Raw genomic sequence first — 57671 nt, 5'->3', positions numbered from 1 at the left:
ATGCCGACCCACAGCGCGGAGAAGTTGTACGTCGTCCAGGTGCGCTTGTCGACCGGGACCGGCAGCAGGTCCTCGTTGGCGTAGGGGCCGGTCGGCACGGGGGCGCCCGGGGCGATCTCCACCCGGCCGTCGGCGAGGGTGACTTGGGTGGTCGGCGGTGGGGCCGTGGGAGCGGTATCGGTCATGGGCCGGGCCAATCAGGGGAGGTGGGACGGGAAAGGCCGTGCGGTGACGCCGATGGGGGGTGCGCTCCGGGTGCGGCGGGGAGCGTCCTGGCCCCCTTCCCGAGCCGCCGGGAAGGGGGAGTTCACAGGGTGGGGCGGCGGAGGTCAGCCGCCCAGGGCCGGGATCACCCGCGATCCGTAGGCCTCGATCACGGCCTCCTGCGCGTCGTGCATGTCGTAGACGGCGAACTGGTCCACGCCGAGCGCGCGCAGCGCGTCCAGCTTCTCGATGTGCTTCTCGACCGGGCCGATGAGGCAGAACCGGTCGACGATCTCGTCGGGCACGAACCGGGTGTCCGGGTTGTCGGCGCGGCCGTGGTGGGAGTAGTCGTAGCCCTCGCGGGCCTTGATGTAGTCGGTGAGTTCGTCGGGGACGGCGGCCGAGTGCTCGCCGTACTTGGAGACCAGGTCGGCCACGTGGTTGCCGACCATGCCGCCGAACCAGCGGCACTGCTCGCGTGCGTGGGCGAGCGCCTCGGGCGAGTCGTCCTCGGTGACGTAGGCCGGGGCGGCCACGCAGACGGTCACCTCGGCGGGGTCCCGGCCGGCCGCGACGGCCGCGTCCTTCACGGCCTTGACCATGTACTCGGTGAGATACAGATCGGCCAGCTGGAGGATGAACCCGTCGGCCTCCTCACCGGCCATCTTCAGGGCCTTGGGCCCGTAGGCGGCCATCCACACGGGCAGTTCGGCGTCCGGCTTGGTCCACGGGAACCGGACGACGGTGCCGCCGAGGTCGGCCTCCCGTCCGCTGCCGAGCTCCCTGATGACCCTCATCGCCTCGCTGATCCGGGCCAGGGTGTTGGGCTTGCGGCCGGCCACACGCATCGCGGAGTCGCCGCGGCCGATGCCGCAGACCGTGCGGTTGCCGAACATGTCGTTGAGGGTGGCGAAGGTGGAGGCGGTGACCTCCCAGGTGCGGGTGCCCGGGTTGGTCACCATCGGGCCGACCTTCAGCTTCGTGGTGTTGGCCAGGATCTGGCTGTAGATCACGAACGGCTCCTGCCACAGCACGGCGGAGTCGAAGGTCCAGCCGTACGAGAAGCCGTTGCGTTCCGCCCGCTTCATCAGGCTGATCACCCGCGAGGCCGGCGGGTCGGTCTGCAGGACGAGTCCGAAGTCCATCTGCGCCACTCCTAGGTGAGGTACTGACAGGTGGATCGCGGGGTGAACACGCCGTGTCCGGCACGCCCGGTGTACTCCCGCTCGGTGATGACGGGTTCGCCGCGCGAGAGGACCGTCTCCACCCGGCCGGTGGTGCGTTTGCCCTCGTACGCCGAGTAGTCGACGTTCATGTGGTGCGTCTCGGCGGAGATGACCTGCTCGGCGTGCGGGTCGTAGATGACGACGTCGGCGTCGGCGCCCGGCGCGATGGTGCCCTTCTTCGGGTAGAGGCCGAACATGCGGGCCGGGGTGGCGCAGGCGATCTCGATCCAGCGGCGGCGCGAGATGTGCCCGTCGACGACCGCCTGGTGGAGGAGGTCCATGCGGTTCTCCACACCGGGAAGGCCGTTGGGGATCTTGGAGAAGTCGCCGCGGCCGAGTTCCTTCTGGCCGGTGAAGCAGAAGGGGCAGTGGTCGGTGGAGACGACCTGGAGGTCGTTCGTGCGCAGGCCCCGCCACAGCGCGGCCTGGTGTTCCTTCGGCCTCAGGGGCGTGCTGCACACGTACTTGGCGCCCTCGAAGTCCGGCTCGGCGAGGTTGTCGGTGGACAGGAACAGGTACTGCGGGCAGGTCTCGCCGAACACGTTCAGTCCCTCGTCGCGGGCCCGGGCCAGCTCGGCGACCGCCTCTGTCGCCGAGACGTGCACGACGTACAGGGGCGCGCCCGCCACCTGCGCGAGTTTGATGGCGCGGTGGGTGGCCTCGGCCTCCAGCAGCGCCTTGCGGACCTCGCCGTGGTAGCGCGGGTCGGTCTCGCCGCGGGCGAGCGCCTGCTCGACCAGGACGTCGATCGCGATGCCGTTCTCGGCGTGCATCATGATCAGGCCGCCGTTGCCGGCGGAGCGCTGCATGGCGCGCAGGATCTGGCCGTCGTCGCTGTAGAAGACGCCCGGGTAGGCCATGAACTGCTTGAAGGAGGTGACGCCCTCCTCGACCAGGTGGTCCATCTCCTTGAGCGTGTGCTCGTTGACGTCGGAGACGATCATGTGGAAGCCGTAGTCGACGGCGCAGTTGCCGTCGGCCTTGGCGTGCCAGGTGTCGAGGCCCTCGCGCAGGGTGTGGCCGACGCTCTGCACGGCGAAGTCGATGATCGTCGTGGTGCCGCCCCAGGCGGCGGCGCGGGTGCCTGTCTCGAAGGTGTCGGAGGCGAAGGTGCCGCCGAAGGGCAGCTCCATGTGGGTGTGGGCGTCGACGCCGCCGGGGATGACGTACTTTCCGGTGGCGTCGATGGTGCGGTCGGCGGTGAGGACTCCGGGCGCGGCCAGGGCGGCGATCCGGCCGTCTTCGATCAGGACGTCGGCGTGGATTTCGTCGGAAGCCGTGATGACTAGACCGCCGTGGATCAGTGTTCGGGTCATCGGGCGCTCCTCAATGTGGGTGCGTGCGGGTTCGTCGTGGCTGGTCGCGCGCACGCGGCGGCAGCCGCATGTCGAATACAGCCCCGCGGCCCTAGGGGGCCGTCAGCGGACCGTAGGCGCCGGGCGCCCGGTCCCGGTAGAACTGCCAGCGGTCGCGGACCTCCCTGAGCTTGGCCATGTCCAGGTCGCGCACGACCAGTTCGGGCTCCTTGTCGCTCGCCACCTCGCCGACGAACTGGGCCTCCGGATCCACGAAGTACGAGGTGCCGTAGAAGTCGTTGTCGCCGTACTCCTCGACCCCGACCCGGTTGATCGCGCCGACGAAGTACTCGTTGGCCACGGCCGCCGCCGGCTGCTCCAGCTGCCAGAGGTAGCCGGACAGGCCGCGGGACGTCGCCGAGGGGTTGAAGACGATCTCGGCGCCCGCGAGGCCCAGCGCCCGCCAGCCCTCGGGGAAGTGGCGGTCGTAGCAGATGTAGACGCCGACCCGGCCGGCCTTCGTGTCGAAGACGGGCCAGCCGCTGTTGCCCGGGCGGAAGTAGAACTTCTCCCAGAATCCCCGCACTTGCGGGATGTGGGTCTTGCGGTACTTGCCGAGGTAGGAACCGTCCGCGTCGATCACGGCGGCGGTGTTGTAGAGCACGCCGGGCTGCTCCTCCTCGTACATCGGCAGCACCAGGACGATGCCCAGCTCTTTCGCCAGGGCCTGGAAGCGGCGGACGATCGGGCCCTCGGGGATCTGTTCGGCGTACTCGTAGAAGGCCGGGTCCTGGACCTGGCAGAAGTACGGCCCGTAGAACAGCTCCTGGAAACAGAGGACTTGGGCGCCCTGCGCGGCGGCGTCGCGGGCCGCCTGCTCGTGGACCTGGATCATCGACTCCTTGTCGCCCGTCCAGGCTGTCTGGAAGACGGCGGCACGGATCACTCGGCTCATCGGGACCTCCGGTCGCTCGGTGTGCCGTGAGCCTAGGGAGGGCGAGAGGCGTCGTTGAGTTGCACCGTGTCACGTCCCGGGGCGTGCGGCGTGCCACCGTGTCACTCTGCCGTGGACCCATGTTTCACCGCCGTTTTCGCAGGTGGTCACGTGTTTCACTGGTGTTGCGCGTCATGCGCGAGGAGTGCGATGTGCACCGAGGCGGCCTGCTCGAAGTCGTCGAGGTCCACCCCCAGGCGGACCTGTATCGCCTCCAGGCGGCGGTAGAGGGCCGGCCGGGAGACGTGGTGGAGCTGGGCCGTGCGGGACTTGTTGCGACCGGTGGCGAGGTAGGTGCGCAGGACGGCCAGCAGGTCCTCGTCGGTCTCGCCGAGCAGGCCGTCCAGCTCCCGTTCCGCGAAGGACTGCACGTGCGGGTCGTCGCGCAGCAGCCGTATCAGGCCCCGCAGATGGACGTCCTTCAGACGCACGACCGGCGGCAGAGCGAGGACGGCGCAGGAGTCGGCCACGGCGTCCGCGACGTGCTGGGCCTCCCGCAGTCCGGTGGGTACGTCGTCCCAGCCCGCCCGGGGTTCGGCCGCCGCCACGACGGTGTGGTCCCGCCCGGACTCCGTGCGCAGCCGGGCCGCGAAGTGCGCGGCGAGGGCGCCCGCGTCCTGGTCCCTGGGCACGCTGAGCAGTACGGCCGTGGCCCCGCCGGGCAGTTCGGCGACCAGCCCGGGCAGGCCGAGCAGCCGCAGCAGCCGTTCGAGCCGGGAGGGGTCGCCGTCGCGCACGGCCAGCGGCACGAAGGTGCGCCGGTTCACGGGCAGCCCTGCCGCGCGCGCCCGGGGCAGCAGCTGGCGCGCCGGGACGACACCGCTGACCAGGTCGGTGAGCAGGCTCTGCGCGGACTGTTCCTCCCAGCTGCGGGCGGCGGCGCCGGCGAGCATGCGGTGCAGGACGAGTGCCTCGGCGGCGCGGTCGGCCAGCAGCCGTCCGGTGGCGGTGTCGCCCCGGTAACCGCACAGCACGATCCGGCCCCAGCGCTCGCCGCGTCCGCCCAGCTCGGCGCGGATCCAGCCGTCGCCCTCGGTGCCTCCGGCCTGCCGGGCGATGCGCTCCCAGTCGCGCAGCACGTCGTCCACCGCGGGCCGCTCCCCCGCCGTGCCGAGGACGCGGTGGGCGAGGTTGGTGACGACGACCGGGCAGGCGCTGTGCCGTGCGACCTCGTCGAGCAGGCGTTGCAGCGGGGCGCCCGCGGTGATCAGGGCGGTGAGTTCGGTGCGCACGGCCTCGGAGAGGCTGACGGCGGCGAACTTGCGCCGCACGAGCCGGGACTGGACCTCCTCGGTCAGCTCGGCGAAGGGGAACGGCCGGTGCAGGACGACCATCGGCAGCCCGCACCGCTCGGCCGCCCTGCGCATCACGTCCGGCGCCGCCGGGAAGGCGCGGCCCAGTCCGAGGACGACGGCGGCGGCCTCCGCGCGGTGCAGGGAGCGGACGTATTCGTCCTGCTTGACCTCGTCACCGGCGAGCAGCACGCCGGTGGTGAGGACCATCTCGCCGCCGCTGAGCATGACGCCGACGTCGGCGGCCTCGGCGACGTGCACCCAGCGCACGGGCCGGTCGAGGTGGCTCGCACCGGCCACCACCTCGGGCTGCCCGGCGAGCACCCGCTCCAGCGTGAGGACCTGCCGGACCGACAGGGCCGGTTCCGGGGAATCCGAGGTGATGGTCATGGTGACGGGTCCCTTGTTCGGTCCACCGCTACGGGGTGTGCGCTACGGGAAGCGCGCTACTGGGGGCTCACTGCCCGATGCTCCGCAGAGCGTTCTCGAGGATCGCGGCGCCCTCCTCGGCCTCCGCGACGTTGAGGGACAGCGGCGGGGCCACACGCAGGGCGCTGGTGTTGTGCCCGCCGCCCTTGCCGATCAGCAGACCGCCCTCACGGGCCGCCTCCAGGACCGCCGCGGCGGCCTGCGGATCGGCTTCGTCGGTCCCGGGCTTGGTGATCTCGATGCCGATCATCAGCCCGCGGCCGCGCACCTCCCGGACGGCCGGGACCTGCGCGGCGACCGCCCGCAACCGCTCGATGAGCAGACCGCCGACCCGCCGGGCGTTGCCCTGGAGGTCGTGTTCCAGCAGGTAGGTGAGGTTGGCGAGGCCGGCCGCCATGGTGATCTGGGTGCCGCCGAAGGTGGAGATGCTGTTGGAGTCCAGGCAGTTCATGATCTCGGAGCGGGCGACGACCCCGCCGATGGACATGCCGTTGCCGATGCCCTTGGCGAAGGTCATGAGGTCCGGCGGACCGTTCTGCCCGTGGGCCTGCCAGCCCCAGAAGTGCTCGCCGGTGCGGCCCCAGCCGGTCTGGACCTCGTCGGCGATCCAGAGGATGCCACGCTCGTGCAGCACCTCCCGGAAGGCGGCGTACAGCCCGTCCGGCGGCGCGGTGAAGCCGCCGACGCCCTGGACGGGTTCGGCGATCAGCGCGGCCGGCGGGCGGGTGTGGCCGAGCAGGTCCTTCAGGTCCTCGACACAGGCCGCGATGAAGTCGTCGTCGCCGAGGGAGGCGAACGGGCCCCGGGTGCGCACGCCTCCGTGGACGTACAGCGTCTGGAGCGGGGAGAGGGAGGTCGGGGACCAGCCGCTGTTGCCGGTGATGCCCACGGAACTGAAGGAACGGCCGTGGTAGCTGTTGCGCATCGCCAGGACGGTGTTGCTGCGCCGGTACGTCGTGGCCAGCAGCAGGGCGGTGTCGTTGGCCTCGGTTCCGGAGGTGGTGAAGAACACCCGGGCGTCCGGGATGCCGCTCAACTGGGCGATGCGCTCGGCGAGTTCGACCATCGGGCGGTTGAGGTAGAGGGTCGAGGAGTGGATGATCCGCCCGGCCTGCTCGCTCACCGCCTTGGTCACCTCGGGCAGCGCGTGCGCCGTCATGGTGGTGAGGATGCCGCCGAAGAAATCGAGGTAGCGGTTGCCCTGGGCGTCCCAGACGTGGCGGCCCTCGCCATGGGTGATCTCGAGGGGCTCCTCGTAGTAGAGGGCGAGCCAGTCGGGGAGCACGGCCCGGTGGCGGCCCAGGAGGTCGTTGATCACGGCTGCACCAGTCCTTCGTAGGCGTCGGGGCGGCGGTCGCGGTAGAAGGCCCACGTCTGCCGCACTTCTTCGATCAGGTCGAGGTCGATGTCCCTGACCACGAGCTCCTCCTGGCTGTCGCTGGCGACGTCTCCCACGAACTGTCCGCGCGGGTCGACGAAGTAGCTGGTGCCGTAGAAGTCGTTGTCGCCGTACTCCTCCTGGCCGACGCGGTTGATCGCGGCGATGTAGTACCCGTTGGCCACGGCGGCAGCGGGCTGCTCGAGGCGCCACAGGTGGGACGACAGGCTCCGGTGGGTGGCGGAGGGGTTGTAGACCAGCTGGGCCCCGGCCAGGCCGAGCTGACGCCAGCCCTCCGGGAAGTGGCGGTCATAGCAGATGTACACGCCGACCCGGCCGGCCGCCGTGTCGAACACGGGCCAGCCGAGGTTGCCGGGCTTGAAGTAGAACTTCTCGCGGAAGCCCTTGAGCTGCGGGATGTGGTGCTTGCGGTACTTGCCGAGGTAGGTGCCGTCGGCGTCGATCACGGCCGCGGTGTTGTAGTAGAAGCCGGGCTGCTCCGCCTCGAACACCGGCGCGACGATCACCAGGCCCGTCTCGCGCGCCAGCGCCCGCATCCGCCGCACCGTCGGCCCGTCGGGGACGGGCTCGGCCCAGCGGTAGTGCTCGGGCTCCTCGACCTGGCAGAAGTAGGGGCTGTTGAAGACTTCCTGGAACCCGATGATCTTCGCGCCCCGGCGGGCCGCCTCGCGGGCGTGCTCCTCGTGTTTCGCCACCATGGACTCGGTGTCGCCGGTCCAGGTGGCCTGGACCAGGGCGGCACGTACGACGTTGGCCATGAGCTGCTCCTTCGACGCGACGTCTGCGCCTCTACGCCCGTAGAAGCGGGCCGTAGAGCCACGAACGTAAGCCTCCGGCACGGGGTTGCCAAGACCATCGTCGCCAACCCGCTGGGCATTACGCGATTCGCACTCCTGCGGGTGAGTCGCCCGGGGCACGACGCCGCCCGTCACACGGCGAATCCGGCGACCCGCAGGGCGTGCACCAGATCCCAGCGGCGCTCCTGCGACACACCTCCGGCGGCCTCCAGCAGGAGCGGTACGAGCCGCCCCGGATCGGGTTCGGCGCTGCGGGCGGCCTCCTCGGGGGTGCGGGCTCTCACATACGCGTCGAGCAGCACGCGGACCTCGCGGTCCCGCCCCTCGGCTACCAGGCCGAGGACGGCCCGTCCGAGCTCGGCCGGCGGCCGTGCGACCCCCTGCCGCAGCATTTGCCGCCCGTCCTCCGGCCGCCCGGCCGCGACCAGCGCGTCGGCGGCGGCGACCAGCCGTCCGGCGGGCAGCGCGGCGGCCTCCCACAGCAGGGTCTGCCAGTCGGCGTCCAGCCCGGCGAGGCGCAGCCGCTCCGCCAGCAGCGGGAAACGGCCCGGCTCCCACGAGGCGATCTCGGCCAGCAGCGCGTGCGCCTCCCCGCTGCGTCCCTCGCTGCGCAGCCTCGCCAGTACCTCCACGGTCCGCCCGACCTCGGCCGGATCGGCCTGCCGGGCCCTGTCGGCCTCCGGCACCGGGCGCTCCACCACCACCTCCTCCTCGCCGACACCGGCGTACCGCGCGCCGCGGGGGGTACGGCCGGTGGCCACGGGGGCCGTGGCGGGCGGGGACGGCACGGCAACGGGCGCCTCGACGACGGGCACGGCCTCCTCATCGCCCATCCCCGCGAATCGGGCACTGCCGCGACGGCGTTTACGGGGGTGGGGGGCCCGGGGTGAGGGGGCCGGGGGTGCGGGGGGTGGGGGTGCGGGGGGTGGGGGTCCGGGGGGTGGGGGTCCGGGGGCGGGTGGCGCCGGGCGGGGGGTGTTGAGGGCTGGTGGTGCGGGGGCAGGGGACGCCGGGGCGGGGGTGTGGAGGGCTGGTGGTGCGGTGACAGGGGGCGCCTGGGCGGGCGGTGCGGCGGCGGGGGGTTCGGGGGTCTGGGCGGTGAACGCGCGGGGGTCGGGCGCGGCCGGGACGCGATGCACACCAACAGTGGCCGCGCCCCGGCCACCCGGCGCGTCAGGAGTGACTACGGTCCGACCACGCGGCACGTCGGGAGCGGCTGCGGCCCGGGCACGCGGCACCTCGGGAGCGGCCGCGGCCCGGGTTCCGAATACCTCAGGCGCGGCTGCGGCCCGGCCACCCGGCACACCGGGATCGACTTCGGCCCGGCCACCGAACACACCAGGCGCGGCCGCAGCCCGGCCGTCGAATACATCAGGCGCGGCAGTGGCCGGGACGCCCAGGGCGTCGTCGGCCGCACCCGCCGGGACGCCTTCCCCGGGCCTGCCCGGGCTCGCGGCCCGCCGCGGAGCATGCCACCGCGTCGAGGTGCCGAACGCCTCGGGCGCACCACCCTCGGCGCCTCCGCCGCCCCCGCCCCGGTTCGGCGCCCCTTCCGGCGCACGCCACTCACCCGGCGCCGCGAACGCCCCGGGTGCGACCTCTCCGGCGGTCTCACTCGGGCCGGGACCGGGTCCGCTTGCCGACTGCCGGCGACCGCGCCCGCCAGCTTCCGCGGCCGTGGCGTCGTAGGCGCCGGGTGCGGCCGGCACCGGCGAGTCCGGCATCGCGCGACGGGGCCTCGTGGCGACCGCTGAATCCGGCCCCGCACCGCCCCGCTGCCCGTCACCGTCGCCCCACGCCCCGGACGGCATCCCCGGCTCGCGCCGGTCCGCTTGGGCCATCCGCGACCGGAGTTCCGCGCAGCGCGCGTCCGCGCGTTCGTGGTCGTCCTGGGCCCAGGCCAGGGCCACGCGGAGGGCGTCGGCCTGTTCGGGGGTCGTGGCCGAGGTCAGGTGGCGGGCCAGGGCGGCCCGGCGTTCCGCGGCGTACCGCTGTTCGCGGAGCATGACGTCGAGGCGGTCGCCGAGGGCGTCGCGGCCCCCGGGCCGGGCGTCGTACGCGGCGAGCGCGGCGGCGTGCAGGGCTCGTGCGCGGTCCGTCTCCGGGCCGGTGCCCGCGGGGCCGTACACCCCGGCGAGGTCCTGAAGCAGTGCCTCGACCATGTCCCAGGGCGGCATCTCCCGCCCGTCGAGGCAGGCCCGCATGCCCTCCGGGTCGCGCTGCCAGAACACCGCGCACCAGCCGCCGGACGGATCGAGGCGCGCCAGCAGGCCGTCCAGGTACCTCGCGAACTCCCCGACCGCCGCCGGGAGTTGATCCGCCGCCATCGCCAACTCCCGTGAGACCGGAGCACTCCGTCCCGTAGGCAACACCAGTTGTGTTACGGACGTGCTACGGGGAGTTTTCACATGCGGCGCAGGGACCTCAGAGCGGCACCGGCACGCACTGCCCGACCAGTTCGTCCATCGACAGCCCGAGCACCGAGGCCAGCGCGGCCACCGTGAAGAAGGCCGGAGTCGGGGCCCGGCCGGTCTCGATCTTCCGGAGGGTCTCGGCGGAGATGCCCGCGCTCGCGGCGATCTCCGTCATGCTCCGGGAACCTCGCGCCTCGCGCAGCAGCCGGCCGAGCCGCTCGCCGCGTTCGCGCTCTTGGGGAGTGAGAGGGGTGCGCACCATGACCCCATTCTAATACCGGTATAGTAATTGGCATGGTGGAGCTCAAGACAGACACTTCGATCGACGCGATGCACGAGGCGGGCCAGGTCGTCGCCCGCGCCCTGACGGCCGCGCGGGAGGCCGCCGGCGTGGGCGTCTCACTGCTGGACCTGGACGAGGTGGCGCACGCGGTGCTGCGGGAGGCGGGCGCGACCTCACCCTTCCTCGGATATCGCCCCTCCTTCGCCCCGACCCCCTTCCCCGCCGTCCTGTGTGTCTCGGTCAACGACGCGATCGTGCACGGCATCCCCGGCCGCTACCGCCTGCGCGACGGCGACCTCGTCTCCATCGACTTCGGCGCCGAACTGGGCGGCTGGGTCGGCGACTCGGCCCTCAGCTTCGTCGTGGGCACCCCGCGCGAGGCGGACCTCCGCCTGATCAGGACCGCCGAACAGGCCCTCGCGGCCGGCATCGAGGCCGCCGTCGTGGGCAATCGCATCGGCGACATCGCCCACGCGATCGGCACCGTGTGCCGGGGCGCCGGCTACGGCATCCCGGACGGCTTCGGCGGCCACGGCATCGGCCGCCGTATGCACGAGGACCCCGGGGTGCCGAACGAGGGCCGCCCGGGGCGCGGCATGCGGCTGCGGCACGGCATGGTGCTGGCGATCGAGCCCATGGTCATCGCCGGCGGCACGGACGACTACCACGCGGCCCCCGACGGCTGGACCCTGAAGACGAACGACGGTTCCCGCGCCGCTCACGCCGAGCACACCGTGGCGATCACCGACTCGGGGCCGAGGATCCTGACGGCGCGCTGAACCCGGGCACGGGCTCCCTTCCTCCCGGTATGCCCTGAAGGTGCCTCTCGTCGACGATCGTGCGAAGGTGTTCTACGAACGCGCCCCAGGTGTAACCGGCTGCCACCCGGGTTACCCGACCCCGGCACGTCGACCAGCGAGGGCGTCCCCCGCCCGCGCGCCGGGGACGCCGGGAACGGAAAAGCCCATGAGCAGCGGCTTCACCAGCCCGGAGGGCTACGGCTCGGATCCCTTCGGAGAATTCCTCGCACGCTTCTTCGGCGGACCTCGTCCGGGTCCCCGGCAGATCGATCTGGGCCGGCTGCTGAGCCAGCCGGCCCGGGAGCTCGTCCGCGGCGCCGCCCAGTACGCCGCCGAGCACGGCAGCCGGGATCTCGACACCCAGCACCTGCTGCGGGCCGCGCTGGCCACCGAGCCCACCCGCACCCTGCTCAGCAAGGCCGGGGCGAACCCCGACTCGCTCGCGTCGCAGATCGACGACCGGTCGGGTCCGGCGCAGCACACCCCGGACGACGCCCCGCCGCCGACCGCGCTCTCCCTCACCCCGGCCGCCAAGCGTGCCCTGCTGGACGCGCACGACATGGCCCGGGCGCGCGGCTACGGCTACATCGGCCCGGAGCACGTGCTCAGCGCCCTGGCGTCGAACCCCGACTCGGCCGCCGGGCACATCCTGAACGCGGCCCGCTTCGCCCCCTCCGAACCGCCCGAGGCGCCGGAGGCCCCACAGTCCGAGCGCCCGCGCCCCACCAACACGCCGACGCTCGACAAGTACGGCCGTGACCTCACCGAGCTGGCCCGGCAGGGCCGGATCGACCCGGTGATCGGCCGGGACGAGGAGATCGAGCAGACCGTCGAGGTCCTCTCCCGCCGCGGCAAGAACAACCCGGTGCTGATCGGTGACGCGGGCGTCGGCAAGACCGCCATCGTGGAGGGGCTGGCGCAGCGCATCTCCGAGGCGGACGTACCCGATGTGCTGATCGGGCGCCGCGTGGTCGCCCTGGACCTCACGGGCGTGGTCGCGGGCACCCGCTACCGGGGTGACTTCGAGGAGCGGATGAACAACATCGTGGGCGAGATCCGCGCCCACTCCGACCAGCTGATCATCTTCATCGACGAGCTGCACACGGTCGTGAGCGCCGGTTCCGGCGGCGACGGCAGCTCGATGGACGCCGGGAACATCCTCAAGCCGGCCCTGGCCCGGGGCGAGCTGCACATCGTGGGCGCCACCACGCTGGAGGAGTACCGCCGCATCGAGAAGGACGCCGCGCTGGCCCGCCGCTTCCAGCCGATCATGGTGCCCGAGCCGACCGCCGCCGACGCGATCGAGATCCTGCGCGGTCTCCAGGACCGCTACGAGGCCCACCACCAGGTCCGCTACACCGACGAGGCCCTGGTCGCCGCCGTGGAGCTGTCGGACCGCTACCTCACCGAACGCCGGCTGCCCGACAAGGCGATCGACCTGATCGACCAGGCCGGTGCCCGGGTCCGGCTGCGCGCCCGCACCAAGGGCACGGACGTACGGGCCCTGGAACGGGAGCTGGAGCAGCTGACCCGGGACAAGGACCAGGCCGTCGCGGACGAACAGTACGAACAGGCCACCCAGTTGCGCGACCGGATCGCGGAGCTGAAGCAGCGCATCACCGACGCCGGCGGCGACGGCGAGGTCGACGAGGGTCAGGACCTGGTGGTCGGAGCCGAGGCGATCGCCGAGGTGGTGTCCCGGCAGACCGGCATCCCGGTCAGCAGCCTCACCCAGGAGGAGAAGGACCGTCTGCTGGGCCTGGAGGAGCATCTGCACGAGCGGGTGGTCGGCCAGGACGAGGCCGTGCGGGTCGTCTCGGACGCGGTGCTGCGCTCACGCGCCGGGCTCGCGGCCCCCGACCGTCCCATCGGCAGCTTCCTGTTCCTCGGCCCGACGGGTGTGGGCAAGACCGAGCTGGCCCGGGCGCTCGCCGAGGTCCTCTTCGGCAGCGAGGACCGCATGGTCCGCCTCGACATGAGCGAGTATCAGGAGCGCCACACCGTGAGCCGGCTGGTCGGCGCCCCGCCCGGTTACGTCGGGCACGAGGAGGCGGGCCAGCTGACCGAGGTCGTGCGCCGTCACCCGTACTCGCTGCTCCTGCTGGACGAGGTGGAGAAGGCCCATCCGGACGTCTTCAACATCCTGCTCCAGGTCCTCGACGACGGCCGGCTGACCGACTCGCAGGGCCGCACCGTGGACTTCAGCAACACGGTGATCGTGATGACGAGCAACCTCGGTTCCGAGGCGATCACCCGCCGGGGCGCCACGACGGGCTTCGCCGCCGGTGGCGCCGACGCGGACGAGGAGGCCCGCCGCGAGCAGATCCTGCGCCCGCTGCGCGAGCACTTCCGCCCCGAGTTCCTCAACCGCATCGACGAGATCGTCGTCTTCCGCCAGCTCACCACGGAGCAGTTGCGCCGGATCACCGACCTGCTGCTGGACCGCACCCGGTCCCTGGTGCGGAGCAAGGGCGTCACGGTGACCTTCAGCGACCGGGCCGTGGAATGGCTGGCCGAACGCGGCTACCAGCCGGAGTACGGCGCCCGCCCGCTCCGCCGCACGATCCAGCGCGAGGTGGACAACGAGCTGTCACGGCTGTTGCTGGACGGCCGGGTGGAGAAGAACGGCCAAGTGAGGGTGGACGTGGAGGACGGGCGCCTCGCGTTCAGTACATCGCCCTGAAGGGGCGTGGGCGCGGGGAACTGCGCGACCGGTCCCCCGCGCACCCGCGCCCGGCACTCAGCGCGCAGGCCGCACCACCATCGCCGACCCCCCGCCCCGCCGAACGGTCTCAGCGGCTGCCAGCCACTTGCCGCCGGGCAGCCGCTGCACGCCCGTGGCCGCACCGATCTCCGGGTTCACCTTGAAGGAGTGCCCGATCGCCTCGAGCTGCTTCCTCAACGCGGCGTCGTCGTACAGCCCGGGCTCCAGCTCGGTCTGCGCGGCGTTGCGCTGGCTGGCCCGGGGTGCGGCGATCGCGTCGACCAGCGGCAGCCCGCGGTCGAGGAACCCGGTGAGCGTCTGGAGCACGGTCGTGATGATCGTCGCTCCGCCCGGCGACCCCAGCGCCACCACGGGCCTGTCGTGCCGGTCCAGCACGATCGTCGGCGAGATGGACGACCGCGGCCGCTTGCCCGGCCCCGGCAGGTTCGGGTCGTGCACGGCCGGGTTGGCCGGGCTGAAGGAGAAGTCCGTCAGCTCGTTGTTGAGGATGAAGCCCCGCCCGGGCACGGTGATCCCGCTGCCCCCGGTCTGCTCGATGGTGAGGGTGTAGGCGACGACGTTCCCCCACTTGTCGGCCACCGTCAGATGCGTGGTGCTGTCGCCCTCGTAGGTCGTGGGGGCCGCCGTGCCACCGGCGCCGCAGCGCGCGGGACGGCGCGGGTCCCCGGGCGCCACCGGGCTCGTGAGCACCGCGTCGTCCTTGATGAGGCACTCGCGCGAGTCGGCGAACCGCTGGGACAGCAGTTCCCTCGTCGGCACGTCCTCGAAGGCCGGGTCGCCGACCCACCGCCCCCGGTCGGCGAAGGCGATCCGGCTGGCCTCGATGAAGCGGTGCAGATAGCGCGCCTTGCTCGCCTTGGACAGGTCGGTCCGCTCCAGGATGTTGAGCGCCTCACCGACCGTCGTGCCGCCGGAGGAGGACGGTGCCATGGAGTAGACGCCGAGGCCGCGGTACGAGGTCCTGGTGGGCGCCTGGAGCTTGGTGCGGTAGGCGGCCAGGTCCTTCGCGGTCAGGTCGCCGGGCCGGGCGTTCCAGCCCGAGGCGGGGTCCACCGGCGGCTTGTTGACGGTGTCGACGATGTCGCGGCCGAGGCGGCCGCGGTAGAGCGCGTCGACGCCCTTGTGTCCGAGCTCCGCGTAGGTGCGGGCGAGGTCGGGGTTCTTGAAGGTGGAGCCGACGACGGGGAGCCGGCCGCCCGGCAGGAACAGCTCGGCGGTGTCCGGGAAGTAGCGGAAGCGGGTCTCGTTGGACGCCGTCTGCGCGCGGAAGGTCTCGTCGACGGTGAACCCGTCGCGCGCCAGGCGCTCGGCCGGCTTCAGGACACTGGCGAGCCGCTTGCTGCCCCACCGGTCGAGCGCCGTCTGCCAGGTGGCGGGCGTGCCCGGGGTGCCGACGCTCAGGCCGCTGCTGACGGCGTCGGCGAAGGCGAGGGGTTTGCCGTTCTCGACGAAGAGGTTCTCGTCGGCGCTGAGCGGGGCGGTCTCGCGGCCGTCGATGGTGCGCACGGTGCGGGACTCCGCGTCGTAGTAGACGAAGTAGCCGCCCCCGCCGATGCCTGCCGAGTAGGGCTCGGTGACGCCGAGCGCGGCAGCCGTGGCGACGGCCGCGTCCACGGCGTTGCCACCCTTCTCGAGGACCTCGATCCCGGCCGCTGAGGCGTCGGGGTCGACGCTCGAGACGGCGCCGCCGTAGCCGACGGCCAGCGGGGACTTCTCACCGCCGGTGCTCTGCGCGGCGGGTGGCGGGGCCGCCGCTCCCACCGAGACCACCACGGCGGCCGAAACCGCCAGGACCGTCAGATTCCGTGCGACAGGGCGACGCATCCGCACCTCCAGTCAAAGGCCGTCCGCGCAGCTTAATTCATCGCCATGGCCGCGTCAGGCAGGCGTCGAACACCGGTGCGTCGGGCCCGCTAGCATGCGCGCCCATGACTGACGACGTGCGCAACATCGTTCTGGGCGTGATCGCGGCAGGCATCAGCGCCGCGCTCGGCTGGGTGGCCCGCACCTACCTGTGGAGGCGCAAACTCCGCAGGAAGCAGGCGTTCTTCGGGCTGCCCGACAACTCCGAGTCCCTGCTGGTGGTGAACCGGGGCGCCACCGGGCCCGAGTTCGCCGTGATGCGCTACGACGTGTTCGCGCTGCTCGAACTCGCCGCGCTGATCAAGGACTGCAAGGCCCACGCCCAGATACTCCCGCACGACACCGCACGCCAGGGCTTCGGGGAGCGCACCGAGTTCTGCGTGGGCGGCCCGGCGTCCAACCGCCGGATGGCGGCCCACCTGTCCTCTCTGCTGCCGGGTGTGCGGGTGAACGTCGACGCCGAACCGGGGCCGGACCGGGGCGCGTTCCAGGTGGGCAGCGAACGCTACCGCGTGGACAACGGCAGGCAGGAGTACGCCCTGCTCGCCCGCCTCACCGCGGACCGCAGCCGGAACACCCGGCCGGTGTTCCTCTTCTGCGGCCAGACCTCGATCACCAACCAGGCCACCACCCGCTACCTCGCACGCAACCACGAGAAGCTGACCCGCAAGTACGGCAACACCCCCTTCGTCCTGCTGCTCAAGGTGATCAACTCGCAGGCGTACGGCCCCGATGTCGTCGAACTGGTGGACGACGTGACACGAGCGGCGCAGACCCCGCTGCCCGCCGCGACGGCGGCTCCACGCAATACACACCGTGCCTCCTGAAGTCCTCCACGGCTCAACAATCGTTACTGGCACGTAACTTACCGACGGGTTACCTCTGGTAAGCCACCGACGTTACCGTTCGGTCACTTTGCACTGACACGAGTGAGGAGTGACCCGTGGGACCCCACCGCAAGGCCCTGCGCACCACCGCCGTAGGCGCCGTCTCGGCGACCCTGGTCGCCGGCGCCGCCCTCGGGCTTGCCCCCACCGCCCAGGCGGCGCCGCACCCCGTCCGCTTCGTCGACATCACGGGTGACGGCGGCACCGTCCTCAAGGCCAACGTCGTCACTCCGGCCGGCGCCCGCGACGACGACCGCTACCCGCTGCTCGTCATGCCCACCAGCTGGGGCCTTCCCCAGATCGAGTACCTGGCCCAGGCACAGAAGCTCGCCGACTCCGGGTACGTCGTGGTCACCTACAACGTGCGCGGCTTCTGGCAGTCGGGCGGCGAGATCGAGGTGGCGGGACCGCCCGACATCGCCGACGCCTCGAAGGTCATCGACTGGGCGCTCGCCCACACCCCCGCCGACGCCGGGCACATCGGCATGGCGGGCGTCTCCTACGGCGCGGGCATCAGCCTGCTCACCGCCGCGCACGACCGGCGGATCAAGGCCGTCGCCTCGCTCAGCGGCTGGGCCGACCTGATCGACTCGATCTACGGCGGGCGCACCCAGCACGTCCAGGCGTCCGCCCTGCTGGACGGCGCGAGCCTGGTGACGGGTCGCCAGAGCCCGGAACTGCGGCAGACCTTCGACGCCTTCTACCACTCCGACCTGACGAAGGAACCGGAACTCATCGCCTGGGGGAAGAAACGTTCCGCTGCGACCTATGTCGACCGGATCAACGACAACGGCGCGGCGATCATGCTCGCCAACGCCTGGGGCGACAGCGTCTTCCCGCCCAACCAGTACGCCGACTTCTACGAGAAGCTGACCGGCCCCAAGCGACTGGAGATGCGGCCGGGAGACCACGCCACCGCCGAGCTGACCGGCCTGTTCGGGCTGCCCAACGATGTGTGGAAGGACACCGAGCGCTGGTTCGACCACTACCTGAGGGGCGAGGACAACGGGATCGACCGCGAGCAGCCCGTGCAGCTCAAGTCCCGTGCGGCGGGCGGCTACGAGGGCTATCCGGACTGGAAGTCGGCCGGAGCGGACGCCCGGAAGATCGCCCTCACCGGCTCGAAGACCATCCGCGCGAACGTGAACTCGGGCGCGGACGGCGGCATCGTCTTCCTGTCCAGCATCCTGGACCAGGTGGCCCGGCTGCCCCCGATGGCCTCGATCCCGCTGCTCCCCCGCCGCTGGGCCGCCGTCTGGCAGTCGGAGAAGCACGCCTCGGCCCAACAGGTGCGCGGCACGGCACGGTTGCACACGACTCTCACCGCGACCAAGGAGAGCGGCACCCTCGTCGCCTACCTGTACGACGTGGGGCCGCTCGGCCTCGGCAAGCTGGTCACCCACGCGCCGTACACCTTCCACGGGCGCACCCCCGGAAAGCCGTTCGGCGTGGACCTGGAGCTGTACTCCACGGCCTACGACGTCCCGGCCGGGCATCGCCTCGCCCTGGTCGTCGACACGGTCGACCCGCTCTACATCGAGCACAACCCGTCCGGCGCGCAGCTGACCTTCTCCTCGCCGGCGGACGACCCGTCGTACGTGTCGGTTCCGCTGCGCGAGCAGTGATCTCCGGCTGCCGCCGGACGGGCCTGGCCGATGTGAACCGCCGCCCCCATGGCCTTCGGGCCGTGGGGGCCGCGCCCGGTGGGAATGCCCCGCGGACCGGGCGGGCGGTCTGCTCACCCCCTGCGGGATCGGCGGCCTTCGGCGAAGTCCCCCTCTCCGACAGGGATGAAGGGCACATCGTAGTCGAGGTCCGATCCGATGAGCCGTCCGGTGCCCGCCCGTTCAGTGCTTGAGGATCTTGGAGAGGAAGTCCTTGGCCCGGTCGCTGCTGGGGTTGGTGAAGAACTCGTCGGGGGTGCGGTCCTCGACGATCCGGCCGTCGGACATGAAGACGACACGGTTGGCGGCCGAGCGGGCGAAGCCCATCTCGTGCGTGACGACGATCATGGTCATGCCCTCGCGGGCGAGTTGCTTCATGACCTCGAGCACCTCGTTGATCATCTCCGGGTCGAGGGCCGAGGTCGGCTCGTCGAAGAGCATCGCCTTGGGCTCCATGGCCAGGGCGCGGGCGATCGCCACGCGCTGCTGCTGGCCCCCGGAGAGCTGCGCCGGGTACTTGTCCGCCTGGTCGGCGACGCCGACCCGGTCGAGGAGTTCCCGGGAGCGCCGGTCGGCGTCCTCCTTGCCGCGCCCGCGGACCTTGATCTGCCCCAGGGAGACGTTCTGAAGGACCGTCTTGTGGGCGAAGAGGTTGAACGACTGGAAGACCATGCCGACGTCGGCGCGCAGCCGGGCCAGGGGCTTGCCCTCCTCCGGCAGCTCCTGCCCGTCCAGGACGATCTGCCCGGACTCGATGGTCTCCAGGCGGTTGATCGCCCGGCAGAGGGTCGACTTGCCCGACCCGGACGGGCCGATGACCACGACCACCTCCCCCCGGCCGACGGTGAGGTTGATGTCCTGGAGGACATGCAGCTCCCCGAAGTGCTTGTTGACGTCACGCAGCTCGATCAGCGGATCGACGGCCATGCTCAGCCCTACTCACTCTCAGCTGTGTGGTGGTTGCCGCAACGTATCCAGGCAAGATCGCACTTGTCGGGCGACACGCACTTTTCGATCATTAGCCGTATTTACGTCGGACTTTGGGGCGGCGGGCGTCGTCATGGGGCTCACGACTCCGCGACTTCGGCGTACAGCTGCGACAGCTCGGGCACTCCGTTGACGGCCCACTCCTGCCCGGAGTCCACCACGTCGAACTCCCGGCCGGAGGCCAGCCGTACGACCGGTTGCCCGTCGGACCGGATCTCCCAGGCGGCTCCCCGCACGGTGCGCACGATGACGGAGCCGAGGTAGAGCCCGGCGTCGTTGCCGAGCCAGGGCAGCATCTCCTCGTCGTCCCGCCAGCGCGGTACGAGCTGGTCCAGGGCCTCCAGGGAGGCCGCCGAGTCGTCCAGCCGGACACCCTCGCGGTACGCCTGGGAGCGGAGCAGTTCGCACTCGGCGAGGAGTTCCGCGATGCCCGCGGGGTCGGGGAACCCGACCTTCTGGCGTCGGTTGCCCAGGAAAGGGATGTTCATACGTCCAGCGTGTCATTCGCACCGCCGTACGCACCACAGGGCGCGCGGACCCGCCGATCCGGGTCGTGTTCAGGCCGAGTTCACGCGACGCGCGTTGACGGCTCACTCCCGTCTCCCTAACTTCACCGTGCGCTTCATGCCCCGGCGGTCGTTACCTCTTCGGTTCCGTCCCTGCGTCCGGTGTTGTCGCGTCGTGTGTCAGTGAGCGGGAGGAGTCGGCCGTGCGCCGATCTGTCCGGAGGATCCTCGTCGTCCTGGCCCTGTGCGGGTCGCTGGTCCCGGCCGTCTCCGCACGGGCCGTGGAGAAGGGGCGGGCCGCGCCGGTGCCACTGGAGCGGCTGTTCGACAACGTGGCCGTCAGCGAGGACGGCCGGCCCGGTCAGGCCGACTTCGACGAGTCGGGAGCCTCCCTGTCGGCGCGGGACCTCACCGCCGCGGGCTGGACGCCGGGCCGTGCGCTCACGGTGCAGGGCGCCCGGCTGACCTGGCCGAAGCGGCGGCCCGGCGAGCCGGACAACGTCCGCGCCGCCGGGCAGGACGTGCGGATCACGGGGCGGGGGGACGCCCTGGCCTTCCTGGTGGCGGGCACCGCCGGCGCGGAGGTGGGCGGCCCGGGCACGGTCACGTACGCGAACGGCTCCCGCTCCGGGTACCGGCTGACCGCGCCCGACTGGCGCACCGGGCCGCTCGCGACCAAGGCGGTGGCCCTGCCGCACCTGAACACCCCGGGCGGCCAACTCACCGGGCCCGCCCGCCTCTACGTCGTGACGGTACCGCTGGTCCCGGGGCGCGCGGTGGCCTCCGTCCGGCTGCCGCGCGCGACCGGGCTGCACGTCTTCGCGCTGTCGGTACGGACCGCCACGCGGGGCTGGACGGGCAGCTGGACGACGGCCACCGGCGGCTACACCGCCGTGGGTCCCTGGACGGACCGGACGCTGCGGCTCGTCGTGCACACGTCGGCCGGCGGGCCCCGGGTGCGGGTGCGCTTCGACAACACCTTCGCTGCGGCTCCGGTGCGGATCGGCAGCGCGAGCGTCGCGGTGCAGGCGTCGGGCGCCACCGCGCGGGCCACACCGGTGGCGCTGGCCTTCGGCGGGGCGCCGGGCGTGACCATCCCGGCCGGGGGCCAGGCGTACACCGACCCGCTCGGATTCTCCGCCCCGGCGGACGCCAACCTGCTGGTGAGCTTCCATCTGCCCGGCACGGTGTCCGCGGCGCCGGTGCACGGGCTCGCCCAGCAGCGCTCCTACGTCAGCGAGCCCGGTGATCACGCGGCGGACGGCGCCGCCGGGGCCTACACCGCCACGATCACCCGCTGGCCGCTGCTGGCCGGGGTCGACGTGAGCGGCGGACCCGGCTCGGTGGTGCTGCTCGGCGACTCGATCACCGACGGCGACAAGTCCACGGTGGACGCTAACCGGCGCTGGCCGGACGTCCTGGCCGGCCGGCTCCTGCGGCAGAGCACCGTCCCGCGCTACGGCGTGCTGAACCTGGGCGTCTCGGGCAATCGGGTGGTCACCGACCGGTACCCCGGCGACGGGATCTCCACGGACATGGCGGGGGTGAGCGCCCTGCACCGCTTCGACCGGGACGTCCTCGCCCAGCCGTCGGCGCGTACCGCCGTCGTTTTCGAGGGCGTCAACGACCTGCGGTGGGGCGCTTCGGCGGAGCAGGTCGTCGCGGGGCTGCGCGAGCTCGGGGCGCGCGGGCACGCCCGGGGGCTGCGGATGCTCGCGGCGACGATCCTGCCCTGCGAGGGCGAGGCCCGGTGCACGGCCGCCGTCGACACCGAGCGCGTCGCGGTGAACGAGTGGATCCGCGACGCTGGGGTCTTCGACGGGGTGCTCGACTTCGACGCCGTGCTCCGGGACCCGCAGCGGCCCGCGCGGATGCTCCCGGCGTACGACAGCGGGGACCACCTGCATCCGGGCGACGCGGGACTGGCGGCCCTGGCGGACTCGGTCGACCTGCGGCTGCTGCGGGGCTAGACCTCCAGGTCCACGACCACGGGCGCGTGGTCGGAGGCGCCCTTGCCCTTGCGCTCCTCGCGGTCCACGTAGGCGTCGCTGACGGCCTTGGCGAAGGGCGCGTTCGCGTACACCAGGTCGATGCGCATGCCGCGGTTCTTCGGGAAGGCGAGCTGGCGGTAGTCCCAGTACGTGAACGGGTGGTCGTACTTCAGGGGCCGCGGGACCACGTCCGACAGGCCCGCCTCGCGCAGGGAGGTGAGGGCGGCGCGCTCGGCGGAGGTGACGTGGGTGGAGCCCTCGAAGAACGCGGGGTCGAAGACGTCGTCGTCCGTCGGCGCCACGTTGTAGTCGCCCATCACCGCGAAGGGGCGGCTGCCCGCCGCGTCACCGGCGACGGCGGCCTTGAGGGCCTCGAACCACGCGAGCTTGTAGGCGTAGTGCGGGTGACCCACCTCACGTCCGTTCGGCACGTAGACCGACCAGACGCGGAGCGGGCCGCAGGTCGCCGAGATGGCACGGGGCTCCACCGAGCCGTCGTACCCGGGGTCACCGGGCAGGCCCTTGACGACATCCTCCAGACCGACGCGGGAGAGCACCGCCACGCCGTTCCAGCGGCCGGTCGCGTGGACCGCCGACTCGTAGCCCAGCTCGCGCAGTTGCTCCGCGGGGAACTGTTCCTCGGAGACCTTGGCCTCCTGGAGGCACAGCACGTCCGTGCCGCTGCTCTCCAGCCAGGCCAGGAGCCTCGGCAGGCGGGCGGTGATCGAGTTCACGTTCCAGGTCGCGATGCGCATGTCCCACAACCTACCCGGCGGGTACGACAACGCGGCCAGGTCCTTCGAGGGCCTCAGACCTCGGCGGAGTCGCCCGGTGTCAGGCGCAGGTGCTCGGAGCCGCCGAGCTGCCCGATCTGCCGGTCGTAGATCGGGCGGGCGAGGTCGGTGAGGAGGGCGTCGTGGACGTCGTAGGCGCGCTGCGGCTCGACCTCGCGCACGTAGTCGATGACCTCGGAGATCTTGCTCCAGGGCGCCATCACCGGGAGCAGCAGCGTCTCGACCGGCCGGCCGGGGACGGTGAGGGCGTCGCCGGGGTGGAAGACCCGGCCGCCGTCGACGAGGTAGCCGACGTTGGTGACGCGCGGGATGTCCGGGTGGATCACGGCGTGGAGCTCGCCGTGGACCTCGACGTCGAAGCCCGCCGCGCTGAAGGCGTCGCCGTGGCCGACGGTGTGGACACGGCCCGGGAAGGCGGCGGAGATCTTCTCCGCGACCGCCTCGAGGGTCCAGATCTCGGCGGCCGGGTTGTTCTCCATCGCGGCGCGCAGCCGGGACTCGTCGAAGTGGTCGGGATGCTCGTGGGTGACGAGGATCGCGTCCGCGCCGAGCGCCGCGTCCTCCTCGCTGAAGGCGCCGGGATCGAGGACGAGGGTCCGGCCGTCCTTCTCGAGGCGGACGCAGGCGTGCGACTTCTTCGTGAGCTTCATGGTCTCCATCCTGCCTCGGGACCGTGCGCGGCTCACTCCTGCGGCGTGGTCTCCTCCCGGATGACCTGCTGGGCCACCTTGAACGCGCTGTTCGCGGCCGGTACGCCGCAGTAGACGGCCGCCTGGAGCAGCACTTCCTTGATCTCGCCCGGGGTGAGGCCGTTGCGCAGGGCGGCTCTGGTGTGGAAGGCGAGCTCGTCGAGGTGCCCGCCGGCGACCAGGGCGGTGAGGGTGACGCAGCTGCGGGTGCGCCGGTCGAGGCCGGGGCGGTCCCAGATCTCACCCCAGGCGTAGCGGGTGACGAACTCCTGGAAGTCCCCGGAGAACTCGTCGGCCTGCGCCAGCGCCCGGTCCACGTGCGCGTCGCCCAGCACCTCGCGGCGGACCTTGATCCCGGCGTCGTACGGGTCGGGCCGGGCCGGGGCCTGCTGCGGTACGGCGACCGGGGCGATCTCGGCGACGGGCCCGGCCTGCGGGGGCTGCGGCGGGGCGGGCGACAGCACCGGCTTGAGGGCGGCCGGGGGCAGGGCGTTCGGGCCTGTGGAGGTCTCGAAGACGGGCTGCCAGGCCGTGGAGAAGTGCCGCACCAGCAGGTCGGTGACGGCCGCGGGCTGCTCCACGGGGACCAGGTGGGAGGCGCCGGGCACGACGGCGAGGCGGGCGTCGGGGATGCCGGCGACCAGGGTGCGCGCCTCGGCGGGACCGGTGACCTGGTCGTCCGACCCCACCAGGACAAGGGTCGGCACGCCGACCCGGCCGAGTTCGGTGCGCACGTCGAACGAGGCCAGCGCCTCGCAGGAGGCGATGTAACAGCCGGGGTCGGTGGTGCGCACCATCTGTACGGCCCACTCGGTGATCGCGGGCTGCGCTGCGGCGAACCCGCCGGTGAACCAGCGCTCGGGCGCGGTACGGGCGATCGGGTCCAGACCGTTCGTGCGGACGATCACGCCTCTCTGCCGGAACTCGTCGGCCGTGCCGAAGCGGGGCGAGGCCGCGATCAGGGCGAGCGAGGCGAGCCGCTCCGGGTGGCGCAGGGCCAGCTCGATGCCGACGGCTCCGCCGAGCGCGCAGCCCGCGTAACCGAAGCGCTGCACGCCGAGCCCTTCGAGCGTGACCAGCAGCCGCGTGGTGAGTTCGGCGACCGACCCGGCCGGGTACGCGGGGGCGCCGCCGTGGCCCGGCAGGTCGAACCGGAACACGCGCCACTGTCTGGTCAGCTCGGGGACCTGGCGGTCCCACATGTGCCAAGTGGTACCGAGGGACGGGCCCAAGATCAGGACTGGGGCGTCTTCTGGCCCGTCGAAGCGGTATTGCAGCGTATTGATCTCGGTCTCGCTCACGGGTTCACACCTTCATCTGTCACGATCTGTCACACGCCCCCTGCGAGACCTCCCCATGCCTCCGCTGCTGGAAGCAGGTCCGCCACGTCCGGCTTCACGTACCACTTCTTCGTCGTCTTGACGTTCCTGTGCCCGGCCCACAGGCGAGCAGGTGATCCGGCACCCCATGGTTGGCGTGGTACATGAGGCAAGACGCCCGAGCATCGTACAGACGGACTGCATGGCCGTTTCCATCCATGACCTTGCAGGCCCGCTCACGCAGCTGCCGCTCACTGGCAAGCGACTTGGCATCCTCCACCACGGACTTGTTCCCCATGACCGTCCGGGTGTTGGTGATGGACACAGCGGCAGTGGCTTCGTCCAGCGCCCGGCCGGCCCGAGACCAGCAGCGCACCGTCCCCGGCCGGTGCTCGACACATCTCAGCCCCTCCCCCCGCCCCGGCCGATCTAGCGGATTCACGCGATGCGCCGACTCAGGAGTGGCTGGCACGGTGTTCCGGAAGGAACACCGGTTCTTCGGTGACCCGGGAGTCCAGTGACCAGAACCGAACCGCTTGCCGACAACGCTTTCAAGGGGCCAAATGTCCGTCGTCCTTTCCACCGCAGAGCTGTCCGCGGCAGACCGTAGCGAGCGCTGGCATGAAGCAGTTTCGCAGACGTTTGTACCACTGAATGTTGATATCCTGGAAGAAGATCCGTCACCAGGAAGAATCGTCACCCATCATTTGGGTGCCATGCAGATATCGGACGTCCAGGCCGGCTCTCAAGAGGTGACGCGCAGCAAGCGCCTGATAGCCCGGGACGGCAAAGAATACCTCATACTCACGCTTCAGCACCGAGGAAGCGCCGTCAAGGAGCAGGACGGGAGGGAATGCCTGATAGAGCCGGGGAGCTTCTCGATCTCGGATTCTTCTCGCCCTTTCAGGAAGAAAGTCGAAGGCAAGTTCCATTTCACCTCCTTTCATTTCCCTCGAAAGGAGCTTCGCGTGCGGGACGAGGACCTGCACGCGTTGACCGCGAGAGCGTTCTCGAGCCATGACGGAAGTGCCGCACTGGTGGCGACCTATTTCGCGCAGATGGCGCACGCAGGAGCAGCTTTCGACGAAGTCATCGGCCGTCGGTTCGTCGCCTCCGGGCTCGACCTGCTGGCGCTCTTCATCGACGAGCAGCGTGGCCGCTTCAGGCCTCAGCCTCCTGAAACCGCCACGGCCATGGTGGTACGGGTGAAGGGCCACATCTTGCAGAATCTCTCCGACCCGGACCTGTCACCCACCACGATCGCCGCCGCTCACTTCATTTCGGTGCGTTATCTGCACAAGCTGTTCCAAGCGGAGGAAACCACCGTCGGCGAGTGGATCCGGGCGGAGCGACTGGAGCGATGCCGTCGGGACCTTCTGCGGTCCCCGGCTCAGGGACTCGGGGTGGCGACCATCGCCCGACGCTGGGGGTTCGTGAGCCCAAGCCATTTCAGCCGTGTTTTCCGTGCCGCTTACGGCGTGGCACCTCGTGACTGGCAGGCTCACGGCCTGTCCTGTGAGCGGCGCACGGACGGGTGACGTGTTCCCGGCGGAACGCGTTTCGCGGAGCGGCTGATTGCGAGCCGGCGCCGACCGCCGGAATCGGGACGGATCCCCTCAGCCTGCTCTCACGGCTCCGCTCGTGGCGCCGGCCGTGACATGCCGCTGTGCGACGACGAGCAGCAGGACTACGGGGACGGATGCCATGACCGTGGTGGCCATGACGGCGTTCCACTGCTCCGTATGCGCACCGAGGTACTGGTAGATGCCCAGGGTGATCGGCTGAACGGTCGGCGTGGTGGTCAGCGTGAGGGCGAAGAGGAAGTCGCTCCAGGTGAAGAGGAAAGTGAAGACGGCAGCAGTGATCAACGCGTTGGTGCTCAACGGAAGCACCACGGAACGGAAGACACGGAGTCTGCCGGCTCCGTCCACGCGGGCGGCTTCGATGATCTCCCTGGGAATGGTTCTCATGAACGAATGCAGGATGATGATCGCGAAGGGGGTTCCGGCGGTGGAGTCGGCGAGGATCAGCCCGACGTGTGAGTTCAGGAGTCCCAGGTCGGTGTAAGCGCTGTAGAGCACGTTGGCCACGACGATGTTGGGCACCATCTGTGTGATCAGGATGCCGAGAAGGGCGAGGTCGGTTCCGCGGAGGGAGAACTGTGCCAGCGCGTAGGCCGCCGGCGCAGCCAGCCCGAGGCTGAGAGCCACGCTGCAGAGGGCGATGACGAGGCTGGTGAGAAGGTTGGGGCCCTGCTCGCGCAACGCGACGACGTATCCGCTGACGTCCGGGGGAAGGGGGAACAGGTCTCCCCCGAGTGTGTTGCCCGTCGACTGGAGGGAGGCGTTCACCATCCAGTAGACGGGAAACAGCATCAGCGCGAGCAGGACGATACCGACAACCGTGAAGGACAGCCGGCGCCGGCTCGGGGAGGGCTCCACGGAATGGTCTCTCAGCCGGTCAGCGCACGCCGGTTGGCGCGCAGATGGACGACGGCGAACGCGAGCGAGAAGACGATGAGCACGTTGCTCAGTACAGCACCGCGCCCGAACTCGAACTGCTGAAAGGACAGCTCGTAGGCCCGCGTGGCGATGGTCTCCGTGGCCCCCGCCGGTCCTCCACCCGTCACCACCAGGATGATGTCCAGCACTTTGACCGTGTAGACGACGCCCAGCACCAGGACGACGCTCACCACAGGCCGCAGCAGCGGCCACGTGACGTGCCGGAACGCCATCACCGGTCCGGCGCCGTCCAGCTTCACCGCCTCGTACAGGTGCGTGGGAATGTCCTGCAGGCCGCTGTACAGGATCGCGGTGTTGAAGGGGATTCCGACCCAGATGTTGATGAGGATCACCGACACCAACGCCTGTGATGTGCCGGTGAGCCAGGGGACACCCGACGACGACAGGTGGAGGCCGCGCAGCGCCGCATTGACGACTCCCGTGTCGGGGTCGAGCATCCACCTCCACGTCGCTCCGGAGACGACCAGTGGCAGCAGCCACGGCAGCAACAGGAGCGATCGCAGAACGCGGCTGAGCGGGAAACGGTGCTGGAAGAAAAGCGCCATGGCCAGGCCGAGTACGAACTGTCCGAGAATCGATCCGACGGCGAACAGGACCGTGGTGATCACGGCCTGGGAGAACAGGTTCGCCGTAAGAACTTTTGAGTAATTCCGCAGTCCCACGAACGGGGCGTCCCCCGTGTAGAACGTGGTCGCCGTGTACTGCTGAAAACTCATCGCGATGTTCTTGACGAGCGGGTATCCGAAGAACAGCAGCAGGTACGTTCCGGCGGGCACGACAAACATCCATTGGGCCAGCCGGTCCCCGAAGCGAACCCGGCGTGCCCTCCGTGCCCTCTCGTCGGCACCACCGTCGTCCCGGCCGGCGCCCGACCGGAAATCGAGAGACCGGTCAGTCACTGGTCGCGATCTCTTGCGCATGCCTGAGAGCTTCCTCCGGTGTCTGCTCCCCCGTCAGTGCGGACTGGATCGCGGTGTAGATCCCGGTCGCCGCCTTGGGCCACCTGACGCCGAGTTCGCCGGTACGGACGCGGGCTCCTGCCACACTCTTGACGAAGACGGCCATCGCCGGGTCCTGTTCGGCGTACCGGGCGGCGACCGCGGTGCGGGACGGCACCGTGAAGTGCTGCTCCGCCAGGGTGAGCGTGTTGGGGGCGCTGTTCAGGCATGAGAGGACCTCAGCAGCCTTCTTCTGCCGCTCCTTGGAAGAGTTCTGCGGGACCGTCCACACCTCTCCGCCCAAGGGCGTGACCGGGTCCTGCCCCCCTCGGGGAACGGGAACGGGGGCCACCCCCCAGTTCATGTTCCTGTCCTTGTTCAGGGCAGCGATCCGCCAGGGCCCGTTGATCATCATCGCCGTCCGGCCGGCGGCGAACTGATCGTGGACGTCGGCCTGTGTCCAGTTCAGCACCGACTTCGACATGGATCCGTTCTTCACCAGGTCGACCCACAGTTGGAGCGCTTGCGCGGCCCGCGGAGTGTCCAAGCGCTTCTCGTGCCCGCCGTTGGACCACAGGAAGGGGAGGAACTGCCAGCTGCTCTCAAAGGTGGCATTCGCGTCGACCGCCATGCCGTAGCGCCCCTGCCGGGTCAGCCCGCCGGCCGCCTCCTTCAGTTCGTCCCAGGTTCTCGGCACGGCGACACCGGCCTCGGCGAGCATGTCCTTGTTGTAGAAGAGGGCGACCGTGCTGACGTAGGGGGCCAGCCCGTACACCTTTCCCTCGTACGTGCCCGCCGACAGGATGCCCTCGGCGAAGCCGTCGGTGTCGATGCCGTACTGGTCCAGCGGGGTCAACGCACCGGTCTGGGCGATCTGCTGAAGGTCGGCGTTGTCCAGCATCAAAAGGTCGGGAAGGGTCCGGGACGACGCCTGCCGTAGGACCCTGGGGATGAGGGACGCCGGCGGAACGCTGGTGTGCTCGACCGTGACACCGGCGGTCTTGCCGCACGCGGTGAGCACTTCGTTCCACTGGGTGTGCTCGGACCGCTGAGTGTAGTAATCGAGCACGGTGATGGAGGTGACCTTGCCGGCGGCGGAGCCGTCACCGGCTCCGCCGACGCACCCGGTGGTGGCCAGCACCAACACCACGGCTCCGGCCAGGCGGGCGGCGACGCGCCGCATCGGCCGTCCAGCCGGTGAGATCATGCGATTGCCTTTGCGGTGCGTACGGTGTGCGAGCCGGGGACGGTGTCGCAAGGACTGCGGGCTCTTAGGGCGGCGGTCAAGGCAGCCCGGACCGGCGGCTTCTGTTCGAATGCATCTTAAACACCCCGCTGGACCGTGCCGCGGGGCACACTGACGATTGACTGCCGCGCAGGGCTTTCGGCAGCGGTTTCCGGGCCCGCGCAGATGTGTGATCCGCTGTTCGCCGTTCGGCGTCTCCGCTCAAGGCCGTCGCCGCCTCGGTCACTGTCCCTGTTCCGCCGCTTCCCGGATCATCGCCACCACGGCTTCGGACTGCGACAGCACAACGGCGTGCGACCCGTCCAGCACGTACTCGGTGGCCGCCATGCGTTGCGCCATGAAGCGCTGGGCGGTGGGATGGAGAACCCGGTCTGCGTTCGCGATGGCGTACCAGGACGGCATGGAGACCCATGCGGGCGGACCCGATCGGCTGGTCAGTGCGTTGCAGGCGATCGGGCGTTGCGTCACGGACATCAGCTTCGAGGCTGAGGGCGTCAGATCAGCGGCGTAGACCTGAGGGAACAGCTCCTTGCGGATGTACAGCTCGCTGTCCGGGCCACCGGGAGTCCGAGTCGGCAGAGCGGCGGTGTACGTCGCGTCGGCGACGGGCGCTGGGGCGAATCGGTTCATGATGTCCAGGACGCACTCGCCTGCGTCGAGACCGAACGCTGCGACATAGCACAGAGCCACGACGTTGTCGGCGGCGGCTTGGGTGATGACCGCGCCACCGTAGTCGTGGCCGACCAGAACGACAGGCGTGTCGATGTCCCGCAGCATGCTCCTGACCGAGGCGGCGTCCTGCGCCAGACCGCGCAGCGGATTCGCCGGAGCCCGAACGGTCAGTCCGTCGGCTTGAAGCAGACTGATGACGCCCGCCCACGACGAGGCGTCCGTGAACGCACCGTGCACAAGCACGATGGTCGGGAGTGAGGAACTGGGTGCGTGCATGCCGGTGGCCTCCGACTGTGTGGGGATGCCCCAGTCGTACGCGTCCAGGCCCGGCACTGCATCGCGCGAACGTACCAATGTATGGCTCAGCTGTCGGGCAGGGCCATGACCACGTTGGCCAGCTGCACCCGGGAGTTGATCTCCAGTTTGCGGAAGACGGACGTCAGGTGGGTGTTGACCGTGTGCGGGGAGACCACGAGCAGTTCCGCGGCCGACCGATTGGTGTGGCCCTGAGCGATGAGGCGCGCGATCTTCCTCTCCGAGGCCGTGAGAGCGTCCCATCCCTGCGCGGGGCGCTGGACGGGCGCTGCCCTGCCGCCCGCGGCACCCGCGCTCTGCAAAGCCTGGCGGACACGTGCCGCGGCGGCGTGGGCGCCCGACTCGGTGTACGTGTCACGGGCACGGATCAGTGCGACCACAGCCTGCCGCTTCCGGCCCGCCGACAGGAGTGCTCTTCCGAGATCGGCGAGCGCGGCTGCGCGGACCAGCGCGCGGGGGCTGGCGTTGAGCAGTTCCACGGAGCGTTCGAGCATGGCGAGATCGTTCTTCACGAGCCCGAGGGCTTGTGCCGCGATACCCGTGGCGGTAGGCACGGCAGGGTTGCGTCCGGCGTGGGCTTCGGCCTGTGCGGCGAGGTCCTCGGCCAGTTCGTGGTCCGCGGCGCTCAAAGCCATGCGTATCGCGGAGTCGACCCAGTCGCGCAGGAGCCGCCAGCGCATGAAGGCTCCCGCCTGCTGCACTTGCCGGATTTTGGCGACGGAGAGGCCCACCTCCCCGCGCGCCTCGGCGTGAACCGCTTCCAGAAAGAGCACGGCGGCGGTGTTACCCGGGTTCGGCTTGGCCGCCAGTCTTTCCCGCGCCGCGCTCAGATGCTCCCGCGCTGCTTCCTGGTCACCTCGCAAGAGCGCGATCCGCGAGCGGATCACGCGTCCGTTCACCTGCTGGACGGGGACCTGCACCTCGTCTTCCAGGTGTTCCATGGTCAGGAAACTGGCGTCGGCGTCGTCGAGCCGGCCGAGGCCGAGATCGTGCTGGCCCTGGGCCCACAGCATCATCGCCTGGCGCGGCGCTCCCGCTTCCGTCGCCTGCAGGAGCAGCCGTTGCCCGGTCTCGAAGTCGTCCACGTGCAGGTGCGCGACGATCTCTTCGGGCAGGAAGGCGGAATCGATGGCGCTCAACGCGGCGAAACGTTCCAGCGCGAGCGCGTTCTCACCGGCGTTCTGCGCGATCTCACCGAGCCCGGACAGAGCCAGGATGTGTGCCTCCCGGTCACCGATCACGGTGGCGTCACGCAGTGCGGTCTCGCCGGCCTCGCGCGCTGCGGCCAGATCGTACTCACGGGACAGGGCAAGCGTGCGCAGGGCGGCCAGCCTCGCCGCGATCTCCGGGGGGGCGCCCCCCAGGGCAAGAGCGGCTTCGGTCCGGCGGCGCAGTTCACCGGCGAGGTCCATGCTCCACAGCGTCCCGCCGAGGGCGGCCTGCAGCCGACCGAATACCTCCAGCGGTGGCCGGGCGGCCAGTAGCTCGTCACCCGTGGACAGGGCGTCCCGGCTCCTGCCGGCTCGGGTCAGGACGAGTATCGTCTGCTCACCCACTGCGAACCTCAGCGGCCGTACCGACGGCACCAGGGCCAGGGCACGCCTCATGAGGTCGGCCGCAAGGTCCGGGGTGACCGCCAGTACGTCATCAGCCGCACGCTGAAGCAGCGCCACGGCTTCCACGTCTCCGGGCACGGCACCCCGCAGAACGTGGGGCACCGCGTCGATCGGCTGGTGTCCCGCGGCGACCAGGACACGTGCGGCTTCTCGGTGCAGTGTTTTGCGGGCCGACGGGAGAATGTCGGCGTAGACCGCCTGGCGCAGGAGATCATGCCTGAAGGCCAGGTGCTCACCGTCATCATCGAGGAGCCCCGCGCGCACGGCTTCCTCAAGCGCCGCGATGAGTGTGGCGGGCGGCCGGTCGCAGAGTGCGGCGGCGTCCCGCAAGCCGAAGGTGCGTCCCAAGACCGCGCCCATCTGGAGGAAGCGCAGTGTGTCGGGTTTCATGGACCTGAGTCTGCTGCGGACGCCCACCACGAGTCCCGGGGGCACGAAGTCGTCCGTCGCCTCGGCGGTGCGCAGACCCGCGAGCATCTCGACGGCAAGAAACGGGTTGCCGCCCGCTCCGTCGAGCAGTTCACGGACCCGCTCGTCGACCGCTGCCCCGAGTGCGTCGTCGGCCAGTTGAGTGATGGCCTCGCCGGTCAGGGGGCCCAGGGGCACCGTGACTGTCGTGAAGCTTCCGGCCGCGGCCGCGACGATCTCCTCTGCCGGGCCCGCAGGCTCCCGTCGCCCGGTCAGTATCCACAGCACCGGCGAGGTTCGCAGACGCGTCGGAAGCTGCTGCAGGGCGAATCGGCTCAGCGGGTCGGCCCATTGCACGTCGTCCAGACCGATCAGTACGGGCACATCGCCCGCTCTGGCTTCAATCACTTCGGCGAGGCGTTCCACCAGCCAGATCCGTTGGTCATGATTGCGGGCGAGGTCGGCGAAGACATCGCCGGACAGCAGCGGCTGTTCACCTTGCAGGACGCATGCTGCCAACGACGACAGCGGCACGATGTGATGCAGTTCATCGGCCTTGCCGACGCTGACGGAGAAGCCTGTGGCCCTGGCCTGGGAGACGACTTCGGCGAGCAGCGTGGTCTTGCCGATACCGGGTTCGCCCTGAATGAGTGCCATCCCGGCGCTTCCGGCGCGGGCCACAGAGTTGATCAGTGTCTCGAGCTCTGCGAGCTCGGCCTCCCGTCCGCGCAGACCGCTACGGGACAGTGGCCTGCCTGCTCCTGCCATCCTCAGAACCCACTCCGTGCGCACCAGCCTGCCGAAGCCGGTCTTCCTCCACGCCGACGGGTGGCTTCGCTCTTCCGCAGGCCATGACGTTCGGTCACCCGGCCTCGGGTGACCTGAGTCCCGTCCGAGGCATTCGCCGGCTCCCCGGGCGCGGCGAGAGATCGCGTCCTGCGGCGACCTGTGTCCCCGTCGGCCGGGAACCGGACCGTCTCGATCACAAGGGTCACGGGCACATGCGTTGTGCGGTGGACACTTGTCTCTCCGTGCACTCTAGCTGTTCCCTGTGCGCACCCGGACGGCTGCACCACCATGGTCTCTCCGTCAGCGTCCAGGCAGCGTGAGAGACGACGGAGCCGAGCTCGTACACGGTGTCCCGGCCGAGTACCGGCATGACCTGTACCCCCATGTCGACGAGGTTCGCGGCCAGGGGCGACGCACAGATCTCTTCCTCGAACGGCGTCCCACCCGGTAGCACGGCAGTGGCCGGGTATCCGGCTCGTTCGCCGGCGTCCGGCAGTCGTTTCCCGTCTCGAGGCGGACCAGTCCCGCAGGGTGCGGCAGCGTTCCGGCCGTCCGGACGTCCTCTTGATCGACAGCCCGACAGGCGTCAACAACGCTCAGGAGCAATACACCTGGCCGTCTGTCATGAGCCTCAGCTCGACCGGCCATGCGAAGGCGTTGCCGCCCAGGCTGTCGCGGTGCTCGGCCTGCCCGTTGAACAGCCGGCGCACGGCCTGCCGGCCCGTGTGTGGACAGGGAGCGACTCCCCGACCCCGTGTCGGAGACATCGCTCGGCCGTGATGCTCGACGAAGCACCGAGCGGGTCGCCGCGCGCGACAGACAACACGGCCGGGGGAAGGCCGGCTCAGCGAGTGGTGGCCCGGACTGCGTCCTCGATCAACTCGATGACGGTCTCCGGGTGAGCGAGCGTCACCAGGTGGGAGGAGGCGACCTCAACGATGGTCATGCCGGCCCGTTGATAGCCGTAACGCTGCACTTCAGGGCTGATGGCGCGGTCCGCTGTGGCGACCAGCCCCCAGGACGGCTTGGTCTTCCACGCAGCCATCGGTGCTTTCTCGGTGAGAGCCTGCACGGCAAGCGGACGCTGGGAGACCGCGAGAACGGCCGCGATACGCGGGGCGACGTCGGCGGCGAAGACGGAGGGAAATCTGTCGATCTCGACCGTCACGTCGGTGCCCTGCGTGGTGGAGCCATCGATCGGAACGGGTGTGTGGACGAGCGCGCCAAGGAGGTCGGAGGCAGCAAAGCCGCTCTGCAGGTCCATCAGGCTCTCGCACGCGTCTGGGGCGTAGCCGGCCACGTAGACCAGCGCTCGGACGTTGTCCTCCGTCCCCGCGACGGTGATCACGGCACCGCCGTAGGAGTGTCCGACCAGGACGACCGGGCCGTCCGTCTCACGGACGAGCAAGGCGATGTGGGCGGAGTCGCCGAGCAGACCACGATTGGGGACCGCCGGAGCCGTCACGTCCAGGCCACGTGCGATCAGCTCGGGGATGACACGGGCGAAGACGGAGGCGTCGGCGAAGGCGCCGTGGACCAGCACGACGGTCGGGCGGCCCGTACGGGACATGGCACAGCTCCCTGCTGTGGAGGTGATCGGCTGGTGCGGTCCGGGAGGTCGGGCGAGGCCCGCCGGCTGTATCGGAACGAGCGGCTCTGTGAGATACGGGCGGGTCGGGCTCGGTGCCTTCACGAGCCGGACCGGAGCAGGCGGGACCCGAACCGGGACCATGGGTCACGGGCTTGAACAGCACGTTAGAGGCCTTCCGCGACGACCCCTTGTCCGGAGGTGAACCACCTGTGATCCCTCCGCGCATGGCAACGGCCGAGTCGACACACCGGTCACGCCCGCTCGGGCACCTCGACAAGTCGTGTTGCGAACTCGTGGGAGCCTCGCGCAGCAGCACGTCGGGACGCGCCCTCCTTCTCGCACTTCCAGGCAAGAAGCGATGCACTCAAGAACAACACGGGACGAGATGCCCTGACTAGCGTGATGCCGTCCCGTGCAGCGCATGCCGCGAAACGCCTGGGCATCAGCCGCCGAAGAGCCGATCCCCTCCGCACGGCGCCCCGCCTCATCGAGTCGGAGCACGTCTCTGCGCGCACCAGTCACACCGAACGAAGGAAGAGACCTTGCCTTACATCACCGTAGGTCGGGAGAACTCCACCAGCATCGACCTCTATTACGAGGACCATGGCACCGGCCGGCCGGTCGTCCTGATCCACGGCTTCCCGCTCGACGGGCATTCCTGGGAACGGCAGAGCGCCGCGCTGCTGGACGCGGGCTACCGTGTGATCACGTACGACCGTCGCGGCTTCGGACAGTCCAGCCAGCCGACGACCGGATACGACTACGACACCTTCGCGGCCGATCTGAACACCGTGCTGGAGACGCTCGGCGTGCAGGACGCCGTCCTGGTCGGGTTCTCCATGGGCACCGGAGAGGTCGCCCGGTACGTGTCCACCTACGGTTCCGCGCGGATCTCCAAGGTCGCCTTCCTCGCCTCGCTGGAGCCCTGCCTGCTCAAGACCGACGACAACCCTGACGGAGCCGCTCCGAAGGAGTTCTTCGACGGCGTCGTCGCGGCCGTCAAGACGGACCGCTACGCGTACTACACGGACTTCTACAAGGACTTCTACAACCTTGATGAGAACCTCGGCTCGCGCATCAGCGAGGAGGCCGTGCGCAACAGCTGGAACGTCGCGGCGGGCGGCGGCTTCTTCGCCGCGGCCGCCGCGCCGTCCACCTGGTACACCGACTTCCGGGCCGACATCCCGGCCATCGACGTGCCGGCCCTGATCCTGCACGGTACGGGTGACCGGATTCTGCCGGTCGAGGCGACAGGACGGCCGTTCCACAAGGCACTGCCGTCCGCCGACTACGTGGAGATCGAGGGCGCCCCGCACGGACTGCTGTGGACCCACGCGGAGGAGGTCAACAGCGCGCTCCTCACCTTCCTGAGCAAGTGAGCCCGCCGCAGGCCCGCCCGGCGGGCCTGCGGATCGAGAGCGCCGTCGTGGTCACTGGCAACAGGGACCCCGATGGCGCTCCCGCGCGTTCGAGAGCCCGCCGGGCCGACGGCACCGGCCATGAACGGCACTCTGCGGCACACCCGTGAGCCTGCGCCCGTGTGTTCATTGCCGCTGTCTCACGGTGACCACCGTGACCAGTCCGCCCAGGAACACGCCGGCGACGAGCGCGGGCGCCGGCGACCACGCTGCCAGCAGTACGCCGACCGCGGTGACGACGAACGGGACGCGTTCGGCCACCCGATGCTGGTGCGGCCGCAGGTGTACGGCCCAAACCGTGATCAGGAAGAGGGCAGCCGGGACGGTGACCGCCATTCCGGCGCCGACCGACGATGCGCCGGGGTGGCGAGTGACGTGATCGGCGTATGCGGCCAGGCCCGCGCCCTCCGCGGTGGCCGAAGCGAAGATCAGGTAGTGGCCGTAGGCCCAGGTGAACCGCCTGCGGGGAGCCTGGTGCGTCGTTGCGAGCAACGCGGGCGCGGGCTTGGCGAAGTACAGCCACCACATGGCATAGGCCATGAGCAGGCCGCCGGCGGCCAGCGCGTACAGCGCACCGGTGCCCTGATGCCGGTCGAACGCCCCCCGCACCGTGACGGTGGCAGCCGCGACGGACTCGCCGAGCACGATGAGGGTGAACAACTCGTAGCGTTCGGCAATGTGGTGCGGATGCCACGGGGTCATTCCCGCGGACTGCGCCCAGACGGGGACCAGAACCTCCGCGAGGATCATCACCGCGGCTCCGGGCAGCCGGGCCTCGGCGGGGAGAAACAGCAGTGCGACCCAGCCGAGTTGGCAGACCGTGATTCCGGCAGCGAAGCGGAGCGTGGCTTTCCGTCGAGCCGGGTCCGAGAACGCGGCCCGCAGCCACAGCGCGGCCAGTGCCGTACGCAGCACCACATAGCCGAGGGTGATGACCAGCAGGTCCCCGTCCTCGAAAGCGCGGCTGACGCCGGCGGCAAGGATGAGGGAGCCCGTGATCTGTACCAGTACCGTCAGCCGGTAGGGGGTGTCGTCGGGGTCGTAGGCGGAGGCGAACCAGGTGAAGTTCATCCAGGCCCACCAGATGGTGAAGAAGACCAGCGCGAAGCGCAGGGCACCGGCCAGGTGGTGCCCGTGTGCCAGCGCCTCGTGGAGGCCCTCCGACGCCTGCGCCACCGCGACGACGAAGCACAGGTCGAAGAAGAGCTCCAGCGGGGTCGCGGAGCGGTGCGGCTCTCCGGGGTCGCGACCTGACATGGTGCGCCACCGTCGAGCGGCGGGAACGGTCCAGGACGACTTCATGCGGCTCAGCGGAGGGCTCCCAACGCCGTCCCGACCGCCCGGTGGAAGGTGGGATAGGTGTAGATCATGTGCCGGAGGCGGTCGACGGGCACCGCGGCGTGGACGGCGACGTTCAGCCCGTACAGCACCTCACCGCCCGCGGGCCCGGCCGATGTCGCCCCGACCAGCACGCCGCGGTCGGCGTCCTCGACCAGCTTGATGAACCCCTCACCGCCGGGCCCATGGATCCAGCCACGCGTGGAGGAGGCCAGGGGCAGCACACTGGTGGCTACCCGCATTCCCCGTTCCCTCGCCTGTTGCTCGGTCAGCCCCACGGCTGCGATCTCGGGGTCCGTGAAGGTGACCCGTGGCAGCGCCCGGTAGTCGGCGTCGGGACCGGGCCGCCCGAGGATGTCCCGAACGGCGATCTCCGCCTGATACATCGACACATGGGTGAAGGCACCCCGCCCGGTGATGTCGCCGACAGCCCACAGCCCCTCCGCGGCCCGCATCTGACCGTCCGTGGAAACAGCCGGCGCCGCGGGATCGAGCCCCACCGTCTCGACTGCCAGTGCGGTCAGGTCGACATGACGCCCCGCCACGACGAGCAGCCTCTGGGCGTGCAATGCCTTCGCGCCGTCGCCCAGCAGCACGGTGAACATGGCACCGTCATGACCCACCTGCCGGGCCCGCGCACCGGTGAGGACACGGACGCCATCCGCGCGGAGGGCCTCCGCGGCCAGTTCCCCTGCTTCCGGCTCCTCCCGCGACAGCAGCCGGTCCTGCCCCTCGATCACCGTGACGTCACACCGGAACCGAGCGAACACCTGGGCTATCTCCACACCGGCGGCGCCTCCCCCCAGGACGATCATCGACGTAGGCAGTTCCCGGGTCGCCATCGCGTCGCGATTCGTCCAGTACGGCGTTTCCGCAAGGCCCGGCACCGACGGGACCCGGGGCCGGGTTCCGGCGGCGAGCACGACACCGCGCCGGGCCCGCAAGGTGCGGCCCCCGACGGTCACCCGGCCAGGCCCCGCCAGACGCCCCGTTCCACGGACAAGCCGACCGCCCTTGGCCACCAGCCGTTCGACCGCCACCTGGTCGTTCCCATCGTGGGTGGCCTCGTCGCGGATGCGTCCGGAGACCTTGGCCCAGTCGGCAGTGACCTCCGTTTCACCGGCGAGGCCGGGAACCCGGCCGGCCTCGGCCAACAGATTCCCGGCCCGGATCATCATCTTGCTGGGCACGCACGCCCAGTACGGGCACTCGCCCCCGACCAGTTCCGCTTCGACTCCCACCACGTCCAGCCCCGCCTCGGCCAGCGTGCCCGCGACGTACTCGCCGCCGGGCCCCAAACCGACGACCACCACGTCCGCCTGCTCGTCCATGCTCATTGCCGTACCTCGTTCCGCCTGTCTCCGGGCGTAGTCGTCCGGCGAGGCTAGAGAGCCCTGGAGGAGGGGATCAGTCCTCCGGTGCACGGAGGTTGGCCCGAGAGCGAATGCCCGTGGCGGGCGGCGGGCACAGTGCGCTGACGGGTACCACCGCATGCGCTGCCGAGCAAGGCGGTCTTGTCGCGCCGCCTAGCGTCACTCGGGTACACCCAGCACGGCACCGCAGGAGGCGGATCATGACCACCAGCTCCCATCACGTGAGCGGCAGCCAGCCGTGGCTGCACCAGAAGGGCGAGGTGATCCAGGACTTCGGGACCGTCAAGCAGTTCCCGCTCGGCCTGTCGTACGAAGCCCGCATGTACTCCTGCCAGCGTCTGAACAAGGTCCTCGCGGACACGCAGATCCTCTACGGCCTGTACAAGAAGCACCACTGGCTGATGCGCGGCGCGACCTTCTACCAGTTGCACCTCGTGCTGGACAAGCACGCGGGCGAACAGTTGGAGCTCGTGGACACCATCGCCGAACGCATTCAGTCCCTGGGCGGCGTCGCGGTGGGGGACCCCCGGCACGTCGCGGAGATCACTTCCATTCCGCGGCCCCCGGACGGTGTGGAGCAGGTGCCGGCGATGCTGTCACGGCTGCTGGAGGCTCACGAAACCATCCTGGTCGAGGCCCACGACGCCGCCGCGCGCACCGGCGAGCTGGGAGACGACGGCACCAATGACCTGCTGGTCTCGCAGGTGGTGAGGACGGGCGAACTCCAGGCCTGGTTCGTGGCCGAGCACCTGGTCGACACGCCCCTCGTCCGCTCCTGAACCGGCGAGGACGCCCGTGCCGCGGCCCTGGCGGGCCCACGGTGCGGCGGTGGCGGGCGTCTTCGTGGTCCAGTCCGCGGTGTCAGGCACGGGCCGAGCTCTCGAAGGAATGGGGCATCACCCTTTTTTGACGACGCCGCCGCCTGCCCTCTGCGCATCGGCTGAACCGACGCAATCACCCTGCTTTTCACATCCGACAGGACAGTACTGATGTCACAAGGACAACCCGGAGTCGTGGGCATGCAGTTCGGCATCTTCACCGTCGGCGACGTCACCCCGGACCCGACCACGGCACGTATGCCGACCGAGCATGAGCGCATCAAGGCCATGGTCGCCATCGCGCTCAAGGCCGAGGAGGTCGGGCTCGACGTCTTCGCGACCGGCGAGCACCACAACCCGCCCTTCGTGCCCTCGTCGCCGACCACCATGCTCGGCTACATCGCGGCCCGCACCGAGCGGCTGATCCTCTCCACCTCCACCACCCTCATCACCACCAACGACCCGGTAAAGATCGCGGAGGACTTCGCGATGCTCCAGCACCTGGCCGACGGCCGGGTGGACCTGATGCTGGGACGCGGCAACACCGGCCCGGTCTACCCCTGGTTCGGCAAGGACATCCGCGAGGGCATCAACCTCGCCGTCGAGAACTACGCCCTCCTGCACCGCCTGTGGCGCGAGGACGTCGTCGACTGGGAGGGCAAGTTCCGCACCCCTCTCCAGGGCTTCACCGCCACGCCCCGCCCGCTGGACGGCGTACCGCCCTTCGTCTGGCACGGCTCGATCCGCTCCCCCGAGATCGCCGAGCAGGCCGCTTACTACGGCGACGGCTTCTTCCACAACAACATCTTCTGGCCCGCCGACCACACCAAGCGCATGGTCGAGCTGTACCGGACGCGCTACGCCCACTACGGGCACGGCACACCCGAGCAGGCGATCGTCGGCCTCGGCGGCCATGTGTTCATGCGGACGAACAGCCAGGACGCGGTGCGCGAGTTCCGCCCCTACTTCGACGCCGCCCCCGTCTACGGGCACGGGCCCTCGCTGGAGGACTTCACCGAGCAGACCCCGTTGACGGTCGGCTCGCCGCAGCAGGTCATCGAGAAGACGCTGGCCTTCCGCGAGTACGCCGGCGCCTACCAGCGCCAGCTGTTCCTGATCGACCACGCCGGGCTCCCCCTGAAGACCGTCCTCGAGCAGCTCGACCTGCTCGGCGAGGAGGTCGTGCCGGTGCTGCGCGAGGAGTTCGCCAAGAACCGCCCGGCGAACGTGCCGGACGCGCCGACCCACGCCTCGGTGCGTGCCGCCAAGGAGTCCGAAGAGAGCCGGGAAAAGGTGACGACCGCATGAAGCTCGTCGTCGTTTCGGCCGGACTGAGCGTCCCGTCCTCCACCCGGCTACTCGCCGACCGCCTCGCTGCGGCGGCCGCGCGGGCCGTGACCGCACCGGAACCCGCCCCTGCCGACGTCCATGTGCTCGAACTGCGTGACCTCGCCGAGGAGATCGCGCACACCTTCACCAACGGCTTCCCCGGGCAGAAGCTGTCCGCTGCCTTCGACGCGGTGCGCGCCGCGGACGGCCTGATCGTCGTCACACCAGTGTTCTCAGCCTCTTACAGCGGCCTGTTCAAGTCCTTCTTCGACGCCCTCGGTGCCACCGACGACAACGCCGTCGCAGGCAAGCCCGTCCTGATCGCCGCCACCGGCGGCACCGCTCGTCACTCGCTGGTCCTCGATCATGCCCTGCGTCCCCTGTTCGCTCACCTGAAAGCCGTCGTTGTCCCCACTGGCGTGTACGCCGCCTCTGAGGACTGGGGCGCCGCAGGGCTCGGACAGCGTACGGAGCGCGCGGCCGGGGAACTGGCGGCGCTCATGGGTGGACTGTCCGCCACACGCCCGCCCCAGCGCGACTCCTTCGAGTACGTCACCCCGTTCGAGGATCGACTCGCTGCGCTCAACCCTGTTTCCAGCCCTGACGAAGCGCGCCACGCCTTGGAAACATGAGGCCTTGCGCATGGTGTGTTCCGTCCGAACGCCGGTGCTGCCGGGGTCGGTCGACTGAGGGATGGCCCGTGCGCTGCCAGGCCAGTCGCAGTGCGCTCACCAGAAATCGGGTCGGGTTCGACCGACGTAGCGTGACTGGCGAAGCAGCCGCAGCACGTGCAGTTCGTGCACCTCGCCGACGTCCACATCCGGCTTGTGCGCGCGGCCTTGACGTAAATCCCACGCTGTACGCCCCGCAGGAGGTTGTCGAAAGGTGTCCACTATGCCGGTAGGCGGGCTGGTTCCCCGCGCCACCGACGTTGCGGCGGACCTCGTCGTCCGCAATGCCAAGATCCATACCGGTGATCCCCGCCTCCCGCAGGCCGAGGCGATCGCCATCCGCGACGGTGTCATCACTGTCGTCGGCGGTGACAAGGACGTGGCCGACACGATCGGTCCCGCCACGAGGGTGGTCGACGCGCTCGGACGCAGGATGATCCCCGGTCTCAACGACTCGCATCTGCACGTGATCCGGGGCGGTCTGAACTACGTGCTGGAGCTGCGCTGGGATGGCGTCCGCACCCTGCGCCAGGGCCTGGCGATGTTGCGGGAGCAGGCGGCCCGCACTCCCAAGGGCCAGTGGGTCAGGGTGGTCGGTGGTTGGTCGGCCGAGCAGTTCGCCGAACGGCGACTGCCCACGGTCGCAGAACTCAACGCCGCTGCGCCGGACACCCCGGTCTTCGTTCTGCACCTGTACCAGTCCGCGATCCTCAATCGCGCGGCGCTCAAGGCCGCGGGCTACGACAAGGACACGCCCGATCCACGGGGTGGGCAGATCGTGCGGGGACGTGACGGCGAGCCCACGGGGATGCTGCTGGCGGCTCCGAGCGCTCTGATCCTCTACTCGACCCTGGCCAAGGCGCCGGTGCTGGACGAGGAACACCGCAAGACGTCCACCCGCCACTTCCTGCGGGAGCTGAACCGGTTCGGGCTCACATCGGCGATCGACGCGGCGGGCGGGTTCCAGAACTTCCCCGACAACTACGAGACGGTCACGGAACTGGCCAGAGCGGGCGAACTGTCCCTGCGCATCGCCTACCACCTGTTTCCGCAGACCGCGGGCCAGGAGATCGACGACCTCACCCGGTGGATCGGCATGGTCCGCCCCGAGGACGGCGACGAGTGGCTGCGGCTGAACGGCGCCGGGGAGAACCTCACGTGGGCGGCGGCGGATTTCGAGAACTTCGCCGAGCCACGCCCCGAGCACTCCCCCGACTACGAGGTGGAGTTCGAGAAAGCCGTGCGCCTCCTCATGGAGAACGGCTGGGGCTTTCGCCTGCACGCCACCTACGACGAGACCATCCGCCGTGACCTGACCGTGTTCGAGAAGCTCGCCACGGAGGGGCTCTTCCCCGGCGGCAACCGGTGGCTGTTCGACCACGCGGAGACCGTGTCGGCCGACAGCCTCGACCGCATCGTCGCCCTGGGCGGTGCCATGTCGGTGCAGAACCGTCTGTCCTTCCAGGGTGAGGCGTTCGTCCGCCGCTACGGGATCGGAGCCGCCGCCGACGCTCCGCCGATCCGGGCGATGCTGGGCAGGGGCATGACCGTGGGCGCCGGCACCGACGCCACCCGCGTCTCGTCGTACAACCCCTGGATCGCACTGCACTGGCTGGTCACCGGCCGTACGGTCGGCGACCTGACCATCCACCCGCCGCACAACAGGGTCGACCGGCAAACGGCACTGGAGATGTTCACCACGGCCGGTGCCGCGCTCACCGGCGAGCAGGACCTCAAGGGTGTCCTGCGGCCGGGCTTCCTCGGAGATCTCACCGTGCTGTCAGAGGACTACTTCGCGGTGCCCGACCCGGAGATCGCGCACATCGAGGCCCTGTTGACGGTCGTCGGCGGCCGCATCGTCTACGCCGCCGGCGAGTACGAGGGCATCGACGAACAGATGCCCCGGGTGACCCCCGAGTGGAGCCCGGTGGCGCACTTCGGCGGCTACCAGGCGACACCGGTCCCGGGCAGGTCGGGAGTCCGCCAGGCCGAGCTCCTCGGCGAGGCCGCCGCCGAGTCGGAACTGCACCGCCAGTGGCGCGCCCGCCACGGCATCGCCCCCGAGACCGACAGCCCGGTCCTCGACCCCTGCTTCTTCTGAGCCAGGCATACACAACCACCCGGCCCCAAGCCCTTCTTTTCATGGTCGCAGACGACCGTCCGCGACCTCCAATCTCTGATGGAAAGGCATTCTCATGGTCGACATCGCCGAGGTCACCGCTGCTCCCAGCCCCGACCTGCTGACCCCCGACAACTGCGCGGTGCTGTTCGTGGACCACCAGCCGCAGATGTTCTTCGGCACGGGCAGCGGCGACCGCACCGCCATCATCAACGCGACGGTGGGTCTGGCGAAGGCCGCCAAGGTCTTCGACGTTCCCACGGTCCTGAGCACCGTAGCCGCCGAGTCCTTCTCCGGCCCGCTCATGCCGCAGCTCGCGGACGTCTTCCCCGGTCAGAAGATCGTCGACCGCAGCACGATGAACGCCTGGGAGGACGTGGCCTTCGTCGAGGCCGTCAAGGCGACCGGCCGCAAGAAGCTGGTCATCGCCGGGCTGTGGACCGAGGTCTGCGTCGTCCTGCCCGCACTGTCCGCGCTCGCCCAGGGCTACGAGGTGTACGTCGTCACCGACGCGTCCGGCGGCGTCAGCCCACAGGCCCACGAGCACGCCGTCCAGCGGATGGTCCAGGCCGGAGTGGTGCCGGTGACCTGGGTGCAGGTGCTCCTCGAGCTCCAGCGCGACTGGGCTCGTACGGAGACGTACCTGCCTGTCATGGACGTCGTGAAGGAGCATGGCGGCACTTACGGTCTCGGCGTCGTCTACGCGCAGGCCGTCATCGGCGAGCACGCCGCCGGCTGACGCGCCTCACACGATCGACAACGGACGTCAGGGACGGGCACAGCGCGATGGACAGCGGACTGTTGGTGCTCCGGCTGGTGGTGGGACTCCTCCTCGCCGGGCACGGAGTGCAGAAGGTCAGTCACCGGCTGGGCGGCAACGGCCTGGCCGGCGGCACCGAGGAGTTCCGCCGTGACGGCTTCCGCGGTGGGAGACTCACCGCCCTCGCCGCGGGCGGCAGCCAGATCGGTGCCGGCCTGTTCCTGGCGGCCGGCCTCCTCACTCCCATGGCGGCGACGGCCGCCATGGGAGTGATGACGGTGGCCGGCACCGTCAAGTGGCACAAGGGGCTGTGGGTGCAGAACGACGGCTACGAGTACCCGCTGGTGCTCGTCACCGCCTCCGCAGCCGTGGCCCTCACCGGTCCGGGACGCTGGTCTGTCGACCACCTCCTCGGGCCGGCCCCCTGGCCGCTGTGGCTCTCCGTATCGGCGATCGTCATCGGCCTGATCAGCGGACTGCTCACCCGCACGTTGCTGAATGATCCCGCGATGAGCGACGGGACGACGAAGGAAAGGACGGGGCATGCGAAGGCTGTTGACTGACGCCGCCAACACACTCGTCCCCCCGAAGGGCGACCGGCACGGCCCCCTGCCACCTCTGATGCTTGTGCTGACAGTGGTGACCGGCCTCATCGATGCCGTGAGCTATCTGGCCCTCGGGCGGGTCTTCGTCGCCAACATGACCGGCAACGTGGTCTTCCTGGGTTTCGCCCTGGCAGGCGCGCCCGGCCTGTCCGTACCAGCGTCCATCGTCTCGATGGTGTCCTTCCTCGTCGGAGCGCTGGCGGGAGGGCGGTTCGGCACCCGGTTCGCCGCACACCGAGGCCGCCTGCTGACCACGACGACGGCCCTCCAGGCCGTACTGGTCGCCGGGTCAGTGGGCGCGCTGGTCCTCGCACACGGCGAGGTGACCAGCCCGGCCCGATACACCCTGATCGTGCTGCTCGGCATCGCCATGGGCATGCAGAACGCCGTCGCACGACGTCTCGGGGTCCCGGACCTGACCACCACCGTCCTGACTCTTACCCTGACAGGACTGGCTGCGGACTCCTCCCCTGCCGGCGGGCCCACCCCCCGGCCTGGCCGACGCATTCTTTCCGTGCTCGCCATGTTCCTCGGAGCCCTTGTCGGAGCCCTGCTCCTGGGGCACGCCGAACTCCTCCACATCCTGGTTCTCGTCCTGCTTCTGCTCATCGTCACCTCGGTGGCCACCCACCGCCTGTCGGCCTCCGACCCCGCGTGGACCAGGCCCGCTGCATGAAGCTCGACACTCGTTCAGACGGCCGCCAGCCTCCCCGTTGTCCTGCTCGCGCTGCCCGCTCTGCCCGCTCTGCCCGCTCTGCCTGGTCGGTCGGCCACAGTGCGCACCGGGGCTAGGGCCTGTCGTTTGGATCAGGTCGGCCGGGAGTGACTGCGCCTCTCGGCCGACCCGAGCGGGGCGTGGTGCGTGCAGCTGCAAGGCGGAGGAGGGCGTCAACGCGGAGCGTTGACAACCGACGACAACGCGGCAGATGTGCGTGCCACGCCCCGCGACGCCGGCATGATCCAAACGACAGGCCCTAGACGCGGCGGAGTTGGAATCGCTGGTGGGTGCCACCAGTGGCCGCCCACTGGGAGATGCGGGCTCCGTCGGCGGTGGAGGCTTCCCACACGTCCAGGGCGAGGCCGCTCAGCCGGTTGACCAGACTGATCACGCCACCGCCGTGGTCGACGATCCGCCACTGCTGGCCGGTGGCGTCGGTATCGGGCTGCTGGGTGATGTCGGCGCCGCTGCTGCTACCGGCGACGTGCAGGACCAGACCACTGTGCGCCACCCGGATCCTGTAGTGCCCGCCGTCGGAGGGCAGGAACGCGAAGTGCTGGTTGAGGCCGGTGGTGATCTGCCACTGGATCAGCCGCGCACCGGCGGTCATGGACGCACCGTCGATGTCGGCGGCCTTGCCGCTGTGCTGGGCGACCAGCCGATAGGCCACGCCGGCCTCCACCGGCCCCGACCTGAGGGCGGACGCGCGGTAGGTGGTGCCGGCCTGGCCGGCGAACTCGATGAGGTCGGCCTCCAGCCGCTTCGGCTGGACCGGCTCGCCGCTCGAATCGTCCTTCAGCGTGAACTCGCCGGCGAAGATCCGGCCGCGCACCCGGACGGCACCGGTTCGGTCGGGTGTGACGACGAACTCGGTCCGGCCGCTGCTCCACTCGGCGCCGACGGTGTATCCGCCCCGGCCGCGCAGTCCGCTCACACGCCCGGCGGGCCAGGCGGCCGGCACCGCCGGCAGCACGTGCAGTTCGCCGTTGTGGCTCTGCAACAGCATCTCCGCGATGCCCGAGGTGGCGCCGAAGTTGCCGTCGATCTGGAACGGTGGGTGCAGGTCGAACATGTTGGGCGCGAGCCGGTCCGTCCGCACCAGGTCCCGGATCAGCTTGTGGGCCCGGGCGCCGTCCTCCATCCGGGCCCAGAAGTTGATCTTCCACGCGAGCGACCATCCCGTCCCGTCGTCACCGCGCAGCTCCAGCGTCCGCCGCGCGGCCTCGTGCAACTGGGGTGTCCCGCGCTTGGTGATCTGGTTGCTCGGATGCAGACCGTACAGGTGGGAGACGTGCCGGTGCGTCCGCTCGGTCTCCACCCAGTCGGCCAGCCACTCCTGGACGTTGCCCCTGGAGCCGACCCGCGTCGGCGCCAGCCGCTCCCGGGCCGCCAGTGCCTGAGCGCGGAAGGCGGCGTCCACGCCGAGGATCTCGCCGGCGCGGGCGACGCCGCTGAAAAGGTCGCGCAGGATCTGGTTGTCCATGGTGGGCCCCGCGCAGACGGTGGCGTTCGCATGGTGAGCGAGCTCCGGGGAGTTCGACGGGTTGGTGACCAGGTATCCGAGCGACGGGTGGGCGACCAGGGTGTCGAGGAAGAACTGGGCGGCACCCTTCAGGGCCGGATAGTTCGAGCGGAGGAAGTCGATGTCACCGGTGAACAGGTAGTGGTCCCAGATCAGGGTGGCCAGCCATGCGCCACCGGTCTGCCACATCCCCCACCGCGCTTCGTCGACGACCGAGGCGCCCCGCCACGCGTCGGTGTTGTGATGTGTCACCCAGCCGCCGGCACCGTACTGCGCCTGGGCCACCCGGGCGCCGGTCACGGTCAGGTCGTCGATCATGTCGAAGACCGGGAGGAAGCATTCGGAGAGGTTCGTGGTGTCGGCGGGCCAGTAGTTCATCGGCAGGTTGGCGTTGACCGTGAACTTCGAGTCCCAGGAGGGAGCCATCTGGTCGTTCCAGATGCCCTGAAGGTTCGCCGGCTGGGTGCCCGGCCGGGAGGACGAGATCAGCAGATACCGGCCGAACTGGAACAACAGGGCGGAGAACTGCGGGTCGTTGACTTGCGCGTGCCGGGCGATCCGTACGTCGGTCGGCTGGTCGGCCGCCGTGGTACGTCCCAGATCGACCGACACCCGGTTGAACAGCGCCTGATAGTCGGCGAGATGCCGCTTGCGCAGTTCGTCGACGCCGGTGTCCCGGGCGGCGTTGAGGTGGCGCCGCGCGATCCCCTGGTAATCGCCGTCGACCCTCCGGAAGTCGACGTAGCTGGAGCCGATCGACACCAGCACCGTCACGCTGGTGGCGCCGGAGACCCGCAGCGTGCCGCCCGAGCTGCTGACCGTGCCGCCCGTCACAGCGGCATGGGCCAGGGCGAGGAACCGGACCCGCCCGGTGATGCCCTCCATGGTGCCGGAGACGCCGTCGAGGGCGATCGTGGCCCCGTCCGGGCTGGACACCGTGGTCCGTTGCGGACTGTCGAATGTGGCGTTGAAGGTTATGGAGTCGGCCCGGTCGGCCGTCAGCCGGACCACGATCACCTGGTCGGGTGCGCCGGCGAACACCTCACGCCGGTACCGCACGCCGCCCAGCACGTAGGTCGTGACGGTCGTGGCGGTGGTGAGGTCGAGCGTCCGGTTGTACTGCGAGGCGCCGGTAGCGCTGCCGAAGGAGAGCAGAAGGTTTCCGACCGGCTGGTAGGCCAGTTGTCCGGCCGGGCTGCCCAGCATCGTCTGATTGATCAGGTCCTGCGCCGGCCCCCACTGATCCGCGAAGACCCGCCGCCGGATCTCAGCGATGCTGGCCGCGCCGCGCGTGTTGGCGGAGTCGTACGGACCGCCGGCCCAGACGGTGTCCTCGTTGAGCTGGAGCCGTTCGGTGTCGACGTTGCCGAACACCATCGCGCCGAGGCGTCCGTTGCCGATCGGCAGTGCCCGCAGCCAGTCCGGGCCGGCCGGCTTGTCGTACCACAGGGCGAGGTCGTCGGCGGCCACGACCTCCGGCGGTGCGGCCGAGCCGCCCCTGGCGGTGGCCGTCCACGCACCCGGCACGATCCCTGCTCCAGCCGCCGCCCCGGCGGCGAGAAACCGTCTGCGTGTCACCTCGGACATGTCGTTCTCCCTTCACGGACCGGAGCAGGTCACTGACTTCGGTGATGGCAGACCCCGGCGGCGGCGAACAGGTCAGCGCTCTGCTCCGCCATCGGATCGGCCGCGGCCGGCGGTCACCGTCCACCGTGTCGGGCGTCGCGTCGCGCGTCGGTGTTCTGGATCTGCCACCTCTGGTTGTCGCCGCCCCAGCACGCCCACATCTGCGCCTTGAAGGTGGCGGTGTTCACGTCGAGGCACAGACCGGAGCGAACGCCGCGTATGGTGCCGTCAGCGCCCACGGACCAACGCTGGTTGTCGCCGCCGTTGCACGCCCATGTGCCGACCACGGTGCCGTTCGTCGTCCCGTTGTTGTACGCGTCCAGGCACTTCTGGCCCCCAAGTGCGGTGATCTGTCCGCCGGCCGTCAAGGTCCACTGCTGACCGGCCGTCTGGGCGCACGGGGACACCTGGACCTGGATGTTCGCGGTGGTCCCGCCGGGCAGGTCCAGACAGCGCCCGGTGCCGACGTTGCGCAGCACACTGGTCGGGGCCGGGACGTCGCCGTTCAAGCCCCAGCCGTACCTGAGGCGCTCGCGGCCGCTGGGGCTGGGGGTGCTGAGCGTGAGGTTGGTACCGGTGCCGTGCAGTTTCTGCATGGCATACCAATCGTCGCCCTGGCCGGCGCGTATCTTCCCGCCCAGCCCGGGCCAGTAGACGGAGCCGATGCGCTGTTCCCGGAGCACCGTGGTGGTGGCCCGGAAGTAGCGCACGAAGTTGTCGGTGCTGCCGGCGTCGTGGTAGTTCAGCCCGGTGTCCATCGGCGCGCCGAACTCGTCGACGACAGTGCGGTCGGCACAGGAACCGATCGCGTTCCGCAGGTACGTCACCCACTGGTCGTAGGTCTTCGCGCCGCTGAAGAACGTGTAGTGGTGCAGCGACAGGAACGTCCCGTCGAGGCGGCGGTCGGCGCACATGGACCTGATGTCGGTGTTCAGTCCCGCGCCGCTGACGAAGACGCGGTTCCGCGGAATCGACGGGTGGCCGCTGATCCAGTCGCTCACCACGTTCGCCCACTCGCCGGCGCTGTGCCCACGCGGTTCGTTCATCGGCTCGAAGTAGACGAGGCTGTTGGTGCCGTACCGGGCGAGCACGGTGTCCCACATGGTGTCGAAGGCGCTCGGGCTGACGATGCGACCGTCGCGGGCGGCCACCCCGTCCTCCCAGTAGGAGAGGACGACTTTGAATCCCTTCGCGGTGGCTGCGTCTATCGCACCCGCGTACGCGCTCCACCAGCTCGTCCCGACCGTGTAGGTGTTGATCGGCAGCCGAACGGTGTTGGCGCCGAGGTTGTTCTCGAAGCCGGTGTAGACGGCGTTGGCTTTCGCCACGACCGTCTCGTAGCTGTCGGAGGCGCTCAACCCGTGCAGGACGAGCGGTCCACCGTGGAAGTTGTCACCGAGCCTGGCCCAGTTGACGCCCCGGAACTGGGCGGTGTCGGCGGCGGCCGGCGAAGCGCTCTGGGGCTCGACGACCGCGAGCGCGCTGAAAGCGGTCAGGATGCAGGCGAGCGCCCGGGCGAGGTGGCGCCGGCGACGAGTGTGGGGCATGGTCGTGCCTTCCCGGTGGGGGGTGTGGTCACGTCTGCGCTGTGCGGGATCCGTCGGCGTCGGCCGCCTGCGGGCAGCCGGCCGAGCCGGCGCGGAGTTTGCCCTCTCCGCGCCGGCCCCTCCCAGATCGCTCGCGCAGCAAGCATGTCAGCGTCATGCCGCTGCCGTGGCGCCTGGAAAGCGGCCCCAACGCCACAGCAGGGCGATGCAGTCGCCGCCGGCGTCGGGGTTCATGCCTTGGTACAGGCACTGCAAGTCGAAGTCCGTGTGGTCCACCGCGGCGCCGAAGCAGCGGCCTTTCTCCGCCTCCGAGGCGCTCGATGTGGACGCTTTTCTTGACTTCCGCTATTCAGGTCACGAATGGGGGACGTTACCCGTCGACGACTAGAACATTGACAGATTGCCATGGTCCATTCAAGAGGGAACCATCGATATATTTGGGCCTGAGCCGTCATGCAACAAACCGGAGAAGCGGGACTATTGACGAGCGCCCCGCATAACCATTTCAGGCAATGAATTGGAGTGACGGACGCGTGTGAATCGCGGCAGTTTCCGTTATCGGCGGCCGGTTCAAACAGTCGCAGTCGCCGTGGTTCCGAAGAGCACGGCGTCGTCGCCGAGCGCGAGGATGTGGCTGCCGACTCGATCGGTCACCTCAGGCGACCTGGCCGAGTAACCCGGCCTTGACGCCGGCGACCGCGCCGGCGGGACGGGGAGCAGCGCCAACGCGACGATCAGCCGGTCAAGGGGGACCAGTTCGTCTGCGGCCCGGCCGCAGTCCGCACAGGACCGGATGTGCCGGGTGATGCGCTTGCGCCACAACGTGCTCGGGACGCCGTCCCAGCCCCCCAGCGCGGTGGTCAGCCGCGGGCACCGGGGGCCGGCTTCCAGCGCGGCGACGAGTGACCGGCTCAGCTCCAGTTGGTTGCGCATCCGCTGGACGCGCACACCCGCGTGAGCCACGCTCGTCCCCAGCGCCGCCGCCAGCTCCGCCCTCGTCAGCCGGCCCGCGGCCTCCAGCCACCACAGCGACAGCAGCGCCCGGGCGTCCGGGTCGAGCCATCGACTGGCGCGTACGGTCTTTCGGCGATGACCGGACAGCTCGACGTGGATCAGGGCCAGGTTCTCGGCGTCGGAGTCCGGCGGGTCGGTCATCTCGTCGAGGGGGGCCGTCCGTTCGGCGTCCGCCTGCCGCCGGTGCAGATGGGTGCTGATCTGTCGTGTCGCGATCGTGGCCAACCAGGGACGGAAGCACTCCGGGGTGCGTAACGTGCGCAGCTCGGGAAGTGCCCGCAGCATCGTCTCCTGCACCACGTCGTCGACGTCCGCGAGCTCACCCAGTGCCCTGCGCACGATCGCGTACACCAGCGGCAGGTACGCCGCGGCCAGGTCGTCGAGCGCTCGTGGATCGCCGGCCTGTGCGGCGACGACCAGGCTCGTCTCGTCGGCTCGGCCGGCTCGCATCGCGAGCCCGTGCACGTCGCCTCGGGCGAGACCGTCCCAGGTGCCGCGCACGTCGCCGCCCTCGGATGCGCGGGCACGACCGACTCGGGCGCGGCCGGCTGGTAATGCCTGGCAGCCCGTCATCGCCCCGGCCGTCCGCCGTCGACGGGAAGAACGATGCCGTCGACATGGTCCGCCGCCGGGGAGGCGAGGAGCACCGTGGCCCCGGCGAGGTCGTCGGCGCGCCTGCGGCGACCGGCCGGGATCCGGCCGGGGATCGCCTGGTGGCGCCGGGGGGCCGCGGGTAACGCCTCGGTGTCGCCGGTGGCGATGCAGCCCGGTGCGACGGCCTTGACGTGGGCGACACGCCCGTCCCGCTCCTTCGCCGGGGCCGGCGCCTCGGCGCCCCGGCTCCCGATCTCGAGGGTGCGGGTCCCGCGGTGGACAACCGCCTTCATCGATCCTCCATCCCCATGGTGTCGAAGGTCCCTTCCGCGGTGGATCCGCATGGTCCGGGGGTGACCGCGAGCAGCCGCCGGCCGGCCTGCTCAGGCCGTATGTGCGGTCCGTCGGGCGCGTGTTCCGTTCGCTGACGGGCCGCGCTCATCACCGTTTCGTCGAGGCGGACGCCCAGGCCCGGCGTGTCGCCGAGCACGAAGGCGCCGTCCTCGACGTGCAGGTCCGTCGCGACGCCGATCGGCGGCCGCAGGCCCTGCAGTTCGCTGACGAGGTGGTTGGGCACCGACGTCGCGGCGTGCAGCAGCGCGACAGGCGTGTTGCCGATCGGGCTGACCGGCAGGTCGTAGGCGTGCGCCAGCGCGGCGACACGCAGGAAGTGGGTGACTCCCCAGACCGCGGCCGTCTGGACGATGTCGACGCCTCCCGCCGCGATCAGCGGGCGGAACTGCTCGAGGCCGGTGAGGTTCTCCCCACTGGCGACCGCCGTCCGTACGCCACGGCTGACAGCGGCCAGGCCCTCGGCGTCCCAGCGCCGGACCGGCTCCTCGATCCAGGTCAGGTCGAGTGTGCGTTCCAGTTCACCGACGTGGCGTACCGCCTGCTTGCGGCTCCAGGACTCGTTCACGTCCAGCATGAGCCCTGGCCGCCTCCCGTGCGCGGCCTCCGTCAGGACCTCGCGTACGAGCGCCAGCCGGTGCCGGTCACGCTCGATGTCCAGGCCGCCCTTGAGCTTCGCCGCCCTCAGCCCGCGTTCGGCGTAGACCTGGTAGGCGGCGACGAGCTCGTCGTCGGTGAGGCCGATGTCCAGGCCGGAGGCGTAGGCGTGGACCACGCGGTCGTTGCCGCCGAGCAACCGCCACAGCGGCTCACCCGCGGCCTGTGCCTTGATGTCCCACAACGCCGTGTCGAACGCGCCGATCGTGCCGAACACCACTCCGGCGTGCCCGGCTTTGAAGGTGTGCCGCAGCATGCGGTCGTAGAGGACGGTCACCGCGCGCGGGTCCTGGCCGTCCAGGGCGGCGAAGATCACCTCGGCTTCCACGTGCGGTCCCAGGCCGACTCCGGTGATCCCCTCGTCGGTCTCGACGATGACGACCGGCACGGGCACGTCGCCGTCGGCGTAGACGCCGTTGGCGTCACCGACGGGTCGGCCCCACCGCTGTGCCGTCGTCAGGGTTCTGTACCCGGTGATGCGCATGCGTCAGCCCTTCGTCGCGCCGGCCGTCACGCCGTCGGCGATCTGGCGCTGCAGAAACAGGTAGGTCATCAACACGGGCAGCCCGGCGATCAGGACACCGGCTGCGAAGGTGGGGATGTCGGCGGAGTACTGGCCGCGCAGTGAGGTGATGCCCACCATCAGGGTGCGATGGTCGGCCGACGGCATCATGAGCAGCGAGATGAGCACGTCGTTCCAGCAGAACAGCGCGTCGAGGATGCCCACCGACAGCAGTGCCGGGGCACCCATGGGCAGCATGATGCGCCGGTAGACGCCGTACAGGGTGTTTCCGTCGATTCGTGCGGCGTCGACGAGCTCGGTGGGCACCGCTCGGTAATAGCTCGTCAGCAGGAAGACGGTGAACGGCAGGAACTGCGCGACGTAGGCGAGGACCAGCCCCGGATAGGTGTCGACGAGACCGCCGTCGGCCATGATCCTGGCCAACGGCACCATGATCACCTGGAAGGGGATGAACAGTGCCGCGAGGCAGACCAGAGCCAGCGCGGACGAGCCACGGAACCGCACCTGGGCCAGCGCGAACCCGGCCATGGACCCGATGAGCAGCAACAGCGCCACGGCGCAGGCCACCACGATCACGGAGTTGAGGAAGTACCGCCCCATGCCGACGCTGTTCCACGCGGTGCCGAGGTTGTCCCACCGGAGCGTGCTCGCCAGGGAGAACCGGTCGAGGATGTACTCCCGGCGGGTCTTCATCGCGACGTTGGCGGTGAACAGCAGCGGGTAGACCGTCGCCAGGGCGAGGAGCACCATGGGCACGGCGACCAGCCATCTGCTCCGTCCCAGGCGGGGCATCAGTCCTCCCTCCCCGCCCGGCGCAGCAGGCCGACCTGCAACAGGCCCACGGCCAGCATGACGAGGAAGAGGACGGTGGACGCGGCCGACGCGAGCGCCGGGCGGCTCATCTGCCCCTGCTGGACCCAGATGTAGTACTCCGGCAGGTAGGTCGACCCTTCCGGGCCACCACTGGTCATGACGTAGAGCAGCCCGAACATCGAGGTCAGCATCCCGATCATGGTGGTGACGACGACGAACTGGATGGTGCGGGCCAGACCCGGGATGATGACGTGCCAGATCATCCGGGCGAGTGAGGCGCCGTCGACCCGGGCGGCGTCCAGAAGGGCGGAGTCCAGGGTCGCGAACCCGGCCAGGAACACCACCAGCGCCATCCCCGCCGTCGCCCAGATGTGCACGCCGACGACGGTGAAGAGGGCTACGTCGGGATCGCCGAGCCAGTCGACCGGGCCGACTCCCGAGCCGCCGAGCACGGTGTTCAACGGACCGTCGAAGGCCAGGAGCAGGTTGAAGATCGCGCCGACGATCACCGGTGAGAGCACGGCCGGGAAGAAGTAGACGCTCCGGAAGAACGAATGCCCTGGCACCCGCAGGTGGATGAAGGTGGCGAGCAGTCCCGGGATCGCGACCGCGACCGGCAGCAGCAGCACCAGCCATCCGACGTTGCGCAGCGCGGTGCGGAACAGGGGGTCGTCGATGAGCTCCGCGTAATTGTCGAACCCCACCGTGGTGCCGTTGCGTTCGCCGTCGCCGGTGAAGGAGAAGCTGACACCCAGTCCCAGTGGCCAGAGCCGGAGCACCACGATGATCAGGACGGCGGGAGCGACCAGGACGTAGGGGGCGAGGCGTTCGGCGCGCCGGCCGACCGGTGACATGGCCTCAGCCCGCTTGGTCGGACGCCGCCAGCTGCTTGACCGCCGCGTCAACCGTGACCCATCCGCTCAGCAGTTGCTGAGACAGCCGCCCCATCAGGTCCACGGTCTTGGAGGGCAGGGCCACGTGCAGGGCGGGCTTGCCGCGGTCGATCTCGGACACGATGGTGGCGACGGCTGGGTCACCGCTCGAGACCACCGTGCGGTCGGCCGCGATGGCGCCCGCGTCGGCGTAGAACGACTTCAGTGCGTCGGTGGAGGTCAGGGAGCGCACCAGGTCGGCGGCGACCTCGGGGTCCTTGGTCCACTTCGCGACGGCGTAGCCGATGCCGCCGTCGTAGGGAAGGCTCGGCGTGGCACCGGCCGTGACGACAGGCGACTTCATGACGCCCACGTCGTCGGCGTCGAGGAATTCGGCGAAGTCCTTCCAGTGCCCGGTGTCCGACATCAGCCCGATGACGTGGGCGGCCTTGCTGGACTGGAACACCGCGAACGCGTCGTTGAACATCGCCGTCGAGTTGGCCCCGTCGTTGTTCAGGCCTTTGTCGTTGACCTCTTTCCAGAGCGAGAAGACCCGCTTGACGGCCGGCGAGGACCAGTCCCGTCTGCCGGCGATCCAGTCGTCGTACTCCGCGGGCGACAGCACGCCCGAGCCGAGCCCGGACAGGAAGAACTGGATGCCGATGCCTTCCTTGTTGCCCTGCGCGAAGCACCTGGCACCGGTCGCCTTGGTGATGCTCCGGCAGTCGGCGACGAACTCGTCCCAACCGGCGGCCGGCTGCTCCGGGTCGAGCCCTGCCTTCCGGTAGAGCGACTTGTTGTAGTAGATCGGGTGACCTTGCAAGGTCACCGGAGCGGCGTAGGTCTTGCCGTCCTTGGTGAAGGCCTCCCACCCGGCCAGCCGCTTCTTGTCCTCACGGACGTACTCGTCCAACGGCAGAAGGGAGTTGGCGCGGTCACGGATCTGTCCGCCGCCGTTGAACAGCATGACGTCCGGCCCCTTGCCGGCTTGGATGGCTGCCCCGAGCAGGGTGTAGTACTGCTCGAACGGCTGCGCGACGAACTCGACCGTCACGCCGGGATGCCGCCGGGCGAAGTCGGCCTTGGCGTTCTTGACGTACGAGGATGCTGCGGCGTCGCCGGACTTCCAGTCCCAGACGACGAGTTTGCCCTTCGAACCATCGGACCCCGCATCCGGGCCGGAGGCGCTTCCGCAGCCGGCTAAGACGACGAGCCCGGCAACCAGGGTCGCCGGCCACAGTGTTCGCTGCTTCATTGCTGCTCCACTCTCCTGAGGTGGCCGGTGTCCGGCAGTTGAGACTGAGGAGGAACGCAACTCGTATGACGTATGTAACTCGTATGACGTATGATGTCAACCGGATGCCGTATAGTTGGCGAGCATCCGTGGTATACGGGCCCCGGGGGGTGTCATGACGGCAGTACCGCAGTCATCCGCAGAGGCCTCCGAGGCCCCCGCCTGGAGCCGGCGCCCGGCGAACCTCGCCGCCGCGGTCACGGCTGAGCTGGTGGAGCGGATTGTCCGCGGAGTCCATCCGTCCGGTTCGCCGCTTCCCCCCGAGCCCGTGCTCTGCGAGACCTTCTCGGTCAGCCGCACCGTGGTCCGCGAAGCGGTGAAGATCCTTCAGGAGAAGGGGCTGGTGCAGGTCCGCCAGGGCGCCGGCACGATGGTCACCCCGCCGACGATGTGGAACATGCTCGACGAGCTGGTCCTCGGCGCGACCATCGCCGAGGACGAGAGCCTGGCCATCCTCGATCACCTCGTCGCGACGCGCCGCGTGCTGGAGTCCGACATGGCCAACGTCGCCGCCCGCCTGGCGAACGCCGAGGTGATCGATCGGTTACGCGGTCTGGTGGAGCGGATGGACGAGCTCCTCGACGACCCCGCCTCGTACCACGAACAGGACCGGGCGTTCCACGACACCGTCATGCAGGCGTCGGGGAACCGCATCGGCCGTGCCGTGGTCCGTTCGCTGGAGCGCCAGGTCATCAACTCCGCTCGTTACACGGGTCGAACCGGACGCGCCTTCTGCGTGGCCTCCAACCACGGCCACCGGCGCATCTACGAGCGGATCGCCGCGCACGATCCCAAGGGCGCGGCCGAGGCGATGTTCACCCACATCACCGAGGCGTGGGTGGTGCGCCGCAGCGGGCCGGGCGAGCCGACCCGGCTGCGGCGTTAGAGGCGGGCCCCGCTCGCGACCGACGGGCCCTGCCGCGAGCGAGGCCGACGTGTTCCGCTAGCGCTGTGTCCACTGCTGGTTGGTGCCGCCGTGGCAGGACCAGAGGGTGATCTTGGTGCCGTTGGCGGTGCCGCCCGCGTTGGCGTCGAGGCACAGTCCGGACTGGAC

Annotated in this window: 48 protein-coding genes (1 of these 48 running past the window's edge); 15 read left to right on the top strand and 33 right to left on the bottom strand. The window is 70.2% G+C overall.

The window, feature by feature from the left end; all coding sequences use genetic code 11:
• From AB0I06_RS30820 to AB0I06_RS30780, 9 genes are all read right to left on the bottom strand, one after another.
• A protein-coding gene (locus AB0I06_RS30820; protein ID WP_363122129.1) for an NCS1 family nucleobase:cation symporter-1 crosses the window boundary here: on the bottom strand, positions 1–185 show its 5' end (the start). Its footprint begins 1342 nt before the window's first position; the window shows 185 of its 1527 coding nt (coding positions 1–185); its start codon is at positions 183–185; its stop codon lies beyond the left edge, outside the window.
• Positions 186–329: 144 nt separating this feature from the next.
• On the bottom strand, positions 330–1349 hold the full coding sequence (locus tag AB0I06_RS30815) for a TIGR03842 family LLM class F420-dependent oxidoreductase (RefSeq protein WP_363122128.1): 1020 nt from the start codon (positions 1347–1349) through the stop codon (positions 330–332).
• An 11-nt stretch (positions 1350–1360) separates the two neighbouring features.
• Positions 1361–2746: a dihydropyrimidinase gene (hydA, locus tag AB0I06_RS30810; RefSeq protein WP_363122127.1), complete on the bottom strand. Its 1386-nt coding sequence runs from the start codon at positions 2744–2746 to the stop codon at positions 1361–1363.
• 91 nt (positions 2747–2837) lie between these two features.
• A complete protein-coding gene (locus AB0I06_RS30805) occupies positions 2838–3680 on the bottom strand; it encodes a nitrilase-related carbon-nitrogen hydrolase (protein ID WP_363122126.1) in 843 nt (280 codons plus the stop codon).
• Between the two features lie 155 nt (positions 3681–3835).
• Positions 3836–5401, bottom strand: coding sequence for a PucR family transcriptional regulator (locus AB0I06_RS30800; protein WP_363122125.1), 1566 nt, complete (start codon positions 5399–5401; stop codon positions 3836–3838).
• A gap of 67 nt (positions 5402–5468) precedes the next feature.
• Positions 5469–6758: an aspartate aminotransferase family protein gene (locus AB0I06_RS30795; RefSeq protein ID WP_363122124.1), complete on the bottom strand. Its 1290-nt coding sequence runs from the start codon at positions 6756–6758 to the stop codon at positions 5469–5471.
• On the bottom strand, positions 6755–7597 hold the full coding sequence (locus AB0I06_RS30790; protein WP_363122123.1) for a nitrilase-related carbon-nitrogen hydrolase: 843 nt from the start codon (positions 7595–7597) through the stop codon (positions 6755–6757). Before AB0I06_RS30790 ends, AB0I06_RS30795 begins: the two co-directional genes overlap by 4 nt.
• Before the next feature lie 170 nt (positions 7598–7767).
• Positions 7768–9963, bottom strand: a complete 2196-nt coding sequence (locus tag AB0I06_RS30785; RefSeq protein ID WP_363122122.1) for a hypothetical protein — start codon at positions 9961–9963, stop codon at positions 7768–7770.
• Between the two features lie 97 nt (positions 9964–10060).
• Entirely contained in the window at positions 10061–10312 is a 252-nt protein-coding gene (locus AB0I06_RS30780; RefSeq protein ID WP_363122121.1) for a helix-turn-helix transcriptional regulator, read from the bottom strand.
• A 32-nt stretch (positions 10313–10344) separates the two neighbouring features.
• On the opposite strand from AB0I06_RS30780, the gene map reads away from it, so the two are divergent.
• A complete protein-coding gene (map, locus tag AB0I06_RS30775) occupies positions 10345–11112 on the top strand; it encodes a type I methionyl aminopeptidase (RefSeq protein ID WP_363122120.1) in 768 nt (255 codons plus the stop codon).
• Between the two features lie 187 nt (positions 11113–11299).
• A complete protein-coding gene (locus AB0I06_RS30770; protein WP_363122119.1) occupies positions 11300–13816 on the top strand; it encodes an ATP-dependent Clp protease ATP-binding subunit in 2517 nt (838 codons plus the stop codon).
• A gap of 57 nt (positions 13817–13873) precedes the next feature.
• On the opposite strand, the gene ggt is transcribed toward AB0I06_RS30770, so the two are convergent.
• On the bottom strand, positions 13874–15682 hold the full coding sequence (gene ggt / locus AB0I06_RS30765; protein ID WP_363122118.1) for a gamma-glutamyltransferase: 1809 nt from the start codon (positions 15680–15682) through the stop codon (positions 13874–13876).
• A gap of 104 nt (positions 15683–15786) precedes the next feature.
• Here ggt and AB0I06_RS30760 point away from each other — a divergent pair, with 104 nt between their 5' ends.
• Both AB0I06_RS30760 and AB0I06_RS30755 read left to right on the top strand, forming a co-directional pair.
• Complete coding sequence (locus AB0I06_RS30760) at positions 15787–16548, top strand: hypothetical protein (protein ID WP_363122117.1); 762 nt, start codon at positions 15787–15789, stop codon at positions 16546–16548.
• Positions 16549–16664: 116 nt separating this feature from the next.
• Entirely contained in the window at positions 16665–18233 is a 1569-nt protein-coding gene (locus AB0I06_RS30755; protein WP_363122116.1) for an alpha/beta fold hydrolase, read from the top strand.
• Between the two features lie 222 nt (positions 18234–18455).
• Here the strand turns inward: AB0I06_RS30755 and AB0I06_RS30750 are convergent, their stop codons facing one another.
• Positions 18456–19199, bottom strand: a complete 744-nt coding sequence (locus AB0I06_RS30750) for an amino acid ABC transporter ATP-binding protein (protein WP_363122115.1) — start codon at positions 19197–19199, stop codon at positions 18456–18458.
• A gap of 140 nt (positions 19200–19339) precedes the next feature.
• Positions 19340–19747 carry a DUF6278 family protein gene (locus AB0I06_RS30745; protein ID WP_363122114.1) on the bottom strand — a complete coding sequence of 136 codons (408 nt, stop codon included), beginning with the start codon at positions 19745–19747 and terminating at the stop codon, positions 19340–19342.
• Positions 19748–19968: 221 nt separating this feature from the next.
• Here AB0I06_RS30745 and AB0I06_RS30740 point away from each other — a divergent pair, with 221 nt between their 5' ends.
• Positions 19969–21735 (top strand): SGNH/GDSL hydrolase family protein, encoded by a 1767-nt coding sequence (locus tag AB0I06_RS30740; protein WP_363122113.1) that lies wholly within the window; start codon positions 19969–19971, stop codon positions 21733–21735.
• Here AB0I06_RS30740 and AB0I06_RS30735 read toward each other — a convergent pair.
• Genes AB0I06_RS30735 through pcaC form a run of 3 tightly spaced genes read right to left on the bottom strand, consistent with a single transcriptional unit; the run spans position 21732 to position 24540 of the window.
• Positions 21732–22511 carry an exodeoxyribonuclease III gene (locus AB0I06_RS30735; protein ID WP_363122112.1) on the bottom strand — a complete coding sequence of 260 codons (780 nt, stop codon included), beginning with the start codon at positions 22509–22511 and terminating at the stop codon, positions 21732–21734. The two genes, AB0I06_RS30740 and AB0I06_RS30735, sit on opposite strands and share 4 nt — an antisense overlap.
• A 53-nt stretch (positions 22512–22564) precedes the next feature.
• Positions 22565–23200 (bottom strand): MBL fold metallo-hydrolase, encoded by a 636-nt coding sequence (locus tag AB0I06_RS30730; protein ID WP_363122111.1) that lies wholly within the window; start codon positions 23198–23200, stop codon positions 22565–22567.
• Between the two features lie 32 nt (positions 23201–23232).
• Positions 23233–24540, bottom strand: a complete 1308-nt coding sequence (gene pcaC / locus AB0I06_RS30725; protein WP_363122110.1) for a 4-carboxymuconolactone decarboxylase — start codon at positions 24538–24540, stop codon at positions 23233–23235.
• Between the two features lie 581 nt (positions 24541–25121).
• Between pcaC and AB0I06_RS30720 the strand changes: the two genes are divergently transcribed.
• Positions 25122–26096 carry a helix-turn-helix domain-containing protein gene (locus tag AB0I06_RS30720; protein WP_363122109.1) on the top strand — a complete coding sequence of 325 codons (975 nt, stop codon included), beginning with the start codon at positions 25122–25124 and terminating at the stop codon, positions 26094–26096.
• 78 nt (positions 26097–26174) lie between these two features.
• Here the strand turns inward: AB0I06_RS30720 and AB0I06_RS30715 are convergent, their stop codons facing one another.
• The 7 genes from AB0I06_RS30715 to AB0I06_RS30685 form a co-directional block, all read right to left on the bottom strand.
• Positions 26175–26999 (bottom strand): carbohydrate ABC transporter permease, encoded by an 825-nt coding sequence (locus AB0I06_RS30715; RefSeq protein ID WP_363122108.1) that lies wholly within the window; start codon positions 26997–26999, stop codon positions 26175–26177.
• An 11-nt stretch (positions 27000–27010) separates the two neighbouring features.
• Entirely contained in the window at positions 27011–27865 is an 855-nt protein-coding gene (locus tag AB0I06_RS30710) for a sugar ABC transporter permease (RefSeq protein WP_363122107.1), read from the bottom strand.
• 106 nt (positions 27866–27971) lie between these two features.
• Positions 27972–29225 carry an ABC transporter substrate-binding protein gene (locus tag AB0I06_RS30705; protein ID WP_363122106.1) on the bottom strand — a complete coding sequence of 418 codons (1254 nt, stop codon included), beginning with the start codon at positions 29223–29225 and terminating at the stop codon, positions 27972–27974.
• Positions 29226–29486: 261 nt separating this feature from the next.
• Positions 29487–30173, bottom strand: a complete 687-nt coding sequence (locus AB0I06_RS30700) for an alpha/beta hydrolase (RefSeq protein ID WP_363122105.1) — start codon at positions 30171–30173, stop codon at positions 29487–29489.
• A 125-nt stretch (positions 30174–30298) separates the two neighbouring features.
• Entirely contained in the window at positions 30299–33043 is a 2745-nt protein-coding gene (locus AB0I06_RS30695) for an AAA family ATPase (protein WP_363122104.1), read from the bottom strand.
• 617 nt (positions 33044–33660) lie between these two features.
• Positions 33661–33831: a pirin family protein gene (locus tag AB0I06_RS30690; protein WP_363122103.1), complete on the bottom strand. Its 171-nt coding sequence runs from the start codon at positions 33829–33831 to the stop codon at positions 33661–33663.
• A gap of 77 nt (positions 33832–33908) precedes the next feature.
• Positions 33909–34634 carry an alpha/beta hydrolase gene (locus AB0I06_RS30685; RefSeq protein ID WP_363122102.1) on the bottom strand — a complete coding sequence of 242 codons (726 nt, stop codon included), beginning with the start codon at positions 34632–34634 and terminating at the stop codon, positions 33909–33911.
• A 563-nt stretch (positions 34635–35197) separates the two neighbouring features.
• On the opposite strand from AB0I06_RS30685, the gene AB0I06_RS30680 reads away from it, so the two are divergent.
• Entirely contained in the window at positions 35198–36034 is an 837-nt protein-coding gene (locus AB0I06_RS30680) for an alpha/beta hydrolase (RefSeq protein WP_363122101.1), read from the top strand.
• Positions 36035–36199: 165 nt separating this feature from the next.
• Here the strand turns inward: AB0I06_RS30680 and AB0I06_RS30675 are convergent, their stop codons facing one another.
• Both AB0I06_RS30675 and AB0I06_RS30670 read right to left on the bottom strand, forming a co-directional pair.
• Positions 36200–37330: a low temperature requirement protein A gene (locus AB0I06_RS30675; RefSeq protein ID WP_363122100.1), complete on the bottom strand. Its 1131-nt coding sequence runs from the start codon at positions 37328–37330 to the stop codon at positions 36200–36202.
• Between the two features lie 50 nt (positions 37331–37380).
• Entirely contained in the window at positions 37381–38748 is a 1368-nt protein-coding gene (locus AB0I06_RS30670; RefSeq protein ID WP_363122099.1) for an NAD(P)/FAD-dependent oxidoreductase, read from the bottom strand.
• A gap of 236 nt (positions 38749–38984) precedes the next feature.
• Here AB0I06_RS30670 and AB0I06_RS30665 point away from each other — a divergent pair, with 236 nt between their 5' ends.
• From AB0I06_RS30665 to AB0I06_RS30635, 7 genes are all read left to right on the top strand, one after another.
• Entirely contained in the window at positions 38985–39563 is a 579-nt protein-coding gene (locus AB0I06_RS30665; protein WP_362760879.1) for a DNA starvation/stationary phase protection protein, read from the top strand.
• 240 nt (positions 39564–39803) lie between these two features.
• The gene (locus tag AB0I06_RS30660; RefSeq protein ID WP_363122175.1) at positions 39804–40910 is read left to right on the top strand and encodes an LLM class flavin-dependent oxidoreductase; all 1107 of its coding nucleotides are present in this window, start codon (positions 39804–39806) and stop codon (positions 40908–40910) included.
• On the top strand, positions 40907–41563 hold the full coding sequence (locus AB0I06_RS30655; protein ID WP_363122098.1) for a CE1759 family FMN reductase: 657 nt from the start codon (positions 40907–40909) through the stop codon (positions 41561–41563). The genes AB0I06_RS30660 and AB0I06_RS30655 overlap by 4 nt, the downstream gene beginning before the upstream one ends.
• A 262-nt stretch (positions 41564–41825) precedes the next feature.
• Positions 41826–43703 carry an amidohydrolase gene (locus AB0I06_RS30650; protein WP_363122097.1) on the top strand — a complete coding sequence of 626 codons (1878 nt, stop codon included), beginning with the start codon at positions 41826–41828 and terminating at the stop codon, positions 43701–43703.
• A gap of 94 nt (positions 43704–43797) precedes the next feature.
• Positions 43798–44460 carry a hydrolase gene (locus AB0I06_RS30645; RefSeq protein ID WP_363122096.1) on the top strand — a complete coding sequence of 221 codons (663 nt, stop codon included), beginning with the start codon at positions 43798–43800 and terminating at the stop codon, positions 44458–44460.
• A 47-nt stretch (positions 44461–44507) separates the two neighbouring features.
• Positions 44508–45044 carry a DoxX family protein gene (locus tag AB0I06_RS30640; protein ID WP_363122095.1) on the top strand — a complete coding sequence of 179 codons (537 nt, stop codon included), beginning with the start codon at positions 44508–44510 and terminating at the stop codon, positions 45042–45044.
• Entirely contained in the window at positions 45025–45762 is a 738-nt protein-coding gene (locus tag AB0I06_RS30635) for a YoaK family protein (RefSeq protein WP_363122094.1), read from the top strand. The genes AB0I06_RS30640 and AB0I06_RS30635 overlap by 20 nt, the downstream gene beginning before the upstream one ends.
• Before the next feature lie 298 nt (positions 45763–46060).
• Here AB0I06_RS30635 and AB0I06_RS30630 read toward each other — a convergent pair whose 3' ends face one another.
• The 8 genes from AB0I06_RS30630 to AB0I06_RS30595 all read right to left on the bottom strand — a co-directional run bounded on the left by AB0I06_RS30630 (position 46061) and on the right by AB0I06_RS30595 (position 56578).
• Positions 46061–48913 carry a glycoside hydrolase N-terminal domain-containing protein gene (locus AB0I06_RS30630; protein WP_363122093.1) on the bottom strand — a complete coding sequence of 951 codons (2853 nt, stop codon included), beginning with the start codon at positions 48911–48913 and terminating at the stop codon, positions 46061–46063.
• Between the two features lie 113 nt (positions 48914–49026).
• Positions 49027–50499, bottom strand: coding sequence for a ricin-type beta-trefoil lectin domain protein (locus AB0I06_RS30625; RefSeq protein ID WP_363122092.1), 1473 nt, complete (start codon positions 50497–50499; stop codon positions 49027–49029).
• A 570-nt stretch (positions 50500–51069) separates the two neighbouring features.
• A complete protein-coding gene (locus tag AB0I06_RS30620) occupies positions 51070–52014 on the bottom strand; it encodes a sigma-70 family RNA polymerase sigma factor (protein ID WP_363122091.1) in 945 nt (314 codons plus the stop codon).
• Positions 52015–52082: 68 nt separating this feature from the next.
• Complete coding sequence (locus AB0I06_RS30615) at positions 52083–52400, bottom strand: SDR family oxidoreductase (RefSeq protein WP_363122090.1); 318 nt, start codon at positions 52398–52400, stop codon at positions 52083–52085.
• Positions 52397–53599: a mandelate racemase/muconate lactonizing enzyme family protein gene (locus AB0I06_RS30610; protein WP_363122089.1), complete on the bottom strand. Its 1203-nt coding sequence runs from the start codon at positions 53597–53599 to the stop codon at positions 52397–52399. Before AB0I06_RS30610 ends, AB0I06_RS30615 begins: the two co-directional genes overlap by 4 nt.
• Before the next feature lie 3 nt (positions 53600–53602).
• Positions 53603–54430: a carbohydrate ABC transporter permease gene (locus AB0I06_RS30605; protein ID WP_363122088.1), complete on the bottom strand. Its 828-nt coding sequence runs from the start codon at positions 54428–54430 to the stop codon at positions 53603–53605.
• Positions 54430–55305, bottom strand: a complete 876-nt coding sequence (locus tag AB0I06_RS30600) for a sugar ABC transporter permease (RefSeq protein WP_363122087.1) — start codon at positions 55303–55305, stop codon at positions 54430–54432. Before AB0I06_RS30600 ends, AB0I06_RS30605 begins: the two co-directional genes overlap by 1 nt.
• Positions 55306–55309: 4 nt before the next feature.
• Positions 55310–56578 carry an extracellular solute-binding protein gene (locus tag AB0I06_RS30595; protein WP_363122086.1) on the bottom strand — a complete coding sequence of 423 codons (1269 nt, stop codon included), beginning with the start codon at positions 56576–56578 and terminating at the stop codon, positions 55310–55312.
• A gap of 154 nt (positions 56579–56732) precedes the next feature.
• Between AB0I06_RS30595 and AB0I06_RS30590 the strand changes: the two genes are divergently transcribed.
• Positions 56733–57503, top strand: coding sequence for a FadR/GntR family transcriptional regulator (locus AB0I06_RS30590; protein WP_363122085.1), 771 nt, complete (start codon positions 56733–56735; stop codon positions 57501–57503).
• Between the two features lie 57 nt (positions 57504–57560).
• On the opposite strand, the gene AB0I06_RS30585 is transcribed toward AB0I06_RS30590, so the two are convergent.
• Positions 57561–57671, bottom strand: a 111-nt coding sequence (locus AB0I06_RS30585) for an RICIN domain-containing protein (protein ID WP_363122174.1), incomplete at its 5' end; no start/stop codon positions are given.

This window comes from Streptomyces sp. NPDC050674 (assembly GCF_040654575.1).
Taxonomy (GTDB): domain Bacteria; phylum Actinomycetota; class Actinomycetes; order Streptomycetales; family Streptomycetaceae; genus Streptomyces.
The sequence above is the reverse complement of the archived record's forward strand: the minus strand, read 5'-3'. Positions and strand labels throughout refer to the sequence as shown.

Excerpts from the sequence above, each read along its gene's own strand:
- AB0I06_RS30815 (WP_363122128.1), bottom strand. The coding sequence starts at position 1,349 with ATGGACTTCGGACTCGTCCTGCAGACCGACCCGCCGGCCTCGCGGGTG.
- hydA (WP_363122127.1), bottom strand. The coding sequence starts at position 2,746 with ATGACCCGAACACTGATCCACGGCGGTCTAGTCATCACGGCTTCCGAC.
- AB0I06_RS30805 (WP_363122126.1), bottom strand. The coding sequence starts at position 3,680 with ATGAGCCGAGTGATCCGTGCCGCCGTCTTCCAGACAGCCTGGACGGGC.
- AB0I06_RS30800 (WP_363122125.1), bottom strand. The coding sequence starts at position 5,401 with ATGACCATCACCTCGGATTCCCCGGAACCGGCCCTGTCGGTCCGGCAG.
- AB0I06_RS30790 (WP_363122123.1), bottom strand. The coding sequence starts at position 7,597 with ATGGCCAACGTCGTACGTGCCGCCCTGGTCCAGGCCACCTGGACCGGC.
- AB0I06_RS30785 (WP_363122122.1), bottom strand. The coding sequence starts at position 9,963 with ATGGCGGCGGATCAACTCCCGGCGGCGGTCGGGGAGTTCGCGAGGTAC.
- AB0I06_RS30780 (WP_363122121.1), bottom strand. The coding sequence starts at position 10,312 with ATGGTGCGCACCCCTCTCACTCCCCAAGAGCGCGAACGCGGCGAGCGG.
- map (WP_363122120.1), top strand. The coding sequence starts at position 10,345 with ATGGTGGAGCTCAAGACAGACACTTCGATCGACGCGATGCACGAGGCG.
- AB0I06_RS30770 (WP_363122119.1), top strand. The coding sequence starts at position 11,300 with ATGAGCAGCGGCTTCACCAGCCCGGAGGGCTACGGCTCGGATCCCTTC.
- ggt (WP_363122118.1), bottom strand. The coding sequence starts at position 15,682 with ATGCGTCGCCCTGTCGCACGGAATCTGACGGTCCTGGCGGTTTCGGCC.
- AB0I06_RS30760 (WP_363122117.1), top strand. The coding sequence starts at position 15,787 with ATGACTGACGACGTGCGCAACATCGTTCTGGGCGTGATCGCGGCAGGC.
- AB0I06_RS30750 (WP_363122115.1), bottom strand. The coding sequence starts at position 19,199 with ATGGCCGTCGATCCGCTGATCGAGCTGCGTGACGTCAACAAGCACTTC.
- AB0I06_RS30745 (WP_363122114.1), bottom strand. The coding sequence starts at position 19,747 with ATGAACATCCCTTTCCTGGGCAACCGACGCCAGAAGGTCGGGTTCCCC.
- AB0I06_RS30735 (WP_363122112.1), bottom strand. The coding sequence starts at position 22,511 with ATGCGCATCGCGACCTGGAACGTGAACTCGATCACCGCCCGCCTGCCG.
- AB0I06_RS30730 (WP_363122111.1), bottom strand. The coding sequence starts at position 23,200 with ATGAAGCTCACGAAGAAGTCGCACGCCTGCGTCCGCCTCGAGAAGGAC.
- AB0I06_RS30720 (WP_363122109.1), top strand. The coding sequence starts at position 25,122 with ATGTCCGTCGTCCTTTCCACCGCAGAGCTGTCCGCGGCAGACCGTAGC.
- AB0I06_RS30710 (WP_363122107.1), bottom strand. The coding sequence starts at position 27,865 with ATGTTTGTCGTGCCCGCCGGAACGTACCTGCTGCTGTTCTTCGGATAC.
- AB0I06_RS30705 (WP_363122106.1), bottom strand. The coding sequence starts at position 29,225 with ATGATCTCACCGGCTGGACGGCCGATGCGGCGCGTCGCCGCCCGCCTG.
- AB0I06_RS30695 (WP_363122104.1), bottom strand. The coding sequence starts at position 33,043 with ATGGCAGGAGCAGGCAGGCCACTGTCCCGTAGCGGTCTGCGCGGACGG.
- AB0I06_RS30690 (WP_363122103.1), bottom strand. The coding sequence starts at position 33,831 with ATGTCTCCGACACGGGGTCGGGGAGTCGCTCCCTGTCCACACACGGGC.
- AB0I06_RS30685 (WP_363122102.1), bottom strand. The coding sequence starts at position 34,634 with ATGTCCCGTACGGGCCGCCCGACCGTCGTGCTGGTCCACGGCGCCTTC.
- AB0I06_RS30675 (WP_363122100.1), bottom strand. The coding sequence starts at position 37,330 with ATGTCAGGTCGCGACCCCGGAGAGCCGCACCGCTCCGCGACCCCGCTG.
- AB0I06_RS30670 (WP_363122099.1), bottom strand. The coding sequence starts at position 38,748 with ATGAGCATGGACGAGCAGGCGGACGTGGTGGTCGTCGGTTTGGGGCCC.
- AB0I06_RS30665 (WP_362760879.1), top strand. The coding sequence starts at position 38,985 with ATGACCACCAGCTCCCATCACGTGAGCGGCAGCCAGCCGTGGCTGCAC.
- AB0I06_RS30660 (WP_363122175.1), top strand. The coding sequence starts at position 39,804 with ATGCAGTTCGGCATCTTCACCGTCGGCGACGTCACCCCGGACCCGACC.
- AB0I06_RS30655 (WP_363122098.1), top strand. The coding sequence starts at position 40,907 with ATGAAGCTCGTCGTCGTTTCGGCCGGACTGAGCGTCCCGTCCTCCACC.
- AB0I06_RS30650 (WP_363122097.1), top strand. The coding sequence starts at position 41,826 with ATGCCGGTAGGCGGGCTGGTTCCCCGCGCCACCGACGTTGCGGCGGAC.
- AB0I06_RS30645 (WP_363122096.1), top strand. The coding sequence starts at position 43,798 with ATGGTCGACATCGCCGAGGTCACCGCTGCTCCCAGCCCCGACCTGCTG.
- AB0I06_RS30640 (WP_363122095.1), top strand. The coding sequence starts at position 44,508 with ATGGACAGCGGACTGTTGGTGCTCCGGCTGGTGGTGGGACTCCTCCTC.
- AB0I06_RS30635 (WP_363122094.1), top strand. The coding sequence starts at position 45,025 with ATGCGAAGGCTGTTGACTGACGCCGCCAACACACTCGTCCCCCCGAAG.
- AB0I06_RS30630 (WP_363122093.1), bottom strand. The coding sequence starts at position 48,913 with ATGTCCGAGGTGACACGCAGACGGTTTCTCGCCGCCGGGGCGGCGGCT.
- AB0I06_RS30625 (WP_363122092.1), bottom strand. The coding sequence starts at position 50,499 with ATGCCCCACACTCGTCGCCGGCGCCACCTCGCCCGGGCGCTCGCCTGC.
- AB0I06_RS30615 (WP_363122090.1), bottom strand. The coding sequence starts at position 52,400 with ATGAAGGCGGTTGTCCACCGCGGGACCCGCACCCTCGAGATCGGGAGC.
- AB0I06_RS30610 (WP_363122089.1), bottom strand. The coding sequence starts at position 53,599 with ATGCGCATCACCGGGTACAGAACCCTGACGACGGCACAGCGGTGGGGC.
- AB0I06_RS30605 (WP_363122088.1), bottom strand. The coding sequence starts at position 54,430 with ATGCCCCGCCTGGGACGGAGCAGATGGCTGGTCGCCGTGCCCATGGTG.
- AB0I06_RS30600 (WP_363122087.1), bottom strand. The coding sequence starts at position 55,305 with ATGTCACCGGTCGGCCGGCGCGCCGAACGCCTCGCCCCCTACGTCCTG.
- AB0I06_RS30595 (WP_363122086.1), bottom strand. The coding sequence starts at position 56,578 with ATGAAGCAGCGAACACTGTGGCCGGCGACCCTGGTTGCCGGGCTCGTC.
- AB0I06_RS30590 (WP_363122085.1), top strand. The coding sequence starts at position 56,733 with ATGACGGCAGTACCGCAGTCATCCGCAGAGGCCTCCGAGGCCCCCGCC.